Source organism: Mucilaginibacter sp. A3364, from assembly GCF_059690715.1.
On sequence record NZ_JCAWED010000001.1, the window covers coordinates 692,057 to 749,727 of the forward strand.

Below are 57,671 nucleotides of genomic sequence, written 5' to 3' on the forward strand. Positions count from 1 at the left end.
GTACTACGCAATGGCGAAATGGTATTGGCAGATATGAACCGTTATGAAACCGTGCGCGTATCGCTTGCGCAAACTATTCACCACCGTGCACAGTTAGGCGTGTTTTTACGCTTATTAAATATACCATTGCCGGGAAGCTACGGCCCAAGTGCTGACGAATTGGAGGCAATGCAGGCGCAGGCGATGGCGTAAAACTGATTCATTGCCTAGTCGGCCCTACTCTACCCCAAACCCCACGCGTCATTGCGAGGAACGAAGCAATCTCTACGCCTGCAAATCAATATCCGGCGTTTTGTGAGATTAACCACTTAGAACTTTCATTAATGACTGTCCTACGTATAGATTGCTTCGTTCCGCGCAATGACGACTTTAATATAAAAGGGCTAATAGCTGCCACCTGCAGCTATTAGCCCTTTTATCAGTCATGTCATTTCGAGCGATAGCGAGAAATCTATACACAAGCCAAGCAACGTATTACCTGTGTGTGTATAGATTTCTCCTTGTTCCTCGTCGAAATGACATTTTGTTGTTTATAACTATATCCCCAACACCTGTTTCAACTTAACATACCCTGTTTTACTCACCGGTACTTTGGCGCCCGATTTGAGGATGGCCAGGTGACTGTCTTTTTCGTAAGGATCGATCCGCGTAATTTCCTGTATCGCTACAATGTAGCTGCGGTGTACGCGTACAAACTGGCGTGGATCAAGCGTTTGCTCGAAGAAACTCATGGTTTTGTTTTTCAGGAACGAACCTTCCTGTGTGAAAACGCTCACATAATCATCATCGGCTTGCAGGTACTGCACATCCGCAACCGGGATGATCTTAACTTTGGTGCCGGTTTTAACCACAATACGTTCATGCTGCGAAGGCGAATGCGAAGCCGTTTCCAGCAGTTCTTCCGTTTTTTTAGGGGCGGCAGGCGCGGCAGAAACTTGCGACAGGTATTTTTCTATGGCTTTATTAAAGCGATCTTTACTAAAGGGTTTGAGCAGGTAATCAACGGCATGTGCCTCAAAAGCTTTAATGGCGTACTCGTCAAACGCGGTGGCAAATATTACAGCGGGTGGGTTATCAACCAGCTCCAGCATTTCAAAGCCGTTTATTTTAGGCATTTGCACGTCAAGGAATATCAGGTCGGGCTGGTGTTGTTGTATGGCTTTCAGGCCTTCAAACCCGTCGCCACATTCTTGCAATACCTCTATCTGGTCAAACGCCTGCAAATACTCTAATACAACCATGCGGGCCAAAGGCTCATCGTCAATTACTAATGCTTTGATCATTCTGTTTCTTACTGCGGAATTTTAATAATAGTTGTAAATATATTATCATTTGCGTGTGTTTCCATCAAATCATTACGCCCAAATAACAAATATAATCTTCGCTGTACGCCGCTTAAGCCAAAACCGGTACCTTGGCGGGGACGAGAGGTTTTAGGATCATAAGGGTTTTGCACTATCAATTCCAGGTAATTACCATCCAGGTCGCCGCGTATGCTTACTACTACATCTTCGGTGGTATCATACAAACCAAACTTAATGGCATTCTCCACCAAGGGCTGCAGCAACATGGCCGGCATTATACAATCTTCGCAACTACCGTCGCAGCTTATTTCGGTTTTAAGGCGGTGGCCGAAGCGTACCTTCTCAATTTCAAGGTAAAGATTAAGGTGCTGCAACTCCTCTTTTAAGCTAACCTGCTGCTGATCATCCTTGCGCAAGGTGCCGCGCAAAAAGTCGGATAGCTGGTGTATCATTTTACGCGCTTCATCTGGCTTAAAACCAATCAACGCGTTTATAGAGTTTAAGCTGTTAAACAAAAAGTGCGGCTGCAGTTGCTGGCGCAGATTGTAAAGCTCGGCTTCTTTGGCCAGTTTTTCGGCTTCGGTTTTGCGCTTTTCATTCTCTTTCTGGTCCTGCTGCGAGTACCATATCATACTGATCATGGCCATCCATCCAACAGCCAAAAAGCTGGTGAAGAAACGAATGACGAGCGATTGCTGCATAAAATCAACATACACCGTACTTTTTGATATAAAGGGCAATATGTAGCGGCTACCCGCGGTGCAGCTTGCCGCAAGGGCAATACACCAAATTAAAATATTAATGTAGCTACCTTTACCGGGTTGGTAATAGCGCAGGTTGTTGTTAATAAGCCAGCAGGCCGCGGCCAATAGTATGGTGCTAACTACACCATCAATGGTTGCGGTATACCAATCAAACCCAAAACTGTTTATAATATAGGTTTGCAGGCCGGCCCAGGCTAAGCCGCAGGCGCCAAATATGCCGCGTAGCTTAGAGAAGGTGAGTGGTGTTGTTGGAGTGGCCAAAACTTATTTTTTTATTAAGGTTGATGTTGTGTGTGTGAAATAAGCAAAGAGCAGTGTTAAGCTGCCCTTTGCTGTAGGTATTAAGGTGTTTGTTTTAGTAGCTGCGTATATCTGTACCGCCAAATACCGATGTGCCTTTTATCACCAGCACTTTATTGGTATCTAACGGTGCGTTGGTGCGTACGCGTTTGTCGTCAAAACCGGCAAATATAGCTGCCATGTCTGATATTACTGTCCAGTGCGGGGGTACGATGATCTTGGTACCACCAAATATTTGTACCAGCTCAATATAAACTCTGCCGTTAATATCTGCTTGTGTAAGGTCAATTTCCGATCCGCCGAAGATGTTTACGATCTCGCCACCCTGGAAATCTTTAGAGTAGATTATCTTTTTTACACCGCCGAAAACCGATACAGCATCCAGGTGCTCATCACCGGTTGGCTGGTAAGTACGTCTTTGCTGTTGTTGTTGCTGATCGGTGCTGGTTTGTTCGCCCGTGGTTGAAGCATTGGTTTCGTCTTTAACAGTATAATCAACTATCGGCTCCTTAGGGCCTACCGGGTTTGGGTTGCTAAAATCATATTTACTATTATCCCATTTGTTTTTCCAGTCTTTTTTATCCCATGGGTTTTTGCTTTTGTTACGACGTAATATCAGCCATATACCAAAACCAATGATGGCTACCGGCCAAAATATGTCGCCAAAGTCAAAGCTGGGTATGATCTCGTCCATCAAAAAGAAAAGGCCTATACCCACCATAATATACCACGACGAGTTGCGAAAGTTATGTTTACCACCCAGGTAAACGCCCCAGGCAATTAACCACATTGGCCAACTAAACAACCAGTGCGGGATGAAAAAGAAGTGGAACTGTTTTATAAGCAGCACGGCACCAATCACCAAAAGGATGGCACCGGCTATAACTTTTCCGTTATTGGAAGAGTTTGGTTGTTGTATATTATTTATATCGTTATTCATTGTCTTAGTTTTAAATCTTAACCAAATGTAATGCGCCAATATACATTACCCAAACTTAAACTGGCGATTTATTAAAAGAAGTCGGTGAATGAGGGTGAATAGTCGGTGAAAAAGTTGGGGGAGATCACGCTTTGTAGATATGCCGTATAGAGACACAATATTTTGTGTCTCTGGCAAAGCGGAAATGGTTTGTTACCTGTCGGCGGGAGACGCAAAATATTGCGTCTCTACAATAGAATAAACTGAGGATTATTACACCTCCGGCTCCTGCTGGCTCAGGCAGTGAAAACTGCCCAATCCCCAGATAATATCGGTTGAATCAATACCAACCACTTTCCTGTCGGGAAAACAACCTTGAATAATTTGCAAAGCTTTGTCATCCTTATCGCAACGGAAAGTTGGTACCACAACAGCCGCGTTGCCGATGTAGAAATTGGCATATGATGCCGGTAGGCGCTGATCGTCATAAATAACCGCATCAGGCATTGGCAGCTCAACAATGTTTAATTGCTTGCCGTTTAGCAGGCGCATGGTTTTAAGCGTTTGCAGGTTTTCCTGCAGCAGGTGGTAGTTATCGTCGTTCTTGTTTTCTTCAATAACGGTTACCACGGTATCCTCGTTGGTGAAACGGGTGATATCATCGATGTGGCCGTCGGTATCATCGCCAACAATGCCGTCGCCCAGCCATAAAATTTGTTCGGCGCCGTAGTAGTTGTACAGGTATTCTTCAATTTGTTGCTGGTTAAGGTGCGGGTTGCGGTTCTCGTTCAGCAAACAGGCAGTAGTAGTTAAAATAGTACCCGCGCCGTTAAAATCCACCGAACCGCCCTCCATCACAATACCCGGATGGAACACCGGCAAACCGTAGTGGTTGGCTATTTTGGTTGGGATAACATCATCCAGGTCAAACGGTGGATATTTGCCGCCCCAGGCGTTATAGCCCCAGTCAACAATAGTTTTTTGCTTAGTATCACGGTTCACCAAAAACGCCGGACCATGATCCCTGCACCAGGCATCATTAGTACCAAACCTAAAAAACTCAACACGCGAAAGATCAGCGCCCACCAATTGCAACTGCTGTTTGGCGAAAGCTTCCATTTGCTCATCCTTAACAATAATGCGCACCAGTTCGCCCTGCGTAAGTACTTTGATAAACTCGCAGTATTTAGGGTAAATGGTCATGATCTTGCCCGGCCATGATTCTTCCTTATGCGGCCAGCTAAGCCAGGTGGCGGTGTGTTTGGCCCATTCGGCGGGGAATGAGAATCCTTGATTTTTTGGATAGTTCATGGTGTATAATATAATTTGTCATTGCGAGCGTAGCGTGGCAATCGCACTCGTGCACAGTTCGCGATTGCTTCGTTCCTCGCAATGACAAGTGGGTAATTAGTCCTCGTCTATTAAACGTTTGGTAATAGGCTGGTAAGAATCTATACGGCGATCACGCAAGAACGGCCAGTGCGTACGGTAGTAATCTGTTTTATTCAGGTCCAGTTCCTGCACAATAACTTCTTCCTGGTTGTGTGATGTTTGGTTGATGATGGTACCAAACGGATTAGCAAAGAATGATCCTCCCCAAAACTCAACACCGGCTTCTTCGCCTACACGGTTAACACTTACTACGTGTACGCCGTTTGCTACGGCATGACTGCGTTGTATAGTTTGCCAGGCGTTGTATTGCTCTACGTTAGTAGCTTCGTCCTGCGTGGTAGCCCAGCCGATAGCGGTAGGGTAAAATAATATTTCGGCCCCCATAAGCGCGGTGATACGGGCTGCTTCAGGATACCATTGATCCCAGCATATCAACACACCGATGGTAGCAAATTTGGTTTTGAAAACCTTATAGCCCAGGTCGCCGGGGGTGAAGTAAAATTTCTCGTAAAAACCGGGGTCATCCGGTATGTGCATTTTGCGGTATTTGCCCAGGTATGCGCCATCCGCATCCAGCACCGCTGTGGTATTATGATAAAGACCCTGCGCGCGTTTTTCAAACAACGACGCGATGATCACCACGCCCAGCTCGGCAGCTACTTTTGATAGCTCGTCTGTCGATGGGCCCGGGATAGCTTCGGCCAGTAAAAAGTTGTCATGATCTTCAACATCGCAAAAATAAAGCGATGTGAAAAGCTCCTGCAGGCAAACTATCTGCGCGCCTTTGGCGGCAGCCTCGCGTACCTTAGCAATGGCTTTCTGTAAATTTTCGTGCTTGTTTGCGGTGCAGCTCATCTGCACTATGCCTACCTGTACTTTACTCATAAAAACCCCTTTAAATTTTTTGCAAAGGTAGGTTTTTTAAAGATTAGTTGATTGGAGATTAGTGATTAGTTAGCCCTTTTTCAGTCACCAGTTTCTAATAATTTCACCCATAAGTTGTCAGCTTTACAGCGATTTTAACATTTCTTAACCTAACACCTAATCACTAATCGCCAATCTCTAATCACTATTCATTACCTTTGCCCCAAATGACAGAAATTGACGAAGTAGTTGACGAAGGCACCGAGCACAAAACCTGGAAAGGCAAGCTTTGGAGCGTTGTTAAAATTATACTGATAATAGTTGTTACCGGCGGCTTGCTTTACTACGTGTTTAGTAAAGTACCTTTCGGGAAAATAAAGGATCGCCTGGTACATGCCGACCGCGCCTGGCTAACAGCTGCTATATTGAGCTACTTCGGCTCCATGTTCTTCTCGTCATGGCGTTTGCTTAGCTTCTTTAAATCAATAGGTTTAAGGCTCGACTGGCGTTTTAACCTGCGCCTGTACTTTTTGGGTTTATGTTATAACGTTTTACTGCCCGGCGGCATAGGCGGCGACGGCTACAAGATTTACTTACTTCATAAACGTTATAAACTACCCACCAAGAAAGTATTCTGGGCTATATTGTTTGACAGGCTGAGCGGCTTTTGGGCCATTGGCGCTATAGTAGTTGGTTTGATTATTTTGATCCCTAACTTTCCTATACACCTGGCTTACCCGCTAACCATCGTTTCTATCGGCTCGATTATATACTATGTGGTGGCCCGCAAGTTTTTCAGAGATTATACGCATAACTTTTTCCAGGCACATGGTAAAGCTATTGGCGTGCAAAGTATGCAGTTGCTATGTATTATTTGCCTGTTAATGGCGCAGGATTTTGACGGCAAATTTGCACCGTACCTCTTGTCGTTCCTATTCTCGTCGCTTGCGGCGGTTATACCGTTCAGTTTGGGCGGTGGCGGTATCCGCGACGCGTTATTATTAACGTTGGCTAAAAACTTTAACCTGCCCGAAGATATGGCGGTATACCTGAGTTTCGGTTTTTACCTGATATCAATTATAGTGGCTCTTTTTGGTGTTTACTACGTATTGCGCCCTAAACGCCTGGAAGCCGGCTTACAACACAGCATTGAAGAAGAGGAGGTAGCCAAATAATGAATATCATTATAACAGGCGCCAGTAGCGGTGTTGGTTTTGAAGCAGCTATTGAACTAACGCAAAGCGGAAAACATAAAGTTATCGCCTTAGCGCGTACCCAGCAAAAGCTGGAAAAACTTGCCGAAATAGCCATGGGTATTAACCCCAATTGCACTATATATCCCATTGTGTTTGATATTGTGCAGGATGATTACGATGGCCTGCAACAATTTATCGCTACGCAATTTGATAACAGGGTAGACGTATTGATCAACAACGCCGGCGTACTGGTAAACAAACCCTTTGCCGAGCTGGGCGAACTTGATTTTGTAGAAATGCTGCAAAGCAACTACATCGGCCATGTTCGTATCATTCAAGCGCTGTATAAATTAATGCCTGCCGGTTCGCATATTGTAAATATTGGCAGTATGGGTGGTTACCAGGGCAGTTCAAAATTTGTTGGCTTATCAGCCTACTCCGCTAGTAAAGCGGCATTACATACGCTAACAGAATGCCTGGCGCAGGAGTTTGTTGACTTAGGCATTAAAGTAAATTGCCTTGCCCTTGGCTCGGCTCAAACAGAAATGCTGGAGCAAGCCTTCCCGGGGTATGAGTCGCCGGTTATGGCGTTTGAAATGGGTAAATATATTGCTGATTTTGCCTTGACGGGGCATAAGTTTTATAATGGTAAAGTGTTGCCGGTGGCGGCAACAACACCATAAAATAAGAAAGGCCCGATCATCATCGGGCCTTTCTTGTTTATCTCATCAACAAAGCAACTATAGTATAGGCAATTATTTGCAATGCGCTTAGTATGCCCATCCATGTTATAACACTCTTATGTGCTTTTGAAAGGTCGTTTTGAAGCAGTGCGATATCTCTTTTTGTTGCGATGTTATCTATTGATGTCATTTCTTATTTTTTCAAAAATAACAACACAATGGCCATGGTAGCGCCTATCTGGCCTACCCAAAAAATAAACATCCATTTAATAGTGTCTGCTCTGGCGTTGCCGATTTTTTCGCCAAGCTCATATTTTACCTGAGCCAGGTCATCTTTGGTTGCCATTGTTTTTAGGTTTGCTTCCACGGCTCTTTCCGTTTTGTTGTCTATATATTTAAACATGGCCTCGGTGGTGTCACTTCCTAACTTGTCGGATAAGAGGGTGTACAGCCGGGCGGTTTCTTTTGCTTCTAAGTACATAACAAATATAATAAATAATGGTTGGTTGATGCAGGGTGAATAAGTGATAAGGTTTAGGATAAATATGACCACACCAATCAGGGGGATCTCACCGATCTTAGCTGGTTCAGGTTATCAGATCGGTGTGGTCAAAATATAATCGGTGAGATCAGATCATAAAATGTGATAAGGTTTAGGTTAGGTATAGGGGTTTAGGTTGTTACATTAATCAGTGAAATCACAAACCAATCGGTGAAATCCCCCACTAGTTTTTACCGCCAAATTTCATCACATCGTTTACCACCACTTCGGTCATGTATTTTTTGTTGCCATCTTTATCAATATAGCTACGATTACTCAAACGGCCCTCTATGGCTACTTCGTCGCCTTTCTTCAAATACTCCTGTACAAAGTTTACCTGTGCGCCCCATACTACCAGGTTGTGCCAGGTGGTATCGGTTATACGCTCGCCCTTATCGTTTTTATAACTGTCTTTGGTAGCTAATGATAAGCGGGCCATTTTTTTGTTAGTGTCAAAAGTTTTTACTTCGGGATCCATGCCCAGGTTGCCTACCAGGCGTACACTGTTTCTTAATGAGTTCATACTATCTACGTTTTAAATTTTGTTATTGATTGTTTGACGATACAAAGGTGCATCGCCCCCCAAAAATTAGTCGGTTAATAAACGTTTATAGTCGACAATATACATTTGCAAACGTTTGCAAACGGATAAAATATTGATTAACTTAGTATTATGGAAACCCAGAAAACCTGCCTCGACTGCGGAAACCCCATACAGGGTCGTGCTGATAAAAAGTTTTGTAATGACTTGTGTCGCAACAATTACAACAATCAGCTCAACAGCAACAGCTATAATATGGTGCGCAACATCAACAACATACTCAAGCGCAATCGCCGCATTTTAGAAGAGCTTAATCCCGGTGGCAAAACCAAAACCACCACCACCAAAATGGCCGCCAAAGGTTTCAATTTTAAATACCTCACCAATAAGTACGATACCAGCAACGGTAAAACTTATCATTTTTGTTATGACTATGGGTATTTGCCTTTGGATGGTGATGAGGTGTTGTTGGTTAGGAGGGAAGAGAAGGTGGATTAATCACCCCTCCCGACCTCCCCAAAGGGGAGGAGGCATGATGGTGATTGGTAACTTCAGACATACGCTCCCCATTTAGTAGCGCGTGTTCAAATGCCGCTTGGTCAGGCCGCACCTTGTCGCGGGACCTCGTTAATTCATCAGTACAAGTTGCTCCGTACCCGACCTCTAACCGAAAGGCTTCGGTGCACAAGGCCGCGTCGTGATCAGTGCAAACCGCGGGCACTCAATCATCAGGCTTCGCCATTGATGATCGAGTTGAGGCCCCTTGCAGCCGCACAGGCCAGCCGTTTGCCCTGCTCAGGCCTAAGCTCACTCGGCCGACGTTCCGTTGCTACCCGACATTCAGGAAAATACTGAGAACAAAAAAACTTTATTTATTCCCAAATCATTGTTGTGTCCCTAACCGTCAGCCCCAAGCTTCGGGCGAAAGGGGGCAGAAGGCGCCGGGCCGTGCAGCTGGAAGGGCATAGCGTTGTTGGCCCATGCGCGTAAAGGCTATGTGCGCGAAAGCGGGCCAATAATGCAGCCCGTGCTGCTGCCCGCTTTGCAGCGCAGAGGCCCTGTGCGCAAAGAAGCCTAGGGGCTGACTAGGCATTTTTGTTTCTTTTGTTGCTATGACATACGGCGAAGCCCTCTTGAGTGCCTTTAAAAAGCAAATTAAACCCACGAAAAACGAAATGCGCCTCCGCGGCGAAGAGCGGGGCAAGGTACGTGCGTGAAGGGCCTTATGAACGCGATAAGTCAACGCGCGGAGATTGCTTGTTCATTTCCTCTTCGCAATGATAACACTTTATCATCCCAATCTCATACCTCCCTTAAATGACAATATCGTGAACAACATCCCACAAAACCCACCCATATTTGTCCTCGTACTATAAAACACGCAACAATGCCACATCTATTCTCACCACTAACTATAAAAAATATCGAATTTAAAAACCGCATCGCGGTATCGGCCATGTGCCAATACAGCAGTACCGAGGGTTTTGCCAACAACTGGCACCTGGTTCACCTGGGTGCACGAGCCACAGGCGGCGCGGGCCTGGTTATGAGCGAAGCTACAGCCGTATCGCCCGAGGGCCGCATCAGTTATGGCGACCTGGGTATTTACAAAGACGAACACATCGCGAAGCTGAAAGAAATAACCGATTTTATACACGAGCAAGGCGCGGTAGCCGGTATACAACTGGCGCATGCCGGTCGTAAAGCCAGTCACGAGATCCCCTGGCTGGGCGGCGAGAAAATTGGACCTAACGATGAGAACGGCTGGCAAGCGGTAGCTCCAAGCGCCATCCCCTTCGGTAACGAACTGGAAGTACCTGCCGAACTGGACAAAGCCGGCATTGAAAAAGTAAAAGCCGACTTTAAAGCTGCCACGCTACGCGCCATACAGGCAGGTTTTAAGGTAATTGAAATACACGCCGCGCATGGTTACCTGCTGCACGAATTTTATTCGCCATTAAGTAATCAACGTATCGATGAGTACGGCGGATCGTTCGAAAATCGCATTCGTTTATTGTTAGAAATTATTGACGAAGTAAAACAAGTATGGCCGGCAGAAAGCCCGTTATTCGTCCGCATTTCGGCAACCGACTGGGCCGACGAGCAAGGCGGCTGGAACACCGGTGATTCTGTTGCGCTGGCAAAAATACTGAAAGATAAAGGTGTTGACTTGATTGATACCTCAACCAGCGGCAACGTACTGGCCAAAATACCGTTAAAACCCGGTTACCAGGTTGAGTTTGCCCAGGCCGTACGCAAAACCGGCATACTAACCGGCGCGGTTGGCCTGATAACCGAAGCCGAACAAGCCGACGAGATCATTCAAAAAGGCCAGGCCGATATGGTTTTCCTGGCCCGCGAGCTGCTGCGCGATCCGCATTTCCCGCTTCGCGCCGCGCACCAACTGGGCAGGCATATGCAATGGCCCGAGCAATATGAGCGTGCTAAATGGTAAAAAAGGGCATTTTAACTTAAGTTAATATGCTATTCATTTGCTATCCCTATATTTACCATAACTTACAACAAATAAATAAAAATCAACAACCATGAAACGCACAGCAAAAGCACATTGGAACGGCGACTTAAAAGAAGGCGAAGGCCAGATCAGCACACAAAGTACCATATTAAATAATACCCAATACTCGTTTAAAACCCGTTTTGCCGATGGCATTGGCACCAACCCCGAGGAGTTGCTTGCTGCTGCACACGCGGGCTGTTTCACCATGGCTGTAAGCGCAACCCTGGCTCAGCAAGGCTTTACCGCTAACGACCTGGATACGCAAGCCGTCCTTGACCTTGACATGCAGGCCCTTAGCGTTACCGGCATCCACCTTGAACTTACCGCATCAGCCATCGAAGGTGTAAGCGAAGAGCAATTTAACCAAATAGCCGAAGGCGCCAAAGCCAACTGCATCATATCAAAAGCACTAAACGTGCCTATTACTTTAAGCGTTAGCTATCAATAATTATAGCCGCTAATTAGCGGTGAAACTTACGAAGTTTTTAAAACTTCGTAAGTTTAATTTTCCCAAATTCCTGCGCTCGTTTGCAACGTAATAAGGGCGTTGCCTGCGGCCGGGCTGTCCGTTCATACGCCTGCAGGCATTAGGCGCGGCCCGCGCTCACTGCCCACGCCTGGCCGGTATCCACTCCCATCCCTAACGCGGGCCTCTCCATTATCGTCATCACGAGCGAGGAACGAGCGTAGTGATCCCCAAGCGATAGGTAGTATGTTTGTCTTTCTCAAGGGGATGGCCACGCTACGTTCGCCATGACGCACGTTATGATGATGCCAACCAATAAACCAACGATCAAACATTCGTCCCACCATCAACATCAAAACCTGCCCCGGTAATATACCTTCCATCCGGCCCCGCCAAATAAGCAACAATCCCTGCAATATCCTTACCCTCGCCATATTTAGGTATAGCCATTTTAGCACGCTGATGGTCTGCATGATCGCCGCCGGCCGGGTTCATATCTGTATCCACCGGGCCGGGATGCACAATGTTCACCGTAATTTCCCGGGTACCCACATCGCGCGCCACAGCTTTGGTAAAACCAATCAAAGCCGCCTTGCTCATGGAGTACAATCCCCAGCCACCATCAGTAACCCGCGTAGCCAAACAACTGCCAATCGTAATAATCCTGCCGCCATTAGGCATATGCTTCAATACCGACTGCGTAGCCGCAAAAACCGCGCGCACATTGATGGCTATAATGTTATCAAAATCTTCAAGCGTAAAAGCTTCAATATTGTTGTAATAGGCAACACCGGCGTTATTCACCAAAATATCAACCGCACCAAATTGGGCAGCGGTTTGGTTTACGGCATTAATAACCGCTTGTGGGTCGGCACTATCCGCCTGTATGGCCAGCGCTTTGCCGCCTTGTTGTTCAATTTGCTTGACTAAGGCATTGGCCTTGTCGGCAGCGTTTTGATAGGTAAACGCTACGTTAGCTCCCTGTTGCGCCAACTCGGCAACTATGGCCGCGCCAATACCGCGACTGCCGCCTGTTACCAGGGCTGTTTTATTTGCTAAATTTTTCATGCCTCAAAACTAAATGGAAAGCTTTATTTTTGCAGGCAACGTTTAAATTGTTAGGTACTAACAAAAAAGTAAGTGTATGCGTAAATTAACTTCAACTAACGCCCAAAACGAAGCCACACTGGTACGCAACTGCGGCATGGTATACGCTTTAACCATAATAGGCGGCCGCTGGAAACCCACCATACTATTTAACCTGCTGGCGCACAAAATGCGCTATAACGAACTGCTGCGCTCCATCCCCGGTATATCCGAACGCATGCTGGTAACCCAACTACGCGAACTGGAGCAACACGGCCTCATCAGTAGAGTTGTGCACCCCGAAGTACCTCCACGTGTAGAGTATGAGCTCACAGCCCTTGGGCATTCTGCCGAGCCGCTATTACGCAGCATATCAAAATGGGGATTGATGATGAGGGAACGAAATGGAGAAGTATTGGTAGGGGAGGATTCTTTCAAGGCTAACTACTGACAAAACACCGCCACCAAAAAATATAACTACCTGATAAAAAACGCTGTAGCGATGCTACACCAGGTGTAGCAGTGTAGCGTGCTACGCATACAGCGCTACACTGCGCCTCAATCGCCGCAGGCAAAACGGCGCTATTTTACGCCGACCGCTTTTTTTCTTGATTTGGTCCAAACCTCGCCCATGTGGTGGGTGGGTACGGTATCGCCAAGCAGTTTCCCCCAGGGCTTCAACCCGTCGATGCGGTCAAAAATGATCTTCATCACCGCAATAAACGGTATTGACAAAAACATCCCCGACAGCCCCCACAAAGCGTTCCCCAGCAAAACAATGATGATAGAAACCAACGCGTTGATCTGCACTTTTGACGAAACGATGCGCGGTACCAGTATGTTATTATCAATAAACTGTATCACAGCATAGGCGGCTATCACGCCCAGTTGGGTAGTAAAACCGTCTTTGGTTACTGTAGCCATCAGCACCGGCAGCGCAATGGCTATAATGCCGCCCAGGTAGGGTACCAGGTTTAATATGGCGCCAATGCAGCCAATCAGCAGTCCGTATTTAACGCCCAGCAGCAGCAGCGCAGTCGAGTTCATGGCTGCCACGATGATCATCTCTATCAGCAAGCCCACAATATAGCTCTGTATAGCACTCTTGGTCTCGGCCAGCACATCGGCCACCTTTTTGGAGTTTTCCTCGGCAAAAACCTCGAACAAAAAGTTCAATATCAAAGGCTTGTAAAACAGCATCAGGAAGATGTAAACCGGCAGCAGGAATATGATAGCCATAGTGCCCAGTAACGAGCCCAGTGTACGGCCTAATATTACCTGGCTGTTGTTTAGCGCGTCGGCAATCATTTGGTCCTGCTTGGTAATTGCCAGGCCAAAGGTGGTTTGTACCCAGGTTTTCAGGTCGATGGTAAGCAGCTCAAATTTCTTCTTCAACATCGGCAACGATTCGCCAAACTGTACAATCTGAGTTGACAGGAAATAGAAAACCGCCAGCACGCCCAATATCAAAACCAGCATAGACAGGATGATGGCCAGTATTTTAGGCAGCCCCAGTCGCTGTAGTCGGGTACTGAGTGGGTTTAATAAAATGGCCAAAAATCCCGCGAAGGCCAGCGGTACCAAAATATCAGTCAGCTGCACAAAAACGTACATCAATAAAATAAGCCCGAACAGTATAACGGTGCTTTTGAGGTAGAAGGGATAATCTTTAATTGCCATATCAAGATATTAAGTTAACTCAAAATGAAAAAAACGGTCAATTGTTTTAACAGTTTGCCGCAATATTAAATATGCTGATATTAATATTACTATCCTTTGGGTAACGAGAAGCAGAACTCGCTGCCCAGGCCCAGGTTACTGCTGGCCCAAACTTTGCCATGATGCTTTTCAATCAGGTCTTTGCAAAACAGCAGGCCCATGCCGGTGCCGCTTTCGTTTTCGGTACCGATGGCGCTGTTCACCCGCGTTTTAAACAGGCTGTTCAGGGTGTCCGTGGTCATACCCACGCCGTTGTCTTTCAGACAAAATATTACCTTGTTATCATCAGTCAGGTACGAGGCTATCTGTATAAGCCCGCCCCGGTTTGAGAACTTGATGGCATTGGTTAAAAAGTTATGTATAACAATGCGTATGCAGTTGGGGTCGGCAAAGGCGAGGGCATCCTGTTTGATATCAATCTCAACATTAATATTTTTCTGTTTAAGCTGATCATCAGAATGCGTAAGTTCACGATTAACCACTTCGGCAATAGAAAAACTTTTGGTTAGGATCTCCTCATTATCCACCTGGCTGTTTATCCAGAACAATAGGGTATCCAAAAAATCGGAAGTATGTTCCAGCTTTTTAAAAACCTTGGGTGTCATCTCAATAAACTCGTCGTTGGTAATGCCCTTGTCAGTCATCAATGTAAATAATGAACGCAGGGTGCTGATAGGCGCACGCAGATCATGAGCCAGTACGCCTATCAGGCGGTCTTTAAGTAAGTTAAGGTCGTTTAATTTGTTGGCCTGCGCGTTAAGGCTTTCCTGGTGGGCCACTATTTCTTCGTTTTTACCTGCTAGCAGGGCATTTATTCTTTGTTGCCTGCGCACCGCGTTATAGTAAACCCCGGCGAGTATAGCCATTGCAATAATTGCTATGCCAAATATCCAGGTCTGGCTTTTTTGTTCGGCTATTTTTTGTTTGAATGCATTTTCGCGTTCGCGTTGTTGGCGGGCCACGCTATCCTGTTTTTTAGCAAAGTCAATCTCAATATTGTACGACATGATCTTGTGCACACCTTCATGATGTTTCAGATCGCTTTTTAAAGTTGAGTAAAGCCGGTGTTGGGTATAAGCCTGTTCAAAACGTTTCAGTCCGGCAAGCGCGCTGCTCAACTGTAAAGTAGCTTCGGTACGTATGCTGAGGCTTTTTAAGTCGGTTGATTCCTGTTGTGCTTTGATTGCACTAGTATAAGCCTGCTGGTAGTTTTTTTGCTGATTGTAAACCCTAGCAAGGCCGGTATAGGCATTGGCTTTATTGTATTTAATATTATTTTCCTCGGCCGACTTTACCGAACGCTGCAAGTAGTAAAGTGCCGAATCTGTACGGTTTATACGAAAATTATAGATACCCAGATCATAATAAATAAGACTCAAACCCTCGCGGTCATCCATACGGTGAAATATGGCCGAGGCTTTATTAATATAAGTAATAGCTTCGCTATATTTTTTTTGTACCATGAGTACCTCGCCAATATTTTGGCAAGCTGTACCAACACCGGAAAGGTCATCCAGTTTTTGCCATATAGCCAGCGATCGTTTATGGTAAACCATCGCCTTATCATACAGCTCCAGTTCCTGCATCACCACGCCTATATTACAGTACTTGTCTGCAGCGGATAGTTCGTCTTTGTTCCTGATGTCAATAAGTAGCGATTGAAAGTAACTGTCAAGCGCTTTTGAAAAGTCGCCTTTATTGTCATAGGTAATCCCAATAAGATTATAACAATCGCTCAGGTCCTCCGTGTTGTTTGTTTTTTTTGCGATAACCAAAGCCTTGTTGTATAAAACAAGCGCATCATCATATTTACCCAGAAAATCCTGCACGCGGCCTAGTCCCGTATAACAATCAATAATACCGGGATCATATTTTACCTGTTGATAAAGCTTTAGCGCCAGCCCATAATTGTTGGCAGATGACGTGTAATTGCTGCGAAACATATCAACCGCTGCAACCTGCGAATGCCCATCGGCAATGCCGCGGGTGTAGTTTATTTTTTTGGATAACCTGATCTGTAATTTGCCGTAGTAGGAGGTGCTGTCAGGATTAGATTCATAATAAGCGCTGGCCAGCTTATCAAGGCGGTTTATAGTGGCGGTATCTTTAATATTATCCTGATGTTTTAAGGCCGGGGTAAGCAGTTTTTTTAAACTGTCCGTATCATGGTTTTGCGATTTTGCAAGCAGTTTAAGGCATAGCAGATTGAAAATAATAAATAAAATATATAATGGTTTCAATCTTAAATTGGTATTAATGGGGGTAATGATCAGTTTATTATTATAGCGAATAATAAATGTATAAAATAAATTGTAACGAGTGTACTGATTATAAATGAAAAAGCCTGCTAATTACTAACAGGCTTTAACGTAAAAATATCTATAAAGTTTTAGGGCCTAGCTCAATACGTTTTTCCAGCTTACCAGGTCGCCTATAATTTTCTCTAATTGATCGGCAGGTACGCGTTCCTGTTCCATGCTGTCGCGATGGCGGATAGTAACGGTATTGTCTTCCAGAGTCTGATGATCTACCGTGATGCAGAAAGGGGTACCAATAGCATCCTGGCGGCGATAACGCTTACCAATAGCATCTTTCTCCTCGTATTGCAGGTTAAAGTCAAGCTTTAGGGTGTCCATTATTTCGCGTGCTTTTTCCGGCAGGCCATCTTTTTTGGTAAGCGGGAATATGGCGGCTTTAACCGGTGCCAGGCAAGGGTGCAGGCGCAATACGGTACGGCTATCCTGTTTTTCCTCGGTGCTCAGATCCTCTTCTTCGTAAGCATTGATCATGGTTAGCAGGAACATACGGTCCAGACCTATCGAAGTTTCAATAACGTAAGGTACGTAGTTGCCGTAAGGTTTCTGTGTTTCAGGATCCAGTTCCGGATCAAAATACTGCATTTTTTTGCCCGAGAACTGTTGATGCTGGCTCAGGTCAAAATCTGTACGACTATGGATGCCTTCAACCTCTTTAAAGCCGAACGGAAATTGAAACTCGATATCATACGCCGCGTCGGCATAGTGGGCTAACTTGGTATGTTCGTGATAACGGTATTTGGCAGCATCGGTACCCAGGGCAAGGTGCCATTGCAGACGGGTTTGTTTCCATTTTTCAAACCATTCTTTCTGTGTGCCGGGGCGAACAAAGAATTGCATCTCCATTTGCTCAAACTCGCGCATGCGGATGATGAACTGGCGGGCAATAACCTCGTTACGGAAAGCTTTACCAATTTGCGCAATACCGAAAGGTATCTTCATCCTGCCCGATTTTTGCACGTTCAGGTAGTTAACAAATATACCTTGCGCGGTTTCGGGGCGAAGGTAAACTACATCGGCATCATCGGCTACGGCGCCCATTTGGGTGCTAAACATCAGGTTAAACTGGCGTACGTCCGTCCAGTTAGCAGTGCCGCTTATCGGGCATTTTATGTTTTGCTCCACAATCAGTTCACGCAGGCGGGGAAGGTTCTCGGCTTTAAGAGCGTTGTCCATTTCCAGTTGCAGTTCTTCGGCCTCGCTGGTTTTATTTTCCTCGTCTAGTTTGGCAATGCGGTCCTCTAACAGTTGGTCGGCACGATAGCGTTTTTTCGAGTCTTTGTTATCGATCATCGGGTCGCTAAAGCCATCAACGTGGCCACTGGCTTTCCAAATTTTAGGGTGCATAAATATGGCCGAATCAATACCCACTATATTGTCGTTAAGCTGCACCATAGCTTTCCACCAATAGGTTTTGATGTTGTTTTTTAACTCGGCACCAAACTGGCCATAATCATAAACAGCGCTCAGGCCATCATATATCTCGCTTGATTGAAATACAAAGCCATACTCTTTGGCATGGGCTATAACGTTTTTGAAAATATCGTCGGTATTGTTGCTCATAATGCGCAAATATATATTTTGTTGATGAAGATTGGCGATTGAAGTTTGAAGATTAGTTGATTAAGGCTGCGGTTAGAACAATTTGCCATCATTGATAGTTATTGTTTTTATAGCCGCTCCTCACTTAGTTAAAATTCAACACTTTCGGGAATACTTAATTTAGGGTTAAATAAATCCGGGTGTTCGTTTCCTTACGTATTTCTTTTACATCTACCTATTAAAACTTAAAAAACAACACAGCTATGTACAGCATAACCGGGATAGCCAACAACATTCGCGCGGCGCGCAGAGACAAACAATATTCGCAGGATTATTTAAGCTATAAGCTTAAAATATCGCAAAATGCTTATAGTAAAATAGAGCAGGGCGTAACTAAACTTACCCTGGAGCGCATATTCGACATTTCAAATATATTAGAAGTTGATGTATGCGACCTGATCAACTATCGTTTAAAGGTGGAGCAATAGAGGCACAGGCTATCCTCGCTTATTTTCAGGCCAGTGTGTACGAGTTAATGTATTTGGAGTTATTCAAATACCTGTCAGTCAAACAAAAAGCGTACATTAGGCACGCGATCGGTTTACCGGTTGCTTAACTGCCATTTCTTTACGTGTATACCCACTTTCGCCGGTTCTCGTCCTGGCTTTACACGTAAATTTTTTACATGGAGCATAACCGGCCTGATTTTGGTGAAGGCAAAATTGATTCCAAAGATCCTTTTTCATTAGCTAAAGCTGTTTTAAAAGACGACGCACAGTATCTTATTGAAAACCCTGAACTGGTAAAACCTAAAAGGGATAGCGAGGGGCGCGATATAGACGAGGCCAGTAAAGGCTTATACATTGTATTTAAAGATATTACATCGCATCACTAATGCTGCGTTAAGCTTTACCGGTTAGTTCCCGCAAGGCATCATTAGCTATCCATTTAGCTGCCTTGCTATCCTGTTGCAGTATGCGTTGGGCGCAATCAATGGCTAGCGGGCGCAAGGTTTTATTACGTTTACCTATTTGCCGTAGGGCCCAGTTCACAGCTTTCTTCACAAAATTCCGATCATCCCAGGCTTCGCGCTCCATAATGGGGAAGAATTGGATAAATACCAGGTCGTCGGCTTTTTTGTTGTGGATGGCATATTCGGCCATGAGTACAAAACCGGCACGTTTAACAAACTCTTCCTCGCGAGCGCTAAATTCAATGGCTTTATCTACCGTATAAGGTGTACGGTCAAACAGGTTGCCACATACCTGGTCGCATACATCCCAACTGGCAAAATCTTTGGTCCAGGCATCTATTTGTTGGGTGGTAACCTGTTTAGGGTCATCAATCATTGATGCCAGTATGCGCGCCTCGTGTACACCGGTGTCCCAAAGTTGTTGGGCCAGTTGGTGATCTTTTTTAATCAGCTTCGCCAGTTTGCGCACTTCGGGAATTTTAACGCCCAATGCCTTATCATTGGCAATACCAAAGCGTAGCATGCCGGTGTGATATTTGGCTTCGGCCTTTTCTTTAAGCAGGTCTATTACGTCTTGAGCGTCCATGGGTTAGATATGAGATATGAGACGTGAGACGTGAGACAGGGCATTTGTGATTAAGATATATAAGATTGACATTGACGAATCATCAATTTGATAGTATCTCAAATCTCATATCCCACTTCTCAAATCTAAACAATAAAGCCGTAACAGCGTTATGATGAAAACCAATAGTTACATGCTTAAAACACTACTTTGCAGTGCACTTGCTTTTTGCACTTTAAATGCCCATGCTCAGATGCCGGATAGCCTTGTTAAACGCTCGCCGGTGCGTACGTTAACTTACCAGCAGTATCAGGATTATTTAAAGGGTGAGGCATCAGACGATATGGCCCGCGTGGCCGAGATGAACCATTACCCCATGCCTGATAAGGTACTTAAATATAAAGCCGAACTTGACCTGAGCCCCATACAGGTGAAAAAGATAACCGAGCTTAACACAGCCATGCATCGACGAAGATTGCAAATTGGCGGATCGGTAATTGATACCGAGAAGAAACTGGACAGCCTGTTTCGTTATAATAAAATGAATGATGGCAACCTGGTGTTTTATACCAACCGCTACGGCCTTTACCAGGGCGAATTAAAGAACGCCATTTTACAGGCCTGCTTCGCTACGCAAAAACTGCTTACCCCGCAGCAAATAACTAGTTTAGAGGCTATTTTGCGCCGCAAGTAGCTCGCGGCACTGCTTTTGTTTGTATAAAACAGGAGGGAAGCGCCACCTTGCAATGCGGGTTGCCTTTATTTTAGGTTGCAAATATGCCATTGGATTTACTTAATTTAGCGCCCTGATTAATTGATATGAAAATTAGTTTTGATTTTGAAAAGCCTTTGGCTGACTTAATACAGCAGATAGAAAAGGTGAAGCAGATGGAAGAGAAGAACAAGCTCGACATGTCGGCCACCGTGAACGAACTGGAAGCTAAGTTAGATACAGCTAAAAAAGAAATATACGGCAACCTTACCGGTTGGCAAAAAGTACAAATATCACGTCATCCCGAACGCCCTTATACTTTGCAGTATTTGGAGCTAATGTGTGATGATTTTATTGAACTGCACGGCGACCGTACCGTAGGTGATGACAAAGCCATTATAGGTGGTTTTGGTACGCTAAACGGCGAAACGGTGATGTTCATCGGTCACCAAAAGGGCCGTAACACTAAGGACAGGCAATACCGCAATTTTGGTATGGCTAACCCTGAAGGTTACCGCAAAGCTTTACGACTGATGCGATTGGCTGAGAAATTTAACAAGCCTGTTGTTACGCTGATAGACACGCCGGGCGCATTCCCGGGCCTGGAGGCTGAAGAGCGTGGCCAGGGTGAAGCTATTGCCCGTAACCTGCTGGAAATGTCGATACTTAAAGTACCGGTTATTTGCGTGGTTATTGGCGAAGGTGCATCTGGCGGTGCATTAGGTATTGGTATTGGCGATAAAGTGATGATGCTGGATAACTCATGGTATTCAGTTATATCGCCCGAGAACTGCTCAACCATCCTGTTTAAAACCTGGGAGCATAAAGAACGTGCTGCCGAGATGCTGAAGCTTACATCAACCGAGATGTACAAAAACAAGCTGATAGACGGCGTTATTAAAGAACCACTGGGCGGTGCACACCAGGACCCTGTCGCTATGGCTGCCATCCTTAAAAAACAGTTGTTAAAAGACCTGAAAACCCTAAAAGAGCGCGATATCACCGAGCTTGTTAACGAGCGTATTGATAAGTTTTGCAATATGGGTGTAGTGGTAGAGGGATAATTCCTTTTCCCTGCTTTGATATCGAAACGGCCGCGAGTGATTGCGGCCGTTTTTGGTTTTACAGGGTGCGCCACTTTTAAAGTGGCGCAAGTGGCGCACTGTTTTTTTATAAATATTTGATATTCAATTAGTTGTTTGAAAAAGCGGCGCAATGCGGCACACCCTTAAATTTTTTTAAGGTGTTAATTATCAATAAGTTAATATTTATCAAAGTTTACACTTTTTAAAAGTGGCGCACCCTTTGGCGCACAATTTAATTCAAAATATGTCATCTCGACCAACGGGAGAGATCTTATACGAGCGACAGATCGGCTACTTTATTGTCGTACAAGATTTCTCACTCGTTCCTCGTTCGAAATGACAAAGCAATTGGCTGGCTGATAACGTAAGGAGGGTGTCATGCTGAGCGCCGTCGAAGCATGCGGGCAAAGGCCTTTACGCTCACCCTTCGACGGAGCTCAGGGTGACACCCATTCGGTTTAAACATAAAAAGCCCGGCATGTTAACATGCCGGGCTTTTTCAATATCATTAGTGACAATTACTGTTTATTCTCCAAAGGCACGCCAAACTTAGTTGAGAAATCCTTCAGCTGACCCTCAAACTTAGCGCCCAGGCCGGTTTTGTTATAGTCCTTAGTTAAACCAACTATACCGTTTAACAGCGAGAAGCTCAGTTGGAAATCGCGGTCGCGCATATCGGCTTTGCCGTCTTTGTACAGGATGTAGTTGTAGCCAAGGTTATCGGCAACGTAATCGTCAACCTGTGTTATCAATTTATCGGCAATAGCGGTTTCGCCAATGCGGTAGGCAGCTTCCGCCAGGTAATATTTACGCACGGCTACTTCAGATACCGGAACCGTTTCAGGCATTACTTCCATGTATTTTTGAAGCGCTTTTTTAGCCATATCGGTTTTGCCTTCCTTCAGCAACCCATCAACCAGCGTAACAAAAGTACGGGTGATTAACGGGTAGAACATGGTGATAGATTCATGATCAAGGTATTTAGCCGCTTTCATGTTACCCCATTTAAAGTTGTTCAGCACGTTTTTCATCAATACCGGGGTGTTAGGTGCATCTAAGGCATTGGCCGTGGTATCCGGTTTAATAGGGATCAGGTGGTTGGTGAAACCTTCGGTATACATGTATTTATCCAAACCTATCATGTTATCGGTAGGTACGGTAACGGTAAAATATATCGGGCGTTTCCAGTTGTTATGCGCTAAAATATCCAGCAGGGCCAGGTTATCTTTAGCTACATAGTTGCCCGGGTATTTAAACTCAATTACCGGTGCAATTTTATCGCGCTGATCTGCCGCTACGGTTCCGCCTTTAATTACATCATCGGCGTTAACGGTAAGCTTCAGGTTTTTTGTTGGCAGATAGTTAACGGATTCGCCGTTATCATAAGTCGCTTTAGCATCTTTATTGTCCGACAGCATAAAGTCAAACACCTCTTTTACTTCAACAGATTCAGGAATCTTTGCGTCATTAAAATACAACACATCGCGCACACCGCTTTTAAACTTATCGTTATCCATGGTGATAGGCAATGGGTCTGAGTTGTTCATTTTGGTTTTCATCTGGCGGATGTACCAATCGGTGCCCAGCAAACTCATGTTTACTATGCGGATATCCGGGCGCACATTCTCCACTTCCTGTATGTACCACAGCGGGTAGGTGTCGTTATCGCCATAAGTAAACAAAATAGCGTTTGGCGCGCAAGACATGAGGTAATTATAAGCCATATCATGCGGTGTCATTTTTGTTGAACGATCATGGTCATCCCATTCCTGGCTGGCCATCAGCGCCGGGCCGGCAGCTAAACAAACTACGGTAGCCAATATAGCACCACTTGCAGCTACCTTTTTACGGTTAATGAGTTCGGCAATAAATGGTACAGCCAAACCAATCCAGATTGCGAAGGCGTAGAATGAACCGGCATAGGCATAATCACGCTCACGCGGTTGTAGTGGGTCCTGGTTAAGGTAAAGCAAAATAGCCACACCTGTAAAGAAGAACAGCACGCCAACTATACCGGCGTCTCGCTGGTTGCGTCTGAAATGATATACCGCACCTAGTAAGCCTAATATCAGCGGTAAAAAGAACAGGCGGTTGTATGATTTACTTAGCGTAACGGTTTTTGGTAATGGTTTACCCATGTTCCATCCGCTGAGCCAGCTGCCGTCAAGCGTGTTGCTTTGGCCGTCAAACTCGTTGGCACGACCAACAAAGTTCCACAGGAAGTAACGGGTATACATCTGGTTAACCTGCCACGACAGGAAGAATTCCAGGTTAGTACCGAAGGTTGGGTTTTCGGTTTCGCCTAGCTGTGTCCACTGGCGGTAAAACTGCGGGTGACCGGCTTTGTCGCTAAACATACGCGGGAAGATAGTATTACGATCATAAACCGTATTCATTTTTTTACCGATGATCTCGTACTTGTCTTTACCGCGTTTGTACATCGGGGCACCTTCGGTTTGGTCAATAGGTTTTGAATCGAAGTACTGGCCAAACATTAACGGGGTATCACCATACTGGTCGCGGTTAAGGTAACCGTTCAGAGCAAAGGCGTCCTGCGGATCGCTGTTGTTTAAGTTGGTACCCGCTTTAGCGCGGATAACGATCATCACAAATGAGCTGTAACCAAATAATATAAAAGCGGTACAGATCAAAAATGTATTTAAAGCGAAACGGCGCTCGCGTATTTTAACAATGTACTCAAGTATTACGATGATGATTGCGGCAGCTATGATACCAAAAATGCCGGCGCTGATCGTTAACACCAAGGTAAACAACACCGCGGTAGCGATAGCCAATACCTGCGATGGTTTTATGGTGAATAAAATACCGGTAACAATGGTACCTATCAGTAATATAAAGAACACAATAGCGCCGCTGCCAAAGCCCATACCCAGGGTATTTACAAAGAACAGATCAGAGAATGCGGCACCTTTTACGGTATATTGTATAATGCCCCACAGCACCGCGGCCACTACAACGCAGCCAATCAACAATGCTTTAACGGCACCGCCGGTAGTGGCATTTTTAACTTTGCGGAAGTAGATAACCAACGCTATAGCCGGTATAACCAGCAAGTTTAACAAGTGGATACCTATAGATAAGCCCATTACATAAGCTATAAAAATGATCCATTTATCGGCGCCCGGCTCATCCGCGTGGGCATCCCATTTTAAAATGGCCCAAAATACCAGGGCGGTACACAGCGAAGACTGCGCGTAAACTTCCGACTCGACAGCCGAGAACCAGAATGTATCAGAAAATGTATAAGCTAAAGCACCTACCAAACCCGAGCCTATAATTAATATCAGGTTGGTTTGCGTCAGGTCTTCCTTGGTTTTGATAACAATCTTTTTCACCAGTGCGGTAATGCTCCAAAACAGGAACAGGATGGTAGCCGCGCTTGACAGGGCCGAGGCCATGTTGGTCCAGTAGGCTACTTTGGTTACATCGCCAAATGAAAGCAGCGAAACCACTTTACCCAGCATGGTAAACAAAGGAGCGCCCGGCTGGTGCGCTACCTGTAAGCGATAGATACAGGCAATAAACTCGCCGCAATCCCAAAAACTTGATGATGGTTCAAGGGTTAAAGTGTACGTAATAGCGGCAATAGCAAAGGCCAGCCAGCCAAAGGCATTATTAATTTTATTATAATTCATGGTGAAATTTACACTAGGTATATTTTATCAGTGCCGAAATTAATAAAACAAAACCTATATAATAACCCCGGCGGATGGATTTAGCATTTTTTAACAGAAAAATACCTGATAAAATTGCCGCTGATAAAATTATTCATGCTGATTTTCAGGCGCTAGGTAAATACGTGGATTGTGTGTTAAGTTTTTTTAAAATTTCTATTTCGTACTTGAAAAATTCGTCTTATATTTGCAAACCTTTTCGGAACGCAAGTAACGAATGTGGAGATTGCCTGATAGTATAATGGTAGTACGACGGTTTTTGGTACCGTTTGTCTAGGTTCGAATCCTGGTCGGGCAACATTAAGATTTCGGATTTCGGTCCCGATGACTATCGGGATGAAATCCGAAATTTTTTTATAGGCTAATACGAAATAAGTAAATTCGAAATTGTAAATCAGATATCCGATATAAAACGATGCCATTACAATTCAACACGGTTAAGTTATTTTCAGGTTCAGGCTCGGTAGAGCTGTCTGAGAAAATTGCCGATGCTTATGGTCAGCCATTAGGTCAATCGGCTTTAGCACGTTTTAGTGATGGCGAGTTTCAGCCTAGCTACAACGAATCTGTACGTGGTTGTGATGTTTTCCTTATCCAATCAACCCACCAGCCCAATGATAATTTAATGGAGTTATTGATGATGATAGATGCTGCCCGCCGTGCATCTGCTCACCACGTTAACGCTGTTATTCCTTATTTTGGTTTGGCCCGTCAGGATAGAAAAGATCGTCCGCGTGTTGCTATCAGCGCCAAATTGGTTGCTAATTTATTGGTAGCTGCAGGTATCGACCGTATCATGACCATGGATTTGCACGCCGCGCAGATACAAGGCTTTTTTGATATCCCGGTTGATCACCTGGATGGTTCGATCATTTTCGTGCCATACATTAAAAGCCTTGGTTTGGATAGGTTAACCATCGCGTCGCCTGATATGGGTGGCTCGTACCGCGCACGTGGCTTTGCCAAGTTCTTTAACGCCGAGGTAGTAATTTGCGATAAACAACGTAAACGCGCCAACGAGATCGAATCAATGACGCTGATAGGTGATGTAACAGGTCAGGACATTGTTTTGATAGACGATATTTGCGATACGGCACGCACCCTGGCCAAAGCGGCACAGTTAATTATGGATAAAGGTGCACGTAGCGTACGCGCGGTTTGTACGCACCCTGTATTATCGGGCAACGCATACGAAACGATTGAAAACTCGGCTTTAACAGAGTTGATCGTTACGGATACTATCCCGCTTAGACAAACCAGCCCTAAGATAACCGTATTATCATGCGGCGAGCTGTTTGCTAAAGCGATAGGTAACGTTAACGAACACGGCTCGATAAGCGAGTTGTTTAAAATATAGACCCCTCCTAATCCTCCCCAAAGGGGAGGACTTTAAGGGTAAAGATATCCTGCGCGAAGCAGGCTTAATAAATAAATACAATAAATAATTAAAATGAAATCAATTGCTATTAGCGGTTCTCCAAGAGAGAACGTAGGGAAAAGAGACGCGAAAGAGCTGCGTTACCAATCATTGGTGCCTGCAGTGCTTTACGGTGGTGCTACTCAAAGCCACTTTTCTGTGTCCGCAGCTGATTTGAAAGCCGTTGTTTACACTCCGGTTGTTCACTTCATCGACCTTGACATTGCTGGTGTTAAATCACAAGCTATCATTAAAGATCTTCAGTTCCATCCATTAACTGAGCAGATCATCCACGTTGACTTTTTATTATTGGATCAGGCTAAACCTGTAACCATCGAGATCCCTGTTAAATTAACCGGTACTTCTCCAGGTGTTAAAGTGGGTGGTAAACTGGTACAAAAATTACGTAAGCTGCGTGTTAAAGCTTTACCTAAAGATCACTTAGACTTTATTGAAGTTCCGATTACCGCTTTAGAGGTAGGTAAATCAGTAAAAGTTGGCGAAGTTAGCTTCCCTAACGTTACTATCCTTAACACTAAAGACGATACTATCGTTTCTGTAACTACTTCACGTGCATTGCGTCAGGCAGAGCAGGAAGCAGCTAAAGGAAAGTAATCTTTTAGAGGTCCACAGACTTCAAAAGCGGCAAGTTTAACTACTTGTCGCTTTTGTTTTTTAAGGAATTGATATATTCGCAGCATAATTATGGCTAAGCTCTACTTTAGTAAATTTTTTAAGAAAGCTAAGCCGGCACCAAAGCCTGCACCCCGGCCCGTGCCTGTTAATAACGAGGGTAATGACAGTATGAAATATCTGGTAGTAGGTTTAGGTAACATTGGTCCTGAATATGCCGATACAAGGCATAATATAGGTTTTATGATATTGGATGAATTGGCCAAACAGGAAGGCGCAAAATTCAGCAACATGCGCCTGGCCTATTATACCGAGGTTGGCCATAAAGGTCGCACCCTGCACCTAATCAAACCAACTACTTATATGAACCTGAGCGGTAAGGCCCTTAACCACTGGATGAGGGAGTTGAAAATACCTGTAGAGAATGTACTGGTGTTGGTTGATGATATTGCCCTGCCACTCGGCACGCTTCGTCTTAAACCTAAAGGAAGTGCCGCGGGCCATAACGGCCTTAAAAATATTGAAGCTACCCTTGGCCATAACAATTACGCCCGACTGCGTTTTGGTGTGGGCGATAATTACCCTAAAGGCCGGCAGGTTGATTATGTGTTAAGCGGTTTTGATGCCGATGAACAGCCTGAACTTCCCGCGCTGATAGAACGCTCGATAGAGATGATCAAAAGTTTTGCAGCTATTGGTACCGAATTGACCATGACGAAATTTAACAAGTAGGCCCGTCCAATTGTAAATTTTTGTTAAACTATGTTATATAATGGTTAAAGGATGTTAAAACATTGGTTTTTGTGTAACGGTTAGGATAATTTAGCGTCTTATAACCAAACACATTAACTGAGCCGTAAACAAACACCTGTACTGATAAACCAGCTTCCCCCTGTTTCTATCACCGTTTTTTGTTTCGAAACGCTGTCACCAATCGGTTTTGCTGTGCGTCTACGGAGTATAACATATATGAAAAAACTTCTACTTGCCCTGGTGGGGTGCTGCCTATCTGCCGCTACAATTGCTCAAAACATTACTATTAAAGGTACCGTGGTGGATTCGGTAACCAATACGCCTGTAGGCTACTTAACCGCGGCCCTGCAGGATCCCCAAACTCAATCGCCCGTTAAAGCCTCGCTGACTAAAGATGATGGCAGCTTTACTTTAACCGCGCCATCGGGCAAAGCCTATAATTTGATATTAACATTTGTTGGCTACACTACCAAAAGCATTAAAATTGCCGGTTCTGCCGACGCTGATCTCGGTAAATTAAAAGTACAACCCACCACTAAAGAATTAGCCGCCGTAGCTATTGTTGGTTTTAAACCTTTGATGAAACAAGAGGTAGACAGGCTAAGTTATGACGTGCAGGCCGACCCGGAAAGCAAAGCCATCACCGCGCTGGATATGATGCGTAAGGTCCCTTTACTATCTGTTGATGGTGAGGATAATATCAAACTTCGCGGCAGCGGGAACTATAAGATATTGATCAACGGAAAGGAATCAGCTTTAACCGCCAAAAATCCTTCGGATATATTAAAGGCCATGCCCGCCTCGAACGTTTTGAAAATAGAAGTGATCACCACGCCGCCGGCTAAGTATGATGCCGAAGGTTTGGCCGGTATCATCAACATCATCACTAAGAAAAATGCCGACCAGGGTTATAACGGTTCGCTTAACGCTAACTACAATTCGGTATGGGGTTATCGTACCAATTTGAACCTTACCGTTAAGCAGGGTAAAATAGGCTATGCAGGCTACGTAGGTTATGGCGATAGAAAAGCTTTACGCGCGCCGTTTGAAAACGGGAGTACCTTTTTTCAACCCGGCACCAATGTAGTTACATCAACCCTGCTACAAAATGGTGCCCGATATGCCCGCAACAACAATACGTATACAGGTAACGAACTTAGCTTTGAAATTGATACCCTGAATTTATTAACCGGTACTTTTAATCTTTACAAAGGCGATGGTAAAACTGATATAGAGCAGTTTACTACAGCGCGCAATGCTGCTCAAACGCCAACACAAAGCTATAATTTGTTTAACGACGGTAATTTTGGTTTTAAAGGTTATGACCTGGGGGTGAACTACCAATTGGGTTTTAAACGCAGTAAAGATCAATTACTAACCATCTCTTACAAATACAGCAATTCGGAAAACAGGCAGTTTAATGGCGTTACATCCGATCATGGCCTCGGGTACACCGTGCCCGATTATCGCCAGTATAACAACTCCGGCTCAAAGGAGTATACCACGCAGGTTGACTATGTGCAGCCTTTCAAAAAAGTAACTATGGAAGCCGGTGGAAAAATGATATTGCGTAATAACTTCAGCGATTTTAGAAACGACACGTTAAGTACCACGGGGGTATACAACACCGACCCTAAGCAAACTAATAATTTTGATTATCATCAAAACGTGTATGCCGTTTACAACACCTATCAGGTTAAGTTTGAGAAATACACTTTTAAAGGCGGCGTTCGTTTTGAACGTACGGCTATTGATGCAGACTTTACCGCTATGGCGGGCGGTGCATTGGATAGAAAATATAATAATGTAGTGCCGTCTTTTTCGGCGCAGCGCAGCTTAACTACTACCAGCAATTTAACTTTGGGTTATACCCAACGTATACAGCGCCCAAGCATCTGGCAGTTAAACCCTTTTACCGACAGGTCAAACCAACAATACATTAGCATGGGTAACCCTGATCTGAAACCGGCTGTTACCAACAACATCGAGTTGAGCTATGGTACGTTTAAAAAAGGATCTATTAACATTAGTACAAACTATACCTTTGCCAACAACACCATACAGGACGTGCAAACGGTGAGTGGCAACGTAACGACAACAACTTTTGCCAACGTAGGCAAAAACCGCAGCTGGGGTTTCGATTTTAATATGAATTACCCCATCACCACCAAGCTAAACGTTAATATTAATGCCGAGATTATGCAGGTTTGGCTGGAAGGTACTGTTAATGGCCAGATGTATAAAAACAGTGGGCAGCAGGGCCATATGTTTACTTACACCAGCTACAAGTTTGATAACGGCCTGCGCCTGGGTATGAATATTGGTTATGATAGCCGCTATGTCATGCTGCAGGGCAGGGACAATTTTTACTTTGGTAACGGCTTAAGCGCATCAAAAGAGTTTAAGAAAAAACTAACGGTTAACATAGGCGTTAACAACCCTTTTGCCGAGTTTAACAAGCTCGACTTTTTTACCGAAACACCTAACGTGCGTACCTATAATACCCGCTACAATTTTTATCGCACATTCAACTTCGGCATAAATTACAAGTTCGGTAAGCTAAACAGCGAGATAAAGAAAAACCAGCGCGGTATTAATAATGATGATACCAGCAGCGGTAGTAAAAATTAAGCGGCACCTTTGGCATTATTTGTGTAAAATAGCAGCATGAAAGTTTACGGAATTACCAATTGCAATACAGTTAAAAAAGCGCTCGACTGGTTTAAACAGAACAACGTAGTATACGAGTTTCACGACTTTAAAAAACTGGGTGTATCTGCCGAAAAACTGGCCGAATGGGATGCCAAAGCCGGTTACGAAAAGTTTATGAACAAACAGGGCCTTACCTGGAAACAGCTTGACCAAGCCCATAAAGACAGCATCAAAACTAAAGCCGATGCTTTACAACTGCTGCAAGAAAAAACCAGCATGATAAAACGCCCGGTTATAGAGGATGGCGACTTTTTATTCTTCGGGTTTGATGAAGGCGTTTATAAAGAACATTTTTAATAGCTAAAAATTATATGAGAAAGGATGCAACACAGGCATCCTTTTTTTGTCTTTTATGCTTATGGTATGGTGTGCAAACCCACTCGTAATAATTGTATTACGTGTAGTTTGAATACGATATTTTTATATTTTTACGTTTTAATTTAAAATTAACTGATGAAATTAAACCAATTTGCCGGGCTTGCCCTGGCTATTTTTGCTGGCATTAATACCGCCAGCGCACAGCGCCCAACACTGGCACCGCCAGACCCAAATGCACCCCCAACCAAATATGATTACCATGATGCATTTGCTCCACTATTTTATACCCAAAACGGAAATGAATACCGCGCCGCCAGCGGCGAGCCGGGCCCAAAATACTGGCAAAACCGCGCCGACTATGAGTTAAGCGCCCGTTTAAATGATAACACCAACGAAATTACCGGTACCGAGGTTTTAACCTATACCAACAACAGCCCGCAAAAACTGGATTTTGTTTGGATGCAACTGGATCAGAATTTATTCAAACAGGATTCAAGAGGTCAGGCTATTATTGGCCCGGGTGTAAGCCGCAATGGTGGCCGTGGCCAGGTGTTTGATGCTGGTTATAAAATTAAATCGGTTAAAGTATTAAGCGGTACCAAAACCGTTACAGCTACCGATGTTAAATTCCTGATAAACGATACACGCATGCAGGTAATTCTGCCGGCTGGCGTTACCGCAAACGGTGGTAAATTGAAATTGAAGATCGAGTTCTCTTTCATATCACCAATGTACGGATCAGACCGTATGGGTATCCTGGAAACTAAGAACGGTAAAGTATTTACGATAGCGCAGTGGTACCCACGTATGTGTGTATATGATGACGTAACCGGCTGGAACCCGCTTCCATACACCGGTCCGGCTGAGTTTTATTTAGAGTATGGCGATTTTGATATCAAGATCACAGCGCCTGCTAAGGACATTGTAGTATGCTCTGGCGAATTACAAAACCCGCAAGAGGTTTACACTGCCGAGCAACAAAAACGTTGGGCACAAGCCGCGCAAAGCGACAAAACGGTTATCATCCGTTCGGCTGCCGAGGTTACTTCTCCGGCGTCACGTCCGGCAGGTAAAGCTGAGCTAACCTGGCACTTTAAAATTAAAAATGCCCGCGATTGCGCTTGGGGCGCTTCATCAGCATTTATTATCGATGCTGCTAAAATGAATGTAGCCGGCCACAAAGGTATGGCAATATCAGCTTATCCGGTTGAAAGCGATGGCCAGGCCGCCTGGGGTCGTTCAACCGAGTATGTAAAAGCTTCTATAGAGCATTACTCAAAAAAATGGTTCGAGTTTCCTTATGGTAATGCAACTGCTGTTGCAGGTACACCGGGTGGTATGGAATATCCTGGTATTGTATTCTGCGGTGCGCGTGCCAACGGCCGCAGCCTGTGGGGTGTAAACGATCACGAATTTGGTCATACCTGGTTCCCGATGATCGTTGGTTCAAACGAGCGTTTGTATGGTTGGATGGACGAAGGTTTCAATACTTTTATTAACGGTCTGTCAACCGCTGCATTTAACAACGGCGAGTACAAACCAGCTAACGCTACTGATTTACAGCGCGCAGGTGCTGCATACACTCGCCCGGGTTTAGAGACCATGTTAAGCGGTGCTGATAACATGAAAGAGCCAAATATTGGTACTTTATTATACGCTAAACCTGGTGCCGGTTTAAATTTGCTGCGCGATCAGATCTTAGGTCCTGAGCGTTTTGATTACGCTTTCAGAACTTACATTAAGCGTTGGGCATTTAAACACCCTACACCTGACGATTTCTTCCGTACGATGGAAAACGTTGGCGGCGAAAACCTGAACTGGTTCTGGAGAGGTTGGTTTGTGAATAACTGGCGTTTAGACGTATCAGTACGTGGCGCTAAATATATAGCTGATGATCCGACCAAAGGTGCTTTGATCACTATTGATAACCTGGAGAAAATGGCGATGCCTGTTATCCTGGAAATTAAATTAAAAAGCGGCAAGACCGACCGCGTTAACTTACCTGTTGAAATATGGGAGCGTAACGTAAGCTGGACATTCAAATATCCTTCGACCGAGGAAATTGAGTCGATCACCTACGATCCTGACAAGCAATTGCCTGATTTTAACCCGGCAAACAACGTCTGGAAAAAGTAATATTAAGAAACCCGGTTTAGGCCGGGTTTTTTATTGGTACAACAATTGTTAAATTATGTTAGAATGACCTTTATTGACGGAATAAGGCCTATATTAACTGCATAATTATACACGCCATGAAACGCTATATCATCCTTACTGCACTGCTCGCTATCGCCGCCGCCGCAGTAAACGCGCAAAGTTTACGAGGTACTATTTATGAAGAAGGAACCGGCCAAAAGCTGCCAAATGTTTTCATTAAGAACACAAACAATAAGCAATTGAGTTTGGCCGATGATAATGGTAAGTTTACTATACCGGCTGCTAACGGTAATGTGGTAATCTTCTATTCGCCGGGATATGTGTCTGATACTTTATTTGTTACCGATATAGACAAAGCCAAACGTATTGAATTAAAATCACTGGCTATAGCCTTAAAGGAAGTAAGTATTACTGATAGTCGCAAAAACTTTAACCCACGTGTAGAGTATCCTGAAGTATACACCCGTAGTAAAGTATATGTACTATCGCCAAGCACTTGGTTCTCTGCCGAAGGCAGAAACGCCCGCCGCCTGAAAAAATATTTCGCCCGTGAGGAGCAGGAGCGCCAGGTTGACGAAGTATACACCAAAAGTTATGTTGGCAGTATTGTACCTTTAAAAGGAGAGGAGCTGTCTAATTTTATGTTATTGTACCGCCCAACTTATGAGTACGTTAAAAATAATAACGGTCCGTCAATAGCGGTATTTATTAATGATTCATACCAGAAATACAAAGCCTTGCCGGCAGATCAGCGTAAGTTGCCGAAGTTGGTGGCGCAGTAACAAAACAGGATTGTCATTTCGAAACGTAGTGAGAAATGACATTTTTGGGTTACACCAAATACTCAAACAAAGTCTGATCTCTGTTCAACTCAATAATATCAAAACGATGCTCGCGCATGCGGGCCAATAAACCGTTGTAATCCTCTTTATTGGTTAGTTCGATACCTACCAATGCAGGCCCTTGCTCTTTCTCCGTTTTCTTGATAAATTCAAATCGTGTAATATCATCCTGCGGCCCCAACACGCTGTTCACAAACAACTTCAAAGCACCCGGGCGCTGTGGGAAACGGACGATGAAGTAATGTTTCAGGCCTTCATATAACAAAGACTTTTCTTTTATCTCCTGCATACGGGCAATGTCGTTATTACCACCGCTCATTACGCATACAACCTTTTTGCCTTTGATCTTATCGGCATAAGCATCGAGTACCGCTACTGATAAAGCGCCTGCGGGTTCAACTACAATGGCATCCTCGTTATACAATTTTAGGATAGTGGTACATACTTTACCTTCGGGGACGAGCAGCATATCGTCCAGTACCTTTGTGCAAAGCTCATAGGTTAAATTACCCACACGTTTTACGGACGCACCATCAACAAAGCGATTGATCTCTGGCAGGGTAACCGGGCCGCCATGTTCAAAAGCTTTAAGCATGGATGGGGCGCCTTCGGGTTCAACACCGGCAAGCAGGATATTGGGATTGTTGTCTTTTAAATAAGTGCCCACACCCGCTGCTAAACCACCACCACCAATGGGCATAATGATGGCTTCTACATCGGGTAGATCATTCAGTATCTCTACACCAACGGTTCCCTGGCCCTCGATGATGCTGGAGTTATCAAAAGGAGGGATGAAGGTCATGTTATGCGTTTGGGTATAGGCCAGGGCCTCCATCAGGCAATCATCAAAAGTATCGCCCACCAAAACAATCTTTATATTATCCCCACCGAACATCTCGGTTTGCTTTACTTTTTGTTTGGGGGTGATCTCGGGCATAAAGATCACACCTTTAGCACCCAGTTTACTGCAACTGAACGCCACGCCCTGCGCATGGTTACCCGCGCTGGCGCAAACCACGCCACGGCTCAATTCATCGGCAGTTAACTGGCTGATCATATTGTAAGCACCACGCAGTTTGTACGAGCGTACAATTTGCAGGTCCTCGCGCTTTAAATAGACCTCGCATTCATATTTTTTCGACAGTCCGGCGTTATACTCCAGCGGCGTGTGTTTTACCACGCCGGCCAGGCGTTTGGCGGCATCTTCAAAATTCAGTTTAATATCCATGGCATCAAGCATTAAAAAATAAAACCGTTATTTTTTGAATAACGGTTTTAGGGTATAAAGGTAGTATATATTTTTCCTAACGGGAACAAAAGAGCGTTGTCAGCCTGAGCCTCGTCGAAGGCTACTTGCGAGGGCCGACGCTCATGCTTCGACGGAGCTCAGCATGACACCCTGCGCGCGTAGGGTGTTGTTACACGTTTTTCGCCAACCAATCACCAACTTCGCTGGTTTTGTAGGCTTTGTTTTTGCCTGCAAGGTCCTCGGTTACGATACCTTCTGCCAATGATTTGTTAACCACCGCGCGGATAGCTTCGGCTTCTTCTTTCAAACCGAAAGCATCCTCAAACATCATAGCAGCTGACAGGACGGTAGCTAATGGGTTGGCGATGTCTTTACCAGCCGCTTGCGGATAAGAGCCGTGGATAGGCTCAAATAGCGATGTATGCACACCTATTGATGAAGAAGGCATTAAACCCATTGAACCGGATATAACTGATGCCTCATCGGTCAATATATCACCGAACAAGTTTTCGGTGATGATCACATCATAGCTGCTTGGCCATTGTACCAAACGCATAGCAACCGCGTCAACAAATTCATAGCTTACGGTCACTTCAGGGAAGTCTTTTTCCATGTCCTGAACCGTTTGGCGCCATAGGCGAGAGGTTTCCAATACGTTTGCTTTATCAACACAGCACAGTTTTTTGCCACGTTGCATAGCCATTTCAAAACCTAGTTTAGCCAAACGCTGTACTTCATCTTTGGTGTAAGTACAAGTATCGAAAGCGGTGTTGCCGTCGTCTTTACGGCCACGCTCGCCGAAGTAAATACCACCTGTTAACTCACGCAGAATGATCAGGTCAGTTCCTTCAATACGCTCACGTTTAAGCGGTGAGTTGTCGATCAATGACGGGAAGGTAAAAGTAGGGCGCACGTTAGCGTATAAACCTAAGGCTTTACGCATTTTCAATAAACCTTGCTCCGGGCGAACAGGCGCAGTAGGGTCGTTATCAAAACGCGGGTGACCAATAGCGCCAAACAATACCGCGTCGGCAGCCATACAAACGTCATGGGTCGAATCCGGGTAGGGCTCGCCTACCGCGTCTATAGCGGCAGCGCCGGTCAGGGCCGATGTCCAGGCAATGTCGTGGTTAAACTTTTGCGCAATGGCGTTTGATACTTTAACAGCCTGGTCAATTACTTCCGGGCCTATTCCGTCTCCTGCTAAAAGGGCGATATTTAGTTTCATTTCAGAGTATGTTTATTTTAAGTACTTCAATTAAATTCTTTTGGTGCGCTGGGCTGTCATCCTGAGCTCCGCCGAAGGGTGAGCGTAAAGGCCTTTGCCCTCATGCTTCGACTGAGCTCAGCATGACACCGGCCCGCGTCTTGATTCCCTCTATATTATATTCAGCATCTTCTCCGTAGCCTTAATAGCGCATACGGTTTGATCCGAATCCAGGCCGCGGGTGATGAATTTTTTGCTGTCTGTTTCCCAGGTGATGATGGTTTCGCAAAGTGCGTCTGTAGCACTACCCGGGGCTATGCGAACTACGTAGTCTATCAGCGTAGGTAGTTTGCGTTTTTTCTTGGTGTAGGCCTTGGTTAAGGCTTTCATAAAAGCATCAAACTGCCCATCGCCCTGCGCGTTCTCTTCAAATTTTTCGCCCTCAATGTTTACCATTATAGTGGCCGAAGGGCGTAAACCTAAAGAGTGCATCAACACGTACGATTCTACAGTTACCTTTTTGTCGTATAGGTTGCTATCCAACACGTCGGATATGATGTAGGGAAGATCTTCCTTGGTAACCGTTTCTTTTTTGTCGCCCAGCTCAATAACGCGTTGAGTAACTTTTTTCAGGTCGGCATCATTAAGCTTTAAGCCTAATTCCTGCAGGTTTTTTTCAATATTGGCTTTGCCCGATGTTTTACCCAGCGCGTACTCGCGCTTGCGGCCGAAACGTTCGGGCAGCAGATCGTTAAAATAAAGATTGTTTTTATTGTCGCCGTCGGCATGAATGCCGGCGGTTTGGGTAAATACGTTCTCGCCAACAATAGGTTTGTTGGATGGGATGCGTACGCCTGAAAAAGTCTCCACCAGTTTACTAACTGAGTAAATTGATTTCTCTTTCAACCCGATCTCTACCTCAGGCACAAAATCGTTGATCACTGCTACAGCACTGGCTAAGGCGGCATTGCCCGCGCGTTCGCCCATACCGTTAACGGTTAAGTGCAGCCCGTGTACGCCGGCTTTAACTGCTTCTAACACGTTGGCTGTTCCCAGGTCATAGTCATTATGGGCGTGGAAATCAAAATGTGTGTTAGGGTATTTATTGATGAGCTGGATAAGGAATAGCGCGGTTTCCTTCGGCGTTAACACGCCTAAAGTATCCGGCAATAAAACACGTTTAACAGGTTGCTGCGTGATGAAATCAAGATATTGGTAAACGTATTCTGATGAATTACGCATGCCGTTGCTCCAGTCCTCCAAATACACATTTGTCTCAATACCATGTTCTGCGGCCTGGGAAATCACACTTGCAATTTCGGCAAAATGCTGCTCAGGTGTTTTTTTAAGCTGATGGGTAAGATGGTTTAATGATCCCTTGGTTAGCAGGTTTTGTACTTTAACGCCGGCTTTCACCATCCAATCAATAGATACACCGTTATCAACAAACGATAGCACCTCGATACGCTTGGTATGGCCATTGGCGTTGGCCCAATCCATAATAGCTTTTACGGCCTGAAATTCGCCGTCAGACACGCGGGCCGATGCGATCTCGGCCCGGTCAACGTTCAGTTCTTCCAGTAAAAGCTGGGTTATGGTTAGTTTTTCTGATATGGAAAACGATACCCCCGACGTTTGTTCTCCGTCGCGGAGGGTGGTATCCATGATCTCTATTTTCCTGCGGGTCATTTGTTATTGTTTGTGGCGATCAATTCACCAGCAATAAAAAGCCGTCATTGCGAGGTACGAAGCAATCTCTAAACTTTTCAGGTTGGAATATCCTATGTAGAGATTGCTTCGTACCTCGCAATGACGTGGTGTTTTTTAAAACGGAAGCTGCTCAGCAAATTCCTTTATATCGCCTTTAATGCTTTGCAGATAGTCGATATCGTCAAAGCCGTTAAGCATATTGTTCTTTTTGTAGCCGTTGATGTCAAAGCTTTCCGATTCGCCTGTGGTTGACAGGGTGATGGTTTGAGCCGGCAGATCGATCACCAATTCAGTTTTAGGATCAGCGTAGATTGCCGCGAAGATCTTTTCCAGGAACTCAGCGCTTATTTGTACCGGCAATACGCCAATGTTTAAGCAGTTACCTTTAAAAATATCAGCAAAAAAGCTGGAAACTACGGCACGAAAGCCATAGTCGTAAACAGACCATGCCGCGTGTTCGCGTGATGAACCAGAACCAAAGTTTTTACCGCCAACCAGTATCTTACCACTGTAGGTAGGGTCGTTCAATACAAAATCCTGTTTAGGGGTATTGTCCGGGTTATAGCGCCAGTCGCGGAAAAGGTTATCGCCAAAGCCTACACGCTCGGTAGCTTTCAGGAAACGCGCCGGAATGATCTGGTCGGTATCCACATTCTCGATAGGAAGCGGTACCGCGGTGCTTGTAAGTATATTAAATTTATCGTAAGCCATTTTTTGTTAGTCTTGAGTCTTGAGTCTTAAGTTCTGAGTCATTTTACTTTTGACTTCCGACTTAAGACTTCGGACTATTTACGCTTCAATTAAAGTTCTCGGATCGGTAACTACGCCGGTAACTGCGGCTGCGGCTGCAACCAGCGGACTAGCCAGCATGGTGCGTGAGCCCGGGCCCTGACGGCCTTCGAAGTTACGGTTTGAGGTACTTACGGCGTATTTGCCGGCAGGTACCTTGTCGTCGTTCATGGCCAAACAAGCTGAACAGCCTGGTTGACGTAGTTCGAAACCTGCTTCGTTCAGGATATCCAGTAAACCTTCTTCTTTAATTTGCGCCTCAACAATGTGCGATCCCGGTACTAACCAGGCGGTAACATTATCTGCCTTGTGTTTGCCTTTTATTAACGAAGTGAACGCACGGAAATCCTCGATACGGCCATTGGTACAGCTGCCAACAAATACATAGTCAACCGGTTTGCCTATCATACTATCGCCTTCGTGGAAGCCCATATAGCCTAATGATTTCTCATAAGTAGCCACACCGCCTTCAACTTGCTCTGCATCCGGGATATCGCTTGATATGCCCATGCCCATGCCCGGGTTGGTACCGTAGGTGATCATCGGTTCGATAGACGAACCATCGAAAGTTAATTCTTTATCGAAGATAGCGCCTTCGTCGGTTTTTAAAGTTTTATAGTAAGCTAATGCTTTATCCCAAGCCTCGCCTTTAGGGCTAAACTCACGGCCTTTAACGTAGTTGATGGTGGTTTCATCCGGAGCGATCATACCGCCACGGGCACCCATTTCAATACTCAGGTTACAAACCGTCATACGGCCTTCCATGGTCATGTTCTCAAACACGTCACCGGCATATTCTACAAAATAACCTGTAGCGCCTGATGTAGTCAGTTTTGAGATGATGAACAAAGCCACATCTTTTGGCGTAACTGCTTTACCTAATTTGCCATTAATGTTAATGCGCATTTTTTTAGGTTTAGGCTGCATGATACACTGCGTAGCCAACACCATTTCAACCTCGGAAGTACCGATGCCGAACGCGATGGCACCGAAAGCGCCGTGTGTAGAGGTGTGCGAATCGCCACAAACAATAGTTGCGCCGGGCTGAGTAATACCATACTCCGGACCTACAACGTGCACGATACCATTTTTTTGGTGCCCCAAGCCCCAGTGGCTGATACCATACTCGGCCGAGTTGGTTTCCAGCATATGCAGCTGGTTAGCCGAAAGTGGATCGGCAACCGGCTTGTCCTGGTTAATGGTTGGCGTGTTGTGGTCGGCCGTAGCGAATGTACGGTTAGGGTATAATACCTTAATGCCCCTGGTTTTTAAGCCCAAAAAGGCAACCGGGCTGGTTACTTCGTGGATAAGGTGGCGATCGATAAACAGCACATCCGGGCCATCTTCAATTTTACGTACAACGTGTGCGTCCCACACCTTATCAAATAATGTTTTGCTCATTGTTTGTGTTAGTTAATTAGTGATTGGATGATCAGTGATTAGTTAACTGGTGATTAGTTAATTAGTCCCTGTCTTTTTACCACTTATACTTTTTACTCTTTATTATTATTTTTATCTGAGATGGTCAACTAATCACTAATTAACTAGTCAACTGATCACTAAAACTTAAACTTTAGCAGATGCCATCAGGCCTTGCAAGTCTTCATCATTTATATCCAGTTTATTATCTGCCAGGGTAAGGAAGCGGTGATAAGCATCGGCCAGTTCCTCCTTGCTTAGGTTAAAACCTAAACGCTCCAGGTGGAATTTAAGCGCGTGCCTGCCGCTGCGGGCTGTAAGCACAATAGTAGCGCTTGGGAAGCCAACGTCCTCGGGGCGGATAATTTCGTAGTTTTCGCGGTTTTTCAGGAAACCATCCTGGTGGATGCCTGAGCTGTGTGCAAACGCGTTGCTGCCAACGATAGCCTTGTTTGGCTGTACCGGCATGCGCATTTGCGAGCTTACCATGTGGCTCAACTCATAAAAATTCTTAGCGTTGATGTTGGTGTGTAAGCCTAAAACCTGGTGAGTTTTCAATATCATCACAACTTCCTCAATAGAAGTGTTTCCCGCACGCTCACCAATACCATTAATAGTACCCTCAATTTGACGGGCACCGTTTTGCAAGCCTGCAACCGAGTTAGCTGTAGCTAAGCCCAGATCATTATGGCAATGCACAGATATAATGGCTTTATCAATGTTTTTAACGTTCTCTTTCAGGAACTTTATTTTTGCGCCGTATTGGTCGGGCAGGCAGTAGCCGTTGGTGTCGGGGATGTTTACTACCGTAGCACCGGCTGCAATTACTGCTTCAACCATTTGTGCCAGGTAAACAACGTCGGCGCGGCCGGCGTCTTCCGCGTAGAACTCAATGTCCTCAACAGATTTTTTAGCGTATTTAACAGCTTCAACAGCGCGCTCTAATATCTCTTCGCGGGTACTGTTAAATTTGTGTTTGATGTGCATGTCCGACGATCCGATGCCGGTATGGATGCGCGGGTGTTTGGCATATTTTAATGATTCGACCGCTGCATCAATATCGCCTTTGTTGGCACGGGTAAGCGCGCAAACGGTTGGGTTTTTCACGGCTTTTGATATTTCTACCACGCTTTGAAAATCGCCGGGGCTTGATATCGGGAAACCGGCTTCAATAATGTCAACTCCCAGGGCCTCCAGTTCGCGTGCAATTTCTATCTTTTCAGGGGTAGTTAATTGGCAGCCCGGTACCTGCTCGCCATCGCGCAGCGTGGTATCAAAAACGTAGACTCGGTTTGGATCGTGTAACATATGTTTTGTTTGTTTAAATATTTTTAATTATGTCATTGCGAGCGGTAGCGTGGCAATCGCGAAGATGTTATTCGCGATTGCTTCGTCGTACCTCCTCGCAATGACAATTAGCTTTTAGCTTTCGCCTTTCAGCTTTTACCTTATTATGCTTCTACAGCCTGGTTCTCCGGACGTAAGCTACGTACGGTTTTACCTGCTTGCCATAATTCGCTTTCGCGTAGTTCTGCTAATTCAGCATCTAGTTTCTCGCGGTAATCTTCTTTACTGTTCAGGTCGATTGAACGTTGTGACTCTTTGCCGGTAGCAACGCTGTCATAAAGTTTTTCAAATACCGGTTTAGTAGCGTCGCGGAAAGGTTTCCACCAATCTAAAGCACCACGTTGTGCAGTAGTTGAGCAATTAGCATACATCCAGTCCATACCGTTTTCTGCAACTAATGGCATTAACGATTGAGTTAACTCTTCAACAGTTTCGTTGAATGACTCAGACGGAGAGTGACCGTTTGCACGTAATACTTCGTATTGTGCAGCAAAGATACCCTGGATACAACCCATCAAAGTACCACGCTCGCCGGTTAAGTCGCTATAAACTTCTTTACGGAAATCTGTTTCGAACAGGTAACCGCTACCAACAGCAATACCTAAAGCGATAACACGCTCAAAAGCTTTACCTGTAGCATCCTGGAAGATAGCGTAGCTAGAGTTTAAGCCACGGCCTTGCAAGAACATACGACGCAATGAAGTACCTGAACCTTTAGGCGCAACCAGGAATACGTCAACATCAGCAGGAGGGATAATACCGGTTTGCTCGTTGAAAGTGATACCGAAACCGTGAGAGAAGTATAATGCTTTACCCGGGGTTAAGTGTTTTTTAACAGTTGGCCATAAAGCGATCTGTGCAGCATCACTTAATAAATAACAAATAACAGTGCCACGCTCTAAAGCTTCTTCAATTTCAAAAAGGGTTTCGCCCGGTACAAAGCCATCAGCAATAGCTTTATCCCATGTTTTTGAATTTTTACGCTGACCAACAATTACGTTGATGCCATTGTCTTTTTGGTTTAGCGCCTGGCCCGGGCCTTGCACACCGTAACCGATAACAGCTACTACTTCATTTTTCAGGATGTCCTGAGCTTTCGATAGAGGGAACTCCTCGCGGGTAACTACATTTTCTTCAGTTCCGCCGAAATTTAATTTTGCCATTGTTTTTGTTTTTATTGATTTGATTGATCGATGCTTGCGAACGATCGGTTTATGTTACTAATTTATTAATACTCTTTTGTCATTGCGAGGAGGAACGACGAAGCAATCGCGAACTATGCATGTCGTCTACCTTTCTCCGTGCGATTGCCACGCTACGCTCGCAATGACAATCGTAGTTGGGGTATTACATCGTAAACACCTTACTACCCTTATTCAAATACTCATTCTCTACCACTTCTTCGCCCGGCTCTAAACGCTCAAACTCGCGTAGTTTGCTGTTGAAGCCTTCGCTATCTTTAATGATAGCCACACGTGCGCTACGTACGAACTCTATCAGTCCGAATGGTTGCAATATGGCTATAAGGTTGTCGGTCTCCTCGCGGTGGCCGGTGGTTTCAAACACGGTATAATCCTTACGGATAACTACCGCGCGTGCACCATTTTCGCGCAGCAAACGCTCAACGCTTACCTTCTCGGCAATTACGTCGGTTGATACTTTGTACAGCGCCAGTTCCTGCCAGATCACGTCGGCATTGGTGTGGTAATATACCTTTAGTACCTCTACCTGTTTTTCTATCTGGCGGGTTAGTTTGCGTACAACTTCTTCCGATTCGGTTATAACTATATTGAAGCGGTGGATACTCTCAATCTCAGACGGAGAGGTATTCAGGCTGTCGATATTTATTTTTCTACGTGTAAATATAATAGCTATTCTGTTTAAAAGACCAACCTGGTTCTCTGTGTAGATAGTGATATTATATTCCTGCTTATCTAAATTTTCCATTGTGTTGCCTCCGTTGATTATTTAAGCCTTATCTCACTTACACTGCATCCCTGTGGTACCATCGGGAACACGTTGTTCTCTTTGGTCACTTTTACTTCCAGCAGGAATGAGCCCGGGTTATCTAACATTGCTTTTAAAGCACCTTGCAGGTCGTCGCGTTCGCTGATGCTTTTGCCGGCTATGCCGTAAGCAGCTGCTAAAGCTACAAAATCAGGGCTTTGAATATCAACAAATGAATATCTGCGCTCGTTAAATAACTCCTGCCATTGGCGAACCATGCCCAGGAAGCTGTTGTTCAGGATAATTACCTTCACATCAACGCCGGTTTGCATAATAGTACCCAGTTCCTGGCAGGTCATCTGGAAACCGCCATCGCCAATAACGGCTACTACGGTTTTATTCTGAGCGCCATATTTGGCACCTATCGCCGCAGGCAAAGCAAAGCCCATGGTGCCTAAACCACCACTGGTAACATTGCTGCGGGTGTTGTTAAACTTAGCGTAACGACAAGCCACCATCTGGTGCTGGCCAACATCGGTTACTATAACAGCCTCGCCATCGGTTAAAGCGTTTAGTTGGTTAATCACTTCACCCATGGTTAACTGGCCTTCGCCCGGGTTTAGTTCTTTTTCAATTACTTGTTCAACTTCCTGGCGGGTGTAGTCGTTAAATTTGGCTAACCACTCGGTATGTTGTTTTTCGTCAACCAAAGCGGTTAATAAAGGCAGGGTTTCTTTACAGTCGCCCCATACCGGTACGGTTGATTTTACGTTTTTGTCGATCTCGGCCGGGTCAATATCCAAATGGATCACCTGCGCTTGTTTGGCGTATTTATCTAAACGACCGGTTACACGGTCGTCAAAACGCATACCGATTGCGATCAATACATCACACTCGTTAGTCAACACGTTAGGGCCGTAGTTACCGTGCATACCCAGCATACCCACGTTTAACGGGTGACTGGTTGGTATAGCACCTGCACCTAAAACGGTCCATGCCGCCGGGATACCGCTTTTCTCAACAAAAGCTTTAAACTCCTGCTCGGCACTGCCTAATAACACACCCTGACCAAACAGTATAAAAGGTTTTTTAGCCTGGTTAATTAACGCTGCTGCCTGCTCAATATATTGCGGGCGTACAGTTGGTTTTGGGCGATAGCTGCGGATGTGATCACACTTGGTATAACCCGCGTAATCAAATAACTGGATCTGCGCGTTTTTGGTGATGTCGATCAATACAGGACCCGGGCGACCGCTTTTAGCAATGTAAAATGCTTTAGCAATAGCTTCCGGAATTTCGTTAGCATCGGTTACCTGGTAGTTCCATTTGGTTACCGGGGTGGTAATGTTAATTACGTCGGTCTCCTGGAAAGCATCGGTACCTAAAAGGTGCGCGAAAACCTGGCCGGTGATACAAACTAATGGGGTACTATCTATCTGCGCATCGGCCAAACCTGTTACCAGGTTGGTAGCACCGGGGCCGCTGGTAGCGAATACCACGCCCACTTTGCCCGATGTACGCGCATAACCCTGACCGGCGTGTATACCACCTTGTTCGTGGCGTACCAATACGTGGTCAAGCTTTTCATTATAATCATATAAAGCATCATAAATAGGCATAATGGCACCACCCGGATAACCGAAAATGGTTTCAACGCCCTCTGCTATCAAGGCCTCTAATAAAGCTACCGAACCGGATACTTTCTGGGTTTCTTTAGCTTTGGTTTCTAGTATTTCTTGTTGTGCAACTTCCATACTTGTTATTTTTATTTCGAATTTCGGATGTTCGATTTCGAATTTATTTTTTGATTTGATTTCAGCTTTTGCCTTTAAGCTTTTACCTCCAATTAAAACTCATCCGTAACGCAACCTTCGGCTGCCGATTTTACGGTTTTGGCGTAGCGGTATAGTAAACCTTTGCTTACTTTAAGTGCTGGCTCTTGCCATGCAGCTTTACGGGCGGCCAGTTCTTCGTCGCTTAGTATTACGTTGATCTGGTTTGTTGTGGCATCAATAATGATCTTATCGTCATCATTAATTAAGCCAATAGCGCCGCCGTCGTATGCCTCGGGGGTGATGTGACCCACCACAAAACCGTGGGTACCACCGCTAAAGCGGCCGTCGGTAATGAGTGCTACCGAACTGCCCAAACCCGCGCCAAAAATGGCCGATGTTGGTTTAAGCATTTCGGGCATACCCGGCGCGCCTTTAGGGCCCACGTTGCGGATAACCACCACATCACCTTTTTTGACTCGACCGCTTTGTATGCCGGCAATCAGTTCAAACTCGCCATCAAACACGCGGGCAGGGCCTTCAAAATGAGTACCCTCTTTACCGCTGATCTTGGCCACGCTACCACCGGTAGCAATATTTCCGTATAGGATCTGTAAGTGACCGGTAGCCTTAACAGGCGCTTCAACCGGCCAAATAATTTTTTGAGTATCGAATGTTAGTTCAGGTACCTCAGCAAGGTTCTCAGCAATAGTTTTACCGGTAACTGTTAAGCAATGACCGTGTAACCAACCTTGAGCCAGGCAATATTTCATTACCGCAGGTACACCGCCAATGTTGTGCAGGTCTTCCATCATGTATTTGCCGCTTGGCTTCATATCCGCCAGTACCGGTATGCGGTTACTCACGGTCTGGAAATCATCCTGCGTTAAAACTACGCCAACGCTTTTGGCCATGGCTATCATGTGTAACACCGCGTTGGTGCTGCCACCCAATACCATAATGATCACCATCGCGTTCTCGAACGCCTCACGGGTCATGATGTCGCTTGGTTTAATATCTTTCTCCAGTAATACTTTTATCGCTTTACCGGCTGCTAAACATTCTTGTTTCTTTTCTTCGCTCAACGCTGGGTTACTTGATGAGTAAGGCAAGCTCATACCCAAAGCCTCAATAGCGGCGGCCATGGTGTTGGCAGTATAAATACCCCCACAGGCACCCGCGCTAGGGCAGGCGTTTTTAATTACGCCCATAAAATCCTCAGGAGAGATGTCACCGGCTATCTTTTTACCCAAAGCCTCAAATGCCGAAACAATGTTCAGATCCTCACCCTTCCAGTGGCCCGGTTTAATAGTACCACCGTATACCATGATTGATGGACGGTTTAAACGGCCCATTGCCATGATAGAGCCCGGCATATTTTTATCACATCCCGGCAAAGTAATTAAACCATCATAGTATTGAGCGCCTGTAACAGCTTCGATAGAATCGGCAATAATATCACGACTAACCAACGAGTAGCGCATACCTTCGGTGCCGTTGCTCATGCCATCGCTTACGCCAATGGTATGAAAAATAAGGCCCACCAGGTCTTCGCTCCAAATACCTTGTTTCACAATTTTCGCCAGATCGTTCAGGTGCATGTTGCAGGTGTTGCCATCATAGCCCATGCTGGCCACGCCTACCTGTGCTTTGCGCATATCGTCATCAGTTAAACCAATGCCGTAAAGCATGGCCTGAGCCGCAGGCTGAGTAGGGTCTTGCGTAAAAGTTTTGCTGTACTTGTTTAATTCTACACCAGTGGTGTTGCTAGCTGAACTCATTTTTTAGTCTGTTATTTGCCCCAGGTAATTAGGCATACCTGTTATGTGAATTTCTGTTTCTTTAAGATAGACATAGCCCTAAAAACTGGCAATAGCCTGAGCGAAAAAAGTGAAATACATATATAATATGTATTTATAGTAAATAATCGATTAAATATTCTGAAATAATAAATATTTAACAAATTAAATTTGCATGCATCTATACCAAAGTTCAAAACGGTATTCGGTATAGTTTTTATGCATGCATAATAAAGCGCCAAAATTCGGCGTAAAATTGGGGTGAGGTGTGAAAAAGTTGATGGTTTTGGGGTGATTTTTATGATGTAGGTAATATGCCAGTTTCGTCAATAAAACCGCTGTCCGAAGTCTCTGACTTCCGACGACTATGTTGATAGTCTTTAGACTATCGTGTGATGCATTGCGTACTGTAGTTGTAAACTACAGGCATAAGGGTCCGAAGTTGGAAACTTCGGACAGCGGGGACCTTTGCTGAAGCGAGCTGCCATTTGTGAAGTCACAAAACTATATGCATCTTTATCACATGACTTTATCGCCATTTAAATATCTGTTAATTTTATCGTTGTTGTTTTTATCTGTATGCTGCTCGGCTCAAAAAGTTAAACTTGCTTTAAATCTATCTGTTGATAGCACATATTATCTTAAAAGTGTGGGGAACGTGGCGGTTAACCAAATTATAGATAATACGAACATGTCGGTGACCACTACGGTTTCCGGCCGGCTATCTTTTAAAGTAAAAACAATCCGTGATACTGTTTATGAGATGGAAAGCCAGTACAAGCAAATAGCTATTCATTTAGCGGTAGGCGATAAGGTGATGGATGTAAATACAGATAGTGTTAGGCAAGATGTTTTTTCGGTTATTATGCGAACGCTTATTGATAAACCATTCACAATTTTGTTAAGTAAGACAGGAAGAGTGCTGCAACTAAAAAATATCGACAACATATATTCCGGTATGTTTGATCTCTTTAAAGAAATTCCTGAAGCCCAGCACGAACAGATAAAGCAGGAAATACAGAAATCGTTTGGTGAGCGATCGCTTAAGACCTCTATTCAGGACGTATTTGCAATTTATCCGTCCCGGGCTATAGGTGTAAACGATAATTGGTTTAGCAATACTCAAATGGAAACCAGTGGAATGAATATCAAAACTGCGATGAAATACACATTGAATAGTGTAGCAAGCGATGTGTTTGAGGTTAATGGTGTGGCAAAATTAGCCTCAGGTAAAACTGTAGACTTTAGAGAGACAACCAAGGGGATATTTATGCGCTTTACCAATATGGCGGGAGGAGCTACCGCAGAACTTAAGATAGATAAAAAGACCGGATGGATAATTCAAGCCAAAGTAGTTAAAAGTATAAAAGGAACTGCGCAATTAAAGGATAGTCCGCAGGTTCCAGGAGGCTTAAGTTACCCAATATCAATTGTTGCTAATATAAAAGGAGATTCAAAGTAAGTATTAAATGAGCGAGTACCGCATACCCCTAAAGTACCGCAGGATGGAGAACCTGCATATTGTTTTTTGGTTGTTGAAGGATATTGGCTGGTGCCTCATCTGGAAGCCGCTGGGTATTGTGATGGTAGCGCCTACTTTAATTATAGCTATTGTAATAGCCTGGCGCACCCGCCATATGGTGGCCGAGCTTTGCCATAACCTGGCCATTGCATTTTGGATAACGGCTAACTCATACTGGATGTCGGTTGAGTTTTTGAAGGTGGATGAACGGATAGTTGCCGGCTCAATAACTTATAAGCAGCTGGCTTTAATTCCGTTTTTAATAGGCTTGAGCTTTTTGGTTTATTATTATTTCTACTACGGACCCAAGCACCCGGATAAGCAACATGTTAATTTGGCGGAGTAAGAGCATGTAAAAGCCGGGGCTAAAAACCCCGGGCTTTGTGTCTTTATGTAAAATATCACTCCTTCACCAAACTCATTTCATACCTTTTCCCATCCATTTGCCCCGTTAAACTTAACTCTTTTCCCGACGATATCATTTTGCCGCTAAAGGCTCCCACGCCCTTAGCCGGGTATCTCCACTCCATATTAATATCACCGTTTTTGCCAAGTTTGTAATGGCCAAGGCGTATCCTGCGGTGGTCGTTCCACTTAAAAACGGCTTCATCAGCCAGGTCAAGGTACATATGGCTCAATACGCTGTCTGTCGAATTTTTCGCCCGGTATGCTACGCCGTCTATCTTTAAATTTTCAACGCGGTACTTGCCGGTGAGCTGCGGGTGCCGGTCGGGATGTTGGTAGTGGAGTGAACAAAATAATGGAATGAGCACGAACAAGGCGGGCCATAACCATTTTTTTGGCGTAGCCGCATTGTTGGGCCTGTTAAATAGCAACGGCCACAAATGTGCGCCTCCTGAGCAAATAAAATATATTGTTGCCGTTAGCAGCACTACGCCTTGCGCTAATACGCCTAAGGGCATGGCATAAAAAAAGTCGAGCAAGCTAATAAACACCAGCATTGGCAAGGCGATAAGGCTGCCTAATAGCCGTGTTCTGTTAAACAGGATCAATGTGGCGGCTATTATCTGCAGTAATGCAATTACCGACGTAAAACCGTACGAGAAATGAAAAAAAGCCCAAACCAGGTTGTAGCCCGAGAAGGAGGAGAACGGCGTATCGAGCATACCCAGAGGAATGATCATTTGGAGTTTTTGTAGTTTCTGCAGGCCGAACATAGCCAGATCTAAAGCCAGGAAAAATGCCGTGACTTGTACGATCCACATTTGGTATGATGTGACCACGCCCTTTCGTTCGCGGGAGTGCCAGATAAAAACCACAACCAGCGGGATAAGCAATGGCAGGTAAGCGGCCAGGTAAATAAAATCAACAGGAATCAGGTCGCCCAGGTATTTGGAGGCCAGGCGCCTAAAAACAAGGCCTGTTACAAATGCTGAAAGCAGGCCGAGTAAAAATTTTTGATAAAGTTTCATATAATTGGTTTTTACCGCAAAGCAAGGTTTTGCTAATAAAAGTTTGTTCGGCTGTATCCAAACGTACCGTATGGCTGGATAGCGGCGTATATTTACACCGTAAACCTTTACTAAAACTATGCATCCATCTTTTGCATTACTGTTTTCGGCGCTTAGTGCGGGCAGCTTATTTTTGGCCGCTTTTTTATTGCTAACCGGCGTTGTGCAGGCCAATCGCGAAGCGAATAAATGGCTGGGCGTATTCTTTTTGTTGTTGAGTTTGCTGTTCATAGAATTGGTTTTAGAAAAGGCAGGCAATGCGCCAAGCATGCTAATTCAAATAACCGAATGGCCACGCTGGGCCATATTTCCGTGTTTGTATGTAGCGGTATTCGCTTTCGTTCATCCGCGGCAACGACCACGTTTATTGTTGGTTCACTTTTTGCCGGCAGTTGTTTTTGTGCTTATTTTACTGTTTGGCGATCAGGTAAAGTTGCCGATATGGCTAGGGTTTATAGCGCGGTATTTCTTTTTCGCGCAAGGCCTGGTATATGGTTTATTAAACCTGCAAATATTAACGAAACATCAAAGTCACATCCGCCAGTTACTGGCCGATAGGGCTTCAGATCTGACCTGGCTTCGCAACTTTGTATACGCGCCTTTAATAATAGCGGCGGTATGGTTTGCCTTTAGGCAGTTGCCCATGCTGGATGGTTTATTGCAATTGTTGTGTTTGGGTGTGAGCCTGTATTTTGTTTCGGCAGCATTCAGGCAGCGCGAAGTATTCCCGGAGAAGATAATGGCAGTGGCGGAAGACCTGATCGATCTGCCCACGGCATCCACAACCGCGCAAAGACTTACGCCGCAACAGATCGAGCTATTAAAGCAGCGCGTAATGCTGGTAGTAGAAAAAGATAAACCTTATTTAGACCCCACACTTAACCTGCAAACGCTGGCTGAGCAGGTAGGTATTAATACGCACGAACTCTCGTTGGTTTTGAATCAGGGTTTCGGGATGAATTTTTATGCCTACATCAATGGACTGCGGACGGAGGAAGCCATCAAGTTGTTGGAGTCGGGGCAATATGGTAGGGGAGATATGGAGGCTATCGCGATAAGAGCTGGCTTTAATTCTCGCACTACCTTCTACGCGTCTATCAAAAAGTTAAAGGGCGAAACGCCTACCAGTTTGCTAAAATAGGGTGTTCCATACTTATAAGTCAGTAAGCTTTTGTGGTGATATAATTAGTTGATATAAAGATAGTTAACATAAATGGTGGGGTGCGCCGCTTTGCGCCGCTTTTTTAGATAAATATCTGATTATCAAACACTAAATTAAAATTGCTGCGCCACTTGCGCCACTTTAAAAGTGGCGCACCCACTAAATATTAACCAATAAAAAAGCCCGTCCCAACAACTGTCGGGACGGGCTTTCCATACATTTTAAAGCTTAATGCTTAGCGATGCTCGATGCCTTCGGCTAAAACTACAACTTTGTTGTCTGAAGCTTCAACCACGCCACCTTTTACAAAAAAGGTTTCTTCGCCTTTGCCACTGCGGATGATCAGTTTGCCATCCTGCAGGGTTGAGATGATAGGAGCGTGGTGGTTTAATATCTCAAAAGAACCCAAAGTGCCCGGCAGGGTTACCGAAGTAGCTTCGCCTTCAAACACTTTTTTTTCGGGAGTAAGAATTTCTAGAGTCATATTGATTATGATGTGCAGATATGCAAATGTGCAAATGTGCAGATGACTGATTAGCTAATGAGCAGATATGCAAGCGGCAATAATTTGCACATCTGCATATCTGCTCATCTGCACATTTATGAATTCGCTTCTTCTATTAATTTTTTACCTTTTTCAATAGCATCTTCAATGCTACCTACTAAGTTAAAGGCTGCTTCAGGATACTCGTCAACTTTACCATCCATGATCATGTTAAAGCCTTTAATGGTTTCTTTAATATCAACCAATACACCTTTTAAGCCGGTAAATTGCTCGGCTACGTGGAACGGCTGAGATAAGAAACGCTGAACACGACGAGCGCGTGATACAACCAATTTATCTTCTTCAGATAACTCGTCCATACCTAAGATGGCGATGATATCCTGTAACTCTTTGTAACGTTGTAAAATTTCTTTAACACGTTGAGCAGTGTTGTAGTGCTCGTCGCCTAATACAGCAGGGCTTAAGATACGTGAAGTTGAATCCAATGGATCCACCGCAGGGTAGATACCTAGCTCGGCAATTTTACGTGAAAGTACGGTAGTAGCATCTAAGTGGGCGAAGGTTGTAGCCGGCGCCGGGTCGGTCAAGTCATCCGCAGGTACGTATACCGCTTGTACTGAAGTGATAGAGCCACGTTTAGTTGAAGTAATACGCTCTTGCATGATACCCATCTCGGTTGCCAAAGTTGGCTGGTAACCTACCGCTGATGGCATACGACCTAACAAAGCCGATACCTCAGAACCTGCTTGTGTAAAGCGGAAGATGTTATCAACGAAGAACAAAATGTCACGACCTTTACCTTCAGCATCACCATCACGGAAATATTCAGCGATAGTAAGACCTGATAAAGCCACACGTGCACGTGCACCAGGAGGCTCGTTCATTTGACCGAACACGAAGGTTGCTTTTGAATCTTTCAAAGCTTCGGCGTCAACTTTAGTTAAGTCCCAGCCGCCTTCTTCCATCGAATGCATAAATGCATCACCATATTTTATAATGCCTGATTCCAACATCTCGCGCAAAAGGTCATTACCTTCACGTGTACGCTCGCCCACACCCGCAAATACCGATAAACCGTCGTATGCTTTCGCGATGTTGTTGATCAGTTCCTGGATCAATACTGTTTTACCTACACCGGCACCACCAAACAAACCAATTTTACCACCTTTGGCGTAAGGCTCTAACAGGTCAATAACTTTGATACCTGTAAACAATACTTCGCTTTCGGTTGATAGGTCCTCAAAACGAGGAGGGTTGTTGTGGATAGGACGACCATCGGTTTTGTCCAGATCGGCAATACCGTCGATAGCGTCACCAACCACGTTAAATACGCGGCCTTTGATCGCATCGCCAACCGGCATTTTAATTGCTGAACCAAGGTCAACTACGTCCATTCCGCGTAATAAACCGTCGGTTGAGTCCATTGCTACTGCACGTACACGGTCTTCACCTAAGTGCTGCTGCACTTCCAAGATGATTTTCTGACCGCTGGTTTTAGTGATCTCTAACGCGTTATAAATTTGAGGCAACTGGGCATCAGCAAAGCTGACATCGACTACCGGACCGATGATCCGTGATACTTTTCCAATGTTTGGCATATATAACCTGGTGATTTTGTTAAAATATTATAAAATAGTGAAATCCGTTAAGTGACGCTATTTCAGGCCGCAAAGTTATGATTTATAACCCAATATTAAAATACTATTATGCGGATTTTTTAACGTAATTTTTATAATAACAGCCAAATTGTATTACGTACACCACATTATTTAAACAAAACCTGTTTTTATATTTATAATACGCTCATAATTAAATATTTGCCATTATGGCTGTGGGCGCTATAAATCAGCCACCTTCAAAACAATTTTGCCTATATGTTGGCTGCTTTCCATCAGCCGATGGGCTTGCGCGGCTTCGGCTAGGGGAAACGTTTCAAAAATTACAGGTTTTATGCTGCGCGATACCAGTAACGGCCATATATTTTTTTCAAGTTGACGGGCGATGGCGGCTTTGAAATCAACGTCGCGGGCACGTAAGGTTGAACCGGTTATAGTAAGCCGTTTGCGCATTATTAATGATAGGTCTATTTGTACATCTTTGCCCTTCATAGTATTGATAAATACCAACCGGCCATCATTAGCTAAGCTTTGTAAATTAAGCGGTGTATAGCCGCCCGCTATGCTATCCAGTATTACATCAACACCTTTATTATCAGTAAGCTGTTTAAGCATTTCGGCAAAATCTTCGGTATTATAATTAATGGCTTTGGCGGCGCCGACACTTTCGCAGAAGCGGCATTTTTCATCACTTCCGGCTGTTGTATAAGCTGTGCTGCCCATGGCCGTTGCCATTTGTATAGCGGTAATGCCAATGCCACCCGAGCCACCGTGTACCAGCAGGCTTTCGCCCGGTTGTAGTTTACCACGATCAAATACATTGCTCCAAACGGTAAAGAAGGTTTCGGGTAGCGAGGCAGCTTCTTCAAAACTTAGTCCTTCCGGGATCGGCAGGCACTGCCCTTCGGGTACATTACAATATCCGGCATAACCACCTCCGCTTACCAGGGCGCATATTCTGTCGCCAATTTTCCAGCGGGTGATCTCGGTACCTACCTCTGTAATTATGCCGGCTATTTCCAGTCCGGGTATATCCTGAGGGGCACCGGGTGGGGGTGGGTAGTGGCCCTTGCGTTGGGCAACATCGGGTCGGTTTATGCCTGCCGCGGCTACCTTTACCAGCACCTCGTTAGGACCGAAGGCAGGGATCGGCCTTTCGGCTAATTGTAATACTTCGGGTGCACCTGGTTGGGTAATAATGATGGCTTGCATATAGTAAAGATAGAACTATCAATACATATCCATCTGCAATATTTGTGCCTTGTAAGCTGATGGCAATAAAAGGTTACGGAACGGTTTTTCAAACTGTATCCGTCTTAAAAACTTATAGACAGCCAATGCCGGTACGGCCCAAAATTGGGTTTTAAGTGCCAGTAATTTGCTAACGCGATTGGGCACCAGCACGCTTTGTACCTGTATAGTTAATAGGTAGCGCAGCCAGCCCAGGTGTTTGCGGTACTGTTTATAAAGGTCCGTGGTAAAGTGACTTTTTACCAGGTTTTGTTCCAGATGCTCTTCGCGCATTTGCTGCCATTGGTTAAAGGTTTGCGGCAGGCCGCTAAGCTGCATGCGCATGCCCATCCGGTAAAATACATCGAATATCTCGCTACGCTCATTAGCGGTAAGCGGGCGGTCAAGCATTTCGAACGAGCGTATGGTATAGTCTATCAGCATAAATAAAACGTCGCGATAGGCCCAGTCGGGTATTTTGCTGCCGCGATTTTGCTCAACGCCCTGGTGTATGGCGGTTATTTTATCAATGGCGTGCAGGGCTTCTGCTTCGGGCGCGAAAAGGATTTGACGCGCATAAACAATGGTACTAAACAAACGGCCAAGCGGATCGGCAGGTAGTTTGCCGGTATAGTACAGCCAATCAACCGCTTTATTCAAGGCAAACTCGGCCGCTGAGCCGGCGAAGATGAACAGGGTAGTATCGGCCCTGCCCCATATTTTACGAACGATAGAGTTTTTATTTACAAAATAGGTCATGCTAATTTCTCCAGTTTAGTAATGTATCGGTGGCAGGGAATTAATACCAGTAATGTAATAACGCCAAATGAACAATCAATTAACTGCAAGAAAAAGGGAATGCCCCTGATATGCCCTGCAATAAACGCTAACGGAAATATAGCTACCGCTGCAATAATGCCAAATTGTACCACCCATTTGTTTTTAACAGGATCTGAGTAAGGGCCAACAAATAACACGGCCAGCATTACATGTGCAAAAGCCAGCCAATCTGTACCGTAACTTAGAAACGGATAAGTTTGGTTTATGGTTTTTATGGCCTGATAAACATTATTAAGCCAATTGCTCATGGTGCTGTTCACGGCAGGTTGGATACTTACGAGCCAGGCGAGTTCGCTCTCCAAAGGAAATGCCGTAGCGCCACTTAAAAACAAGCCGACTATTACTATGCCTATACAAATTTTAACGCGACGGGTAAGTTTAGTTTTTTCGGTTTGCATGGTTTAAAGTTTTTTCTGTTAGGATGATAAATAACACGCCAAGCGTGTACATTAAAATGTCTGCCCAGGCAAAGGAGGTGCCGATGGCTGTGCGGGCTATGTTGTTGTGTTCCAGTCCCAGCCTTTGCACGGCATCGAAGTATTGCGCCAGCTCTATCGCGTAAGCAAATAACAAAACGCTAATTGCTGTGGGCAAAACGGGGGTATTTACAAAAGCTTTTACACTGCAGTAGATCAATATCACCACCAGGAAGTCGCCGCCAAAGGGGCGGATGAAAGCATCGTCTAAAAACAAGGCTATCAAAACTTCGGTAATAAAAAGCAATACCGCAAGGGCGAAATAAGCAATACTAAATCTAAACATATAAAAGTACTTTGTATTGCAAAGTAAATAAATTAAACCTGAATAGACAAGTAAAAGAGTTATATTTATTTTGATTAAAGTAGATAATGGGGTGGATGAGCCAGCTCTAAAATGTGCCAAAACAAATTAATAGGCCTGATTTTGCGAGCTTTGCAGAAAAACCAGCGTATTTTTTTAATTATTTTAGGTGAAATCAAAAACAAATTCTATTTTTGCAGTCCATTAAAAAACGCATTTGTAGCTCAATTGGATAGAGCATCTCACTACGGATGAGAAGGTTTGGGGTTCGAATCCCTACAAGTGCACTATATAAATTAAGCCTTTCTGTATACATTACATGAAAGGCTTTTAATTTGAAGAACGGTATGCTAAACTTAGTATTATTTGGCCCTCCCGGAGCCGGTAAAGGTACTCAATCACAAAAACTTATTGAAAAATATGGTTTGATCCATCTGTCAACCGGTGATTTGCTTCGCGGCGAGATCTCACAAGGAACAGAGCTTGGTTTAGAGGCCAAGAAACTAATGGACGGTGGTTTATTGGTACCTGATGAAGTAGTTATTGGTATGATAAGCAACAAGCTTGACGCTAATAAAGACGCAAAAGGTTTCATTTTTGATGGTTTCCCACGCACGGTAGCACAAGCCGAAGCTTTGGATAATTTATTGAAAAGCAAAAAATCTGAAATATCAGGCATGATAGCTTTAGAGGTGAATGACGATGAGTTGGAGCGCAGATTGCTGTTAAGAGGTAAAGATTCCGGTCGCCCGGATGATGCTAATCCTGAAATTATCCGCCGCCGTATTGTGGAGTATAATACTAAAACCGCGCCTGTTGCCGAGTTTTATAAAGGACAGAATAAATTTAAAAGCATTAACGGTATAGGTTCGGTAGATGAGATTTTCAACGCTATCTGTGACATTATCGGTAGCTGGAAAAATAAATAATTTAAGGTAAGGCTAAGGTTTTTACCTTTGTAAAGTCCGGGAGTTTAAGCTAAGCAGCTTGTAACTCCCGGACTTATCTTTTAAATAAAAAATATAGTACGCGATGTCTCAAGGTTCAAATTTTGTTGATTATGTAAAGATATGCTGCCGCTCGGGTAAGGGCGGGGCTGGTTCGGCGCACTTGCATCGCGATAAGCATACTTCGATGGGTGGCCCTGATGGTGGCGATGGCGGCCGCGGTGGCCACGTTATTGTTAAAGGCAATGCCCAGTTGTGGACTTTGCTGCACCTAAAATTTCGTAAACACGTTATTGCCGGCGCCGGCGAATCAGGCGGTAGTTCGTTAAGCAGCGGCAAAACCGGT

At 44.8% G+C, this 57,671-nt stretch carries 53 protein-coding genes and 2 tRNA genes (2 of these 55 running past the window's edge); 25 read left to right on the top strand and 30 right to left on the bottom strand.

Translation table 11 applies throughout. From position 1 onward, the window contains the following. On the top strand, positions 1 to 192 hold the end of the coding sequence (locus AC59JT_RS02945) for a DinB family protein (RefSeq protein WP_497395968.1). It extends 327 nt beyond the left edge of the window; only the last 192 of its 519 coding nucleotides appear in the window; its start codon lies off the left edge, out of view; it ends in the stop codon at positions 190 to 192. Between the two features lie 344 nt (positions 193 to 536). Here the strand turns inward: AC59JT_RS02945 and AC59JT_RS02950 are convergent, their stop codons facing one another. The 5 genes from AC59JT_RS02950 to AC59JT_RS02970 form a co-directional block, all read right to left on the bottom strand. After that, the gene (locus AC59JT_RS02950; protein WP_497395970.1) at positions 537 to 1,283 is read right to left on the bottom strand and encodes a LytR/AlgR family response regulator transcription factor; all 747 of its coding nucleotides are present in this window, start codon (positions 1,281 to 1,283) and stop codon (positions 537 to 539) included. An 8-nt stretch (positions 1,284 to 1,291) separates the two neighbouring features. After that, positions 1,292 to 2,329 carry a sensor histidine kinase gene (locus AC59JT_RS02955; RefSeq protein ID WP_497395972.1) on the bottom strand — a complete coding sequence of 346 codons (1,038 nt, stop codon included), beginning with the start codon at positions 2,327 to 2,329 and terminating at the stop codon, positions 1,292 to 1,294. 94 nt (positions 2,330 to 2,423) lie between these two features. Next, positions 2,424 to 3,308 (bottom strand): LiaF transmembrane domain-containing protein, encoded by an 885-nt coding sequence (locus AC59JT_RS02960; RefSeq protein WP_497395974.1) that lies wholly within the window; start codon positions 3,306 to 3,308, stop codon positions 2,424 to 2,426. A gap of 252 nt (positions 3,309 to 3,560) precedes the next feature. Beyond that, a complete protein-coding gene (locus AC59JT_RS02965) occupies positions 3,561 to 4,598 on the bottom strand; it encodes an agmatine deiminase family protein (RefSeq protein WP_497395976.1) in 1,038 nt (345 codons plus the stop codon). Between the two features lie 96 nt (positions 4,599 to 4,694). After that, positions 4,695 to 5,564: a carbon-nitrogen hydrolase gene (locus AC59JT_RS02970; protein ID WP_497395978.1), complete on the bottom strand. Its 870-nt coding sequence runs from the start codon at positions 5,562 to 5,564 to the stop codon at positions 4,695 to 4,697. 206 nt (positions 5,565 to 5,770) lie between these two features. On the opposite strand from AC59JT_RS02970, the gene AC59JT_RS02975 reads away from it, so the two are divergent. Beyond that, positions 5,771 to 6,718 (top strand): lysylphosphatidylglycerol synthase transmembrane domain-containing protein, encoded by a 948-nt coding sequence (locus AC59JT_RS02975; protein ID WP_497395980.1) that lies wholly within the window; start codon positions 5,771 to 5,773, stop codon positions 6,716 to 6,718. Continuing rightward, on the top strand, positions 6,718 to 7,422 hold the full coding sequence (locus AC59JT_RS02980) for an SDR family NAD(P)-dependent oxidoreductase (protein ID WP_497395982.1): 705 nt from the start codon (positions 6,718 to 6,720) through the stop codon (positions 7,420 to 7,422). Before AC59JT_RS02975 ends, AC59JT_RS02980 begins: the two co-directional genes overlap by 1 nt. A 193-nt stretch (positions 7,423 to 7,615) precedes the next feature. Here AC59JT_RS02980 and AC59JT_RS02985 read toward each other — a convergent pair whose 3' ends face one another. Then, complete coding sequence (locus tag AC59JT_RS02985; protein WP_497395984.1) at positions 7,616 to 7,903, bottom strand: hypothetical protein; 288 nt, start codon at positions 7,901 to 7,903, stop codon at positions 7,616 to 7,618. A gap of 244 nt (positions 7,904 to 8,147) precedes the next feature. Then, positions 8,148 to 8,486, bottom strand: coding sequence for a single-stranded DNA-binding protein (locus tag AC59JT_RS02990; protein ID WP_497395986.1), 339 nt, complete (start codon positions 8,484 to 8,486; stop codon positions 8,148 to 8,150). Positions 8,487 to 8,636: 150 nt separating this feature from the next. Between AC59JT_RS02990 and AC59JT_RS02995 the strand changes: the two genes are divergently transcribed. From AC59JT_RS02995 to AC59JT_RS03005, 3 genes are all read left to right on the top strand, one after another. Beyond that, positions 8,637 to 9,002: a hypothetical protein gene (locus AC59JT_RS02995; protein ID WP_497395987.1), complete on the top strand. Its 366-nt coding sequence runs from the start codon at positions 8,637 to 8,639 to the stop codon at positions 9,000 to 9,002. Between the two features lie 889 nt (positions 9,003 to 9,891). Next, positions 9,892 to 10,959: an NADH:flavin oxidoreductase/NADH oxidase gene (locus tag AC59JT_RS03000; protein WP_497395989.1), complete on the top strand. Its 1,068-nt coding sequence runs from the start codon at positions 9,892 to 9,894 to the stop codon at positions 10,957 to 10,959. Positions 10,960 to 11,050: 91 nt separating this feature from the next. Next, the gene (locus AC59JT_RS03005) at positions 11,051 to 11,470 is read left to right on the top strand and encodes an OsmC family protein (RefSeq protein ID WP_497395991.1); all 420 of its coding nucleotides are present in this window, start codon (positions 11,051 to 11,053) and stop codon (positions 11,468 to 11,470) included. 345 nt (positions 11,471 to 11,815) lie between these two features. On the opposite strand, the gene AC59JT_RS03010 is transcribed toward AC59JT_RS03005, so the two are convergent. Further along, positions 11,816 to 12,556 (bottom strand): 3-oxoacyl-ACP reductase family protein, encoded by a 741-nt coding sequence (locus AC59JT_RS03010; protein ID WP_497395993.1) that lies wholly within the window; start codon positions 12,554 to 12,556, stop codon positions 11,816 to 11,818. Between the two features lie 76 nt (positions 12,557 to 12,632). On the opposite strand from AC59JT_RS03010, the gene AC59JT_RS03015 reads away from it, so the two are divergent. Continuing rightward, complete coding sequence (locus AC59JT_RS03015) at positions 12,633 to 13,025, top strand: winged helix-turn-helix transcriptional regulator (RefSeq protein ID WP_497395995.1); 393 nt, start codon at positions 12,633 to 12,635, stop codon at positions 13,023 to 13,025. Positions 13,026 to 13,156: 131 nt separating this feature from the next. Here AC59JT_RS03015 and AC59JT_RS03020 read toward each other — a convergent pair whose 3' ends face one another. From AC59JT_RS03020 to AC59JT_RS03030, 3 genes are all read right to left on the bottom strand, one after another. Then, complete coding sequence (locus tag AC59JT_RS03020; protein WP_497395997.1) at positions 13,157 to 14,254, bottom strand: AI-2E family transporter; 1,098 nt, start codon at positions 14,252 to 14,254, stop codon at positions 13,157 to 13,159. A gap of 89 nt (positions 14,255 to 14,343) precedes the next feature. Next, positions 14,344 to 16,533: a tetratricopeptide repeat-containing sensor histidine kinase gene (locus AC59JT_RS03025; RefSeq protein WP_497395999.1), complete on the bottom strand. Its 2,190-nt coding sequence runs from the start codon at positions 16,531 to 16,533 to the stop codon at positions 14,344 to 14,346. 156 nt (positions 16,534 to 16,689) lie between these two features. Further along, positions 16,690 to 18,171 carry a glycine--tRNA ligase gene (locus AC59JT_RS03030; protein WP_497396001.1) on the bottom strand — a complete coding sequence of 494 codons (1,482 nt, stop codon included), beginning with the start codon at positions 18,169 to 18,171 and terminating at the stop codon, positions 16,690 to 16,692. Between the two features lie 242 nt (positions 18,172 to 18,413). Here AC59JT_RS03030 and AC59JT_RS03035 point away from each other — a divergent pair, with 242 nt between their 5' ends. Further along, the gene (locus AC59JT_RS03035; protein ID WP_497396003.1) at positions 18,414 to 18,638 is read left to right on the top strand and encodes a helix-turn-helix domain-containing protein; all 225 of its coding nucleotides are present in this window, start codon (positions 18,414 to 18,416) and stop codon (positions 18,636 to 18,638) included. A 197-nt stretch (positions 18,639 to 18,835) separates the two neighbouring features. Then, on the top strand, positions 18,836 to 19,045 hold the full coding sequence (locus AC59JT_RS03040) for a hypothetical protein (protein WP_497396005.1): 210 nt from the start codon (positions 18,836 to 18,838) through the stop codon (positions 19,043 to 19,045). A gap of 7 nt (positions 19,046 to 19,052) precedes the next feature. On the opposite strand, the gene AC59JT_RS03045 is transcribed toward AC59JT_RS03040, so the two are convergent. Then, on the bottom strand, positions 19,053 to 19,709 hold the full coding sequence (locus tag AC59JT_RS03045) for a DNA alkylation repair protein (RefSeq protein ID WP_497396007.1): 657 nt from the start codon (positions 19,707 to 19,709) through the stop codon (positions 19,053 to 19,055). A gap of 172 nt (positions 19,710 to 19,881) precedes the next feature. Here AC59JT_RS03045 and AC59JT_RS03050 point away from each other — a divergent pair, with 172 nt between their 5' ends. Both AC59JT_RS03050 and AC59JT_RS03055 read left to right on the top strand, forming a co-directional pair. Continuing rightward, positions 19,882 to 20,382: a hypothetical protein gene (locus AC59JT_RS03050; RefSeq protein WP_497396009.1), complete on the top strand. Its 501-nt coding sequence runs from the start codon at positions 19,882 to 19,884 to the stop codon at positions 20,380 to 20,382. Positions 20,383 to 20,507: 125 nt separating this feature from the next. After that, on the top strand, positions 20,508 to 21,464 hold the full coding sequence (locus AC59JT_RS03055; protein WP_497396011.1) for an acetyl-CoA carboxylase carboxyltransferase subunit alpha: 957 nt from the start codon (positions 20,508 to 20,510) through the stop codon (positions 21,462 to 21,464). Between the two features lie 539 nt (positions 21,465 to 22,003). On the opposite strand, the gene AC59JT_RS03060 is transcribed toward AC59JT_RS03055, so the two are convergent. Continuing rightward, positions 22,004 to 25,141: a glycosyltransferase family 117 protein gene (locus AC59JT_RS03060; protein WP_497396013.1), complete on the bottom strand. Its 3,138-nt coding sequence runs from the start codon at positions 25,139 to 25,141 to the stop codon at positions 22,004 to 22,006. A 266-nt stretch (positions 25,142 to 25,407) separates the two neighbouring features. Between AC59JT_RS03060 and AC59JT_RS03065 the strand changes: the two genes are divergently transcribed. From AC59JT_RS03065 to AC59JT_RS03100, 8 genes are all read left to right on the top strand, one after another. Continuing rightward, positions 25,408 to 25,478: transfer RNA gene (locus AC59JT_RS03065), tRNA-Gln, on the top strand. A 117-nt stretch (positions 25,479 to 25,595) separates the two neighbouring features. Continuing rightward, positions 25,596 to 26,537, top strand: a complete 942-nt coding sequence (locus AC59JT_RS03070; protein WP_497396015.1) for a ribose-phosphate pyrophosphokinase — start codon at positions 25,596 to 25,598, stop codon at positions 26,535 to 26,537. A 93-nt stretch (positions 26,538 to 26,630) separates the two neighbouring features. Next, a complete protein-coding gene (locus AC59JT_RS03075) occupies positions 26,631 to 27,212 on the top strand; it encodes a 50S ribosomal protein L25/general stress protein Ctc (RefSeq protein WP_497396017.1) in 582 nt (193 codons plus the stop codon). A gap of 189 nt (positions 27,213 to 27,401) precedes the next feature. After that, positions 27,402 to 27,962 carry an aminoacyl-tRNA hydrolase gene (gene pth / locus AC59JT_RS03080; protein ID WP_497399327.1) on the top strand — a complete coding sequence of 187 codons (561 nt, stop codon included), beginning with the start codon at positions 27,402 to 27,404 and terminating at the stop codon, positions 27,960 to 27,962. A 237-nt stretch (positions 27,963 to 28,199) separates the two neighbouring features. Continuing rightward, positions 28,200 to 30,614 (top strand): TonB-dependent receptor, encoded by a 2,415-nt coding sequence (locus tag AC59JT_RS03085; RefSeq protein ID WP_497396019.1) that lies wholly within the window; start codon positions 28,200 to 28,202, stop codon positions 30,612 to 30,614. Positions 30,615 to 30,650: 36 nt separating this feature from the next. Then, positions 30,651 to 30,992: a Spx/MgsR family RNA polymerase-binding regulatory protein gene (locus tag AC59JT_RS03090; protein ID WP_497396021.1), complete on the top strand. Its 342-nt coding sequence runs from the start codon at positions 30,651 to 30,653 to the stop codon at positions 30,990 to 30,992. 156 nt (positions 30,993 to 31,148) lie between these two features. Further along, the gene (locus AC59JT_RS03095) at positions 31,149 to 33,149 is read left to right on the top strand and encodes a M1 family metallopeptidase (RefSeq protein WP_497396023.1); all 2,001 of its coding nucleotides are present in this window, start codon (positions 31,149 to 31,151) and stop codon (positions 33,147 to 33,149) included. A 116-nt stretch (positions 33,150 to 33,265) separates the two neighbouring features. Then, a complete protein-coding gene (locus tag AC59JT_RS03100) occupies positions 33,266 to 33,952 on the top strand; it encodes a peptidase associated/transthyretin-like domain-containing protein (RefSeq protein ID WP_497396025.1) in 687 nt (228 codons plus the stop codon). 49 nt (positions 33,953 to 34,001) lie between these two features. Here the strand turns inward: AC59JT_RS03100 and ilvA are convergent, their stop codons facing one another. From ilvA to ilvD, 10 genes are all read right to left on the bottom strand, one after another. Continuing rightward, complete coding sequence (gene ilvA, locus AC59JT_RS03105; protein WP_497396027.1) at positions 34,002 to 35,240, bottom strand: threonine ammonia-lyase IlvA; 1,239 nt, start codon at positions 35,238 to 35,240, stop codon at positions 34,002 to 34,004. Positions 35,241 to 35,430: 190 nt separating this feature from the next. Beyond that, positions 35,431 to 36,489 carry a 3-isopropylmalate dehydrogenase gene (gene leuB / locus AC59JT_RS03110; RefSeq protein WP_497396029.1) on the bottom strand — a complete coding sequence of 353 codons (1,059 nt, stop codon included), beginning with the start codon at positions 36,487 to 36,489 and terminating at the stop codon, positions 35,431 to 35,433. Between the two features lie 150 nt (positions 36,490 to 36,639). Beyond that, entirely contained in the window at positions 36,640 to 38,157 is a 1,518-nt protein-coding gene (locus tag AC59JT_RS03115) for a hydroxymethylglutaryl-CoA lyase-like TIM-barrel protein (protein ID WP_497396031.1), read from the bottom strand. A 135-nt stretch (positions 38,158 to 38,292) separates the two neighbouring features. Continuing rightward, positions 38,293 to 38,889 (bottom strand): 3-isopropylmalate dehydratase small subunit, encoded by a 597-nt coding sequence (leuD, locus tag AC59JT_RS03120; RefSeq protein ID WP_497396033.1) that lies wholly within the window; start codon positions 38,887 to 38,889, stop codon positions 38,293 to 38,295. A gap of 78 nt (positions 38,890 to 38,967) precedes the next feature. Continuing rightward, a complete protein-coding gene (leuC, locus tag AC59JT_RS03125) occupies positions 38,968 to 40,368 on the bottom strand; it encodes a 3-isopropylmalate dehydratase large subunit (RefSeq protein ID WP_497396035.1) in 1,401 nt (466 codons plus the stop codon). 165 nt (positions 40,369 to 40,533) lie between these two features. Then, positions 40,534 to 41,694: a 2-isopropylmalate synthase gene (locus AC59JT_RS03130; protein WP_497396037.1), complete on the bottom strand. Its 1,161-nt coding sequence runs from the start codon at positions 41,692 to 41,694 to the stop codon at positions 40,534 to 40,536. A 143-nt stretch (positions 41,695 to 41,837) separates the two neighbouring features. Further along, positions 41,838 to 42,896 (bottom strand): ketol-acid reductoisomerase, encoded by a 1,059-nt coding sequence (ilvC, locus tag AC59JT_RS03135; protein ID WP_497396039.1) that lies wholly within the window; start codon positions 42,894 to 42,896, stop codon positions 41,838 to 41,840. Positions 42,897 to 43,080: 184 nt separating this feature from the next. After that, the gene (gene ilvN / locus AC59JT_RS03140; RefSeq protein WP_497396041.1) at positions 43,081 to 43,680 is read right to left on the bottom strand and encodes an acetolactate synthase small subunit; all 600 of its coding nucleotides are present in this window, start codon (positions 43,678 to 43,680) and stop codon (positions 43,081 to 43,083) included. A 17-nt stretch (positions 43,681 to 43,697) separates the two neighbouring features. Continuing rightward, on the bottom strand, positions 43,698 to 45,434 hold the full coding sequence (gene ilvB / locus AC59JT_RS03145) for a biosynthetic-type acetolactate synthase large subunit (RefSeq protein WP_497396043.1): 1,737 nt from the start codon (positions 45,432 to 45,434) through the stop codon (positions 43,698 to 43,700). Positions 45,435 to 45,526: 92 nt separating this feature from the next. Then, on the bottom strand, positions 45,527 to 47,233 hold the full coding sequence (gene ilvD / locus AC59JT_RS03150) for a dihydroxy-acid dehydratase (protein ID WP_497396045.1): 1,707 nt from the start codon (positions 47,231 to 47,233) through the stop codon (positions 45,527 to 45,529). 541 nt (positions 47,234 to 47,774) lie between these two features. Between ilvD and AC59JT_RS03155 the strand changes: the two genes are divergently transcribed. Next, positions 47,775 to 48,713 carry a DUF6263 family protein gene (locus AC59JT_RS03155; protein WP_497396047.1) on the top strand — a complete coding sequence of 313 codons (939 nt, stop codon included), beginning with the start codon at positions 47,775 to 47,777 and terminating at the stop codon, positions 48,711 to 48,713. A gap of 7 nt (positions 48,714 to 48,720) precedes the next feature. Further along, positions 48,721 to 49,119 (top strand): hypothetical protein, encoded by a 399-nt coding sequence (locus AC59JT_RS03160; protein WP_497396049.1) that lies wholly within the window; start codon positions 48,721 to 48,723, stop codon positions 49,117 to 49,119. Between the two features lie 55 nt (positions 49,120 to 49,174). Here the strand turns inward: AC59JT_RS03160 and AC59JT_RS03165 are convergent, their stop codons facing one another. Beyond that, positions 49,175 to 50,206: a hypothetical protein gene (locus AC59JT_RS03165; protein WP_497396051.1), complete on the bottom strand. Its 1,032-nt coding sequence runs from the start codon at positions 50,204 to 50,206 to the stop codon at positions 49,175 to 49,177. 118 nt (positions 50,207 to 50,324) lie between these two features. On the opposite strand from AC59JT_RS03165, the gene AC59JT_RS03170 reads away from it, so the two are divergent. Continuing rightward, entirely contained in the window at positions 50,325 to 51,386 is a 1,062-nt protein-coding gene (locus AC59JT_RS03170) for a helix-turn-helix domain-containing protein (protein ID WP_497396053.1), read from the top strand. Positions 51,387 to 51,642: 256 nt separating this feature from the next. Here the strand turns inward: AC59JT_RS03170 and atpC are convergent, their stop codons facing one another. The 6 genes from atpC to AC59JT_RS03200 form a co-directional block, all read right to left on the bottom strand. Beyond that, positions 51,643 to 51,891 (bottom strand): ATP synthase F1 subunit epsilon, encoded by a 249-nt coding sequence (atpC, locus tag AC59JT_RS03175; protein ID WP_497396055.1) that lies wholly within the window; start codon positions 51,889 to 51,891, stop codon positions 51,643 to 51,645. A 116-nt stretch (positions 51,892 to 52,007) separates the two neighbouring features. Then, on the bottom strand, positions 52,008 to 53,510 hold the full coding sequence (gene atpD / locus AC59JT_RS03180; protein WP_497396057.1) for a F0F1 ATP synthase subunit beta: 1,503 nt from the start codon (positions 53,508 to 53,510) through the stop codon (positions 52,008 to 52,010). A 240-nt stretch (positions 53,511 to 53,750) separates the two neighbouring features. Beyond that, positions 53,751 to 54,740: an NAD(P)H-quinone oxidoreductase gene (locus AC59JT_RS03185; protein ID WP_497396059.1), complete on the bottom strand. Its 990-nt coding sequence runs from the start codon at positions 54,738 to 54,740 to the stop codon at positions 53,751 to 53,753. Between the two features lie 18 nt (positions 54,741 to 54,758). Then, positions 54,759 to 55,517 (bottom strand): oxygenase MpaB family protein, encoded by a 759-nt coding sequence (locus AC59JT_RS03190; RefSeq protein ID WP_497396061.1) that lies wholly within the window; start codon positions 55,515 to 55,517, stop codon positions 54,759 to 54,761. Next, positions 55,514 to 55,996 (bottom strand): hypothetical protein, encoded by a 483-nt coding sequence (locus AC59JT_RS03195; RefSeq protein ID WP_497396063.1) that lies wholly within the window; start codon positions 55,994 to 55,996, stop codon positions 55,514 to 55,516. Before AC59JT_RS03195 ends, AC59JT_RS03190 begins: the two co-directional genes overlap by 4 nt. Next, positions 55,977 to 56,360 carry a ribosomal maturation YjgA family protein gene (locus AC59JT_RS03200; protein ID WP_497396065.1) on the bottom strand — a complete coding sequence of 128 codons (384 nt, stop codon included), beginning with the start codon at positions 56,358 to 56,360 and terminating at the stop codon, positions 55,977 to 55,979. The genes AC59JT_RS03195 and AC59JT_RS03200 overlap by 20 nt, the downstream gene beginning before the upstream one ends. A 231-nt stretch (positions 56,361 to 56,591) precedes the next feature. On the opposite strand from AC59JT_RS03200, the gene AC59JT_RS03205 reads away from it, so the two are divergent. The 3 genes from AC59JT_RS03205 to obgE form a co-directional block, all read left to right on the top strand. Next, positions 56,592 to 56,665: transfer RNA gene (locus AC59JT_RS03205), tRNA-Arg, on the top strand. Between the two features lie 60 nt (positions 56,666 to 56,725). Then, positions 56,726 to 57,307 (top strand): adenylate kinase, encoded by a 582-nt coding sequence (locus AC59JT_RS03210; RefSeq protein ID WP_497396067.1) that lies wholly within the window; start codon positions 56,726 to 56,728, stop codon positions 57,305 to 57,307. 103 nt (positions 57,308 to 57,410) lie between these two features. After that, on the top strand, positions 57,411 to 57,671 hold the start of the coding sequence (gene obgE / locus AC59JT_RS03215) for a GTPase ObgE (RefSeq protein WP_497396069.1). The gene runs 750 nt beyond the window's last position; 261 of the gene's 1,011 nt are visible here — the first part of the coding sequence; it begins with the start codon at positions 57,411 to 57,413; its stop codon lies off the right edge, out of view.

Excerpts from the sequence above, each read along its gene's own strand:
- AC59JT_RS03130 (WP_497396037.1), bottom strand. The coding sequence starts at position 41,694 with ATGTTACACGATCCAAACCGAGTCTACGTTTTTGATACCACGCTGCGC.
- AC59JT_RS02965 (WP_497395976.1), bottom strand. The coding sequence starts at position 4,598 with ATGAACTATCCAAAAAATCAAGGATTCTCATTCCCCGCCGAATGGGCC.
- AC59JT_RS03160 (WP_497396049.1), top strand. The coding sequence starts at position 48,721 with ATGAGCGAGTACCGCATACCCCTAAAGTACCGCAGGATGGAGAACCTG.
- AC59JT_RS03195 (WP_497396063.1), bottom strand. The coding sequence starts at position 55,996 with ATGCAAACCGAAAAAACTAAACTTACCCGTCGCGTTAAAATTTGTATA.
- AC59JT_RS03000 (WP_497395989.1), top strand. The coding sequence starts at position 9,892 with ATGCCACATCTATTCTCACCACTAACTATAAAAAATATCGAATTTAAA.
- AC59JT_RS03050 (WP_497396009.1), top strand. The coding sequence starts at position 19,882 with ATGCTTAAAACACTACTTTGCAGTGCACTTGCTTTTTGCACTTTAAAT.
- AC59JT_RS03155 (WP_497396047.1), top strand. The coding sequence starts at position 47,775 with ATGACTTTATCGCCATTTAAATATCTGTTAATTTTATCGTTGTTGTTT.
- AC59JT_RS03045 (WP_497396007.1), bottom strand. The coding sequence starts at position 19,709 with ATGGACGCTCAAGACGTAATAGACCTGCTTAAAGAAAAGGCCGAAGCC.
- AC59JT_RS03010 (WP_497395993.1), bottom strand. The coding sequence starts at position 12,556 with ATGAAAAATTTAGCAAATAAAACAGCCCTGGTAACAGGCGGCAGTCGC.
- AC59JT_RS03085 (WP_497396019.1), top strand. The coding sequence starts at position 28,200 with ATGAAAAAACTTCTACTTGCCCTGGTGGGGTGCTGCCTATCTGCCGCT.
- AC59JT_RS03015 (WP_497395995.1), top strand. The coding sequence starts at position 12,633 with ATGCGTAAATTAACTTCAACTAACGCCCAAAACGAAGCCACACTGGTA.
- leuB (WP_497396029.1), bottom strand. The coding sequence starts at position 36,489 with ATGAAACTAAATATCGCCCTTTTAGCAGGAGACGGAATAGGCCCGGAA.
- ilvA (WP_497396027.1), bottom strand. The coding sequence starts at position 35,240 with ATGGATATTAAACTGAATTTTGAAGATGCCGCCAAACGCCTGGCCGGC.
- AC59JT_RS03035 (WP_497396003.1), top strand. The coding sequence starts at position 18,414 with ATGTACAGCATAACCGGGATAGCCAACAACATTCGCGCGGCGCGCAGA.
- AC59JT_RS02975 (WP_497395980.1), top strand. The coding sequence starts at position 5,771 with ATGACAGAAATTGACGAAGTAGTTGACGAAGGCACCGAGCACAAAACC.
- ilvN (WP_497396041.1), bottom strand. The coding sequence starts at position 43,680 with ATGGAAAATTTAGATAAGCAGGAATATAATATCACTATCTACACAGAG.
- AC59JT_RS03030 (WP_497396001.1), bottom strand. The coding sequence starts at position 18,171 with ATGAGCAACAATACCGACGATATTTTCAAAAACGTTATAGCCCATGCC.
- AC59JT_RS03100 (WP_497396025.1), top strand. The coding sequence starts at position 33,266 with ATGAAACGCTATATCATCCTTACTGCACTGCTCGCTATCGCCGCCGCC.
- ilvC (WP_497396039.1), bottom strand. The coding sequence starts at position 42,896 with ATGGCAAAATTAAATTTCGGCGGAACTGAAGAAAATGTAGTTACCCGC.
- AC59JT_RS03095 (WP_497396023.1), top strand. The coding sequence starts at position 31,149 with ATGAAATTAAACCAATTTGCCGGGCTTGCCCTGGCTATTTTTGCTGGC.
- AC59JT_RS02995 (WP_497395987.1), top strand. The coding sequence starts at position 8,637 with ATGGAAACCCAGAAAACCTGCCTCGACTGCGGAAACCCCATACAGGGT.
- AC59JT_RS03090 (WP_497396021.1), top strand. The coding sequence starts at position 30,651 with ATGAAAGTTTACGGAATTACCAATTGCAATACAGTTAAAAAAGCGCTC.
- AC59JT_RS03200 (WP_497396065.1), bottom strand. The coding sequence starts at position 56,360 with ATGTTTAGATTTAGTATTGCTTATTTCGCCCTTGCGGTATTGCTTTTT.
- AC59JT_RS03210 (WP_497396067.1), top strand. The coding sequence starts at position 56,726 with ATGCTAAACTTAGTATTATTTGGCCCTCCCGGAGCCGGTAAAGGTACT.
- AC59JT_RS02960 (WP_497395974.1), bottom strand. The coding sequence starts at position 3,308 with ATGAATAACGATATAAATAATATACAACAACCAAACTCTTCCAATAAC.
- leuD (WP_497396033.1), bottom strand. The coding sequence starts at position 38,889 with ATGGCTTACGATAAATTTAATATACTTACAAGCACCGCGGTACCGCTT.
- AC59JT_RS03115 (WP_497396031.1), bottom strand. The coding sequence starts at position 38,157 with ATGACCCGCAGGAAAATAGAGATCATGGATACCACCCTCCGCGACGGA.
- ilvB (WP_497396043.1), bottom strand. The coding sequence starts at position 45,434 with ATGGAAGTTGCACAACAAGAAATACTAGAAACCAAAGCTAAAGAAACC.
- AC59JT_RS03190 (WP_497396061.1), bottom strand. The coding sequence starts at position 55,517 with ATGACCTATTTTGTAAATAAAAACTCTATCGTTCGTAAAATATGGGGC.
- AC59JT_RS03165 (WP_497396051.1), bottom strand. The coding sequence starts at position 50,206 with ATGAAACTTTATCAAAAATTTTTACTCGGCCTGCTTTCAGCATTTGTA.
- AC59JT_RS03185 (WP_497396059.1), bottom strand. The coding sequence starts at position 54,740 with ATGCAAGCCATCATTATTACCCAACCAGGTGCACCCGAAGTATTACAA.
- AC59JT_RS02980 (WP_497395982.1), top strand. The coding sequence starts at position 6,718 with ATGAATATCATTATAACAGGCGCCAGTAGCGGTGTTGGTTTTGAAGCA.
- AC59JT_RS03020 (WP_497395997.1), bottom strand. The coding sequence starts at position 14,254 with ATGGCAATTAAAGATTATCCCTTCTACCTCAAAAGCACCGTTATACTG.
- atpD (WP_497396057.1), bottom strand. The coding sequence starts at position 53,510 with ATGCCAAACATTGGAAAAGTATCACGGATCATCGGTCCGGTAGTCGAT.
- AC59JT_RS03040 (WP_497396005.1), top strand. The coding sequence starts at position 18,836 with ATGGAGCATAACCGGCCTGATTTTGGTGAAGGCAAAATTGATTCCAAA.
- pth (WP_497399327.1), top strand. The coding sequence starts at position 27,402 with ATGAAATATCTGGTAGTAGGTTTAGGTAACATTGGTCCTGAATATGCC.
- AC59JT_RS03060 (WP_497396013.1), bottom strand. The coding sequence starts at position 25,141 with ATGAATTATAATAAAATTAATAATGCCTTTGGCTGGCTGGCCTTTGCT.
- AC59JT_RS02990 (WP_497395986.1), bottom strand. The coding sequence starts at position 8,486 with ATGAACTCATTAAGAAACAGTGTACGCCTGGTAGGCAACCTGGGCATG.
- AC59JT_RS03005 (WP_497395991.1), top strand. The coding sequence starts at position 11,051 with ATGAAACGCACAGCAAAAGCACATTGGAACGGCGACTTAAAAGAAGGC.
- ilvD (WP_497396045.1), bottom strand. The coding sequence starts at position 47,233 with ATGAGTTCAGCTAGCAACACCACTGGTGTAGAATTAAACAAGTACAGC.
- atpC (WP_497396055.1), bottom strand. The coding sequence starts at position 51,891 with ATGACTCTAGAAATTCTTACTCCCGAAAAAAAAGTGTTTGAAGGCGAA.
- leuC (WP_497396035.1), bottom strand. The coding sequence starts at position 40,368 with ATGAGCAAAACATTATTTGATAAGGTGTGGGACGCACACGTTGTACGT.
- AC59JT_RS03070 (WP_497396015.1), top strand. The coding sequence starts at position 25,596 with ATGCCATTACAATTCAACACGGTTAAGTTATTTTCAGGTTCAGGCTCG.
- AC59JT_RS03075 (WP_497396017.1), top strand. The coding sequence starts at position 26,631 with ATGAAATCAATTGCTATTAGCGGTTCTCCAAGAGAGAACGTAGGGAAA.
- AC59JT_RS02985 (WP_497395984.1), bottom strand. The coding sequence starts at position 7,903 with ATGTACTTAGAAGCAAAAGAAACCGCCCGGCTGTACACCCTCTTATCC.
- AC59JT_RS03055 (WP_497396011.1), top strand. The coding sequence starts at position 20,508 with ATGAAAATTAGTTTTGATTTTGAAAAGCCTTTGGCTGACTTAATACAG.
- AC59JT_RS02950 (WP_497395970.1), bottom strand. The coding sequence starts at position 1,283 with ATGATCAAAGCATTAGTAATTGACGATGAGCCTTTGGCCCGCATGGTT.
- AC59JT_RS03170 (WP_497396053.1), top strand. The coding sequence starts at position 50,325 with ATGCATCCATCTTTTGCATTACTGTTTTCGGCGCTTAGTGCGGGCAGC.
- AC59JT_RS02970 (WP_497395978.1), bottom strand. The coding sequence starts at position 5,564 with ATGAGTAAAGTACAGGTAGGCATAGTGCAGATGAGCTGCACCGCAAAC.